Annotated in this window: 52 protein-coding genes, 1 tRNA gene and 1 pseudogene (2 of these 54 cut by a window edge); 24 read left to right on the forward strand and 30 right to left on the reverse strand. The window is 71.9% G+C overall.

The window, feature by feature from the left end:
- The 3 genes from M8H82_RS26420 to M8H82_RS26430 form a co-directional block, all read left to right on the forward strand.
- A protein-coding gene (locus M8H82_RS26420; RefSeq protein WP_250077541.1) for a phospholipid carrier-dependent glycosyltransferase crosses the window boundary here: on the forward strand, positions 1 to 1,049 show its 3' portion. The gene continues 703 nt to the left of window position 1, outside the view; only the last 1,049 of its 1,752 coding nucleotides appear in the window; the start codon falls outside the window, past its left edge; it ends in the stop codon at positions 1,047 to 1,049.
- Positions 1,050 to 1,134: 85 nt separating this feature from the next.
- Positions 1,135 to 2,754 carry a penicillin-binding transpeptidase domain-containing protein gene (locus M8H82_RS26425; RefSeq protein ID WP_250077542.1) on the forward strand — a complete coding sequence of 540 codons (1,620 nt, stop codon included), beginning with the start codon at positions 1,135 to 1,137 and terminating at the stop codon, positions 2,752 to 2,754.
- Positions 2,755 to 2,840: 86 nt separating this feature from the next.
- A complete protein-coding gene (locus M8H82_RS26430; RefSeq protein WP_250077543.1) occupies positions 2,841 to 4,505 on the forward strand; it encodes a penicillin-binding transpeptidase domain-containing protein in 1,665 nt (554 codons plus the stop codon).
- Position 4,506: 1 nt separating this feature from the next.
- Here the strand turns inward: M8H82_RS26430 and M8H82_RS26435 are convergent, their stop codons facing one another.
- Positions 4,507 to 4,866: an SsgA family sporulation/cell division regulator gene (locus tag M8H82_RS26435; protein ID WP_250077544.1), complete on the reverse strand. Its 360-nt coding sequence runs from the start codon at positions 4,864 to 4,866 to the stop codon at positions 4,507 to 4,509.
- 166 nt (positions 4,867 to 5,032) lie between these two features.
- Here M8H82_RS26435 and M8H82_RS26440 point away from each other — a divergent pair, with 166 nt between their 5' ends.
- From M8H82_RS26440 to M8H82_RS26455, 4 genes are read left to right on the forward strand one after another with little or no spacing between them, the layout of a single operon-like run.
- Positions 5,033 to 6,130 carry an energy-coupling factor ABC transporter permease gene (locus tag M8H82_RS26440; RefSeq protein WP_250077545.1) on the forward strand — a complete coding sequence of 366 codons (1,098 nt, stop codon included), beginning with the start codon at positions 5,033 to 5,035 and terminating at the stop codon, positions 6,128 to 6,130.
- Position 6,131: 1 nt separating this feature from the next.
- Positions 6,132 to 6,893, forward strand: coding sequence for a cobalt ECF transporter T component CbiQ (cbiQ, locus tag M8H82_RS26445; protein ID WP_250077546.1), 762 nt, complete (start codon positions 6,132 to 6,134; stop codon positions 6,891 to 6,893).
- Positions 6,869 to 7,648: an energy-coupling factor ABC transporter ATP-binding protein gene (locus M8H82_RS26450; RefSeq protein ID WP_374211698.1), complete on the forward strand. Its 780-nt coding sequence runs from the start codon at positions 6,869 to 6,871 to the stop codon at positions 7,646 to 7,648. Before cbiQ ends, M8H82_RS26450 begins: the two co-directional genes overlap by 25 nt.
- Before the next feature lie 49 nt (positions 7,649 to 7,697).
- Positions 7,698 to 8,876: a serine hydrolase domain-containing protein gene (locus M8H82_RS26455; RefSeq protein WP_250077548.1), complete on the forward strand. Its 1,179-nt coding sequence runs from the start codon at positions 7,698 to 7,700 to the stop codon at positions 8,874 to 8,876.
- Between the two features lie 7 nt (positions 8,877 to 8,883).
- Here the strand turns inward: M8H82_RS26455 and M8H82_RS26460 are convergent, their stop codons facing one another.
- A complete protein-coding gene (locus M8H82_RS26460) occupies positions 8,884 to 9,159 on the reverse strand; it encodes a DUF1876 domain-containing protein (protein WP_250077549.1) in 276 nt (91 codons plus the stop codon).
- Between the two features lie 106 nt (positions 9,160 to 9,265).
- On the opposite strand from M8H82_RS26460, the gene M8H82_RS26465 reads away from it, so the two are divergent.
- Entirely contained in the window at positions 9,266 to 9,682 is a 417-nt protein-coding gene (locus M8H82_RS26465; protein ID WP_250077550.1) for a RidA family protein, read from the forward strand.
- Here M8H82_RS26465 and M8H82_RS26470 read toward each other — a convergent pair.
- The 4 genes and pseudogenes from M8H82_RS26470 to M8H82_RS26485 all read right to left on the reverse strand — a co-directional run.
- Positions 9,683 to 10,525 (reverse strand): annotated as a pseudogene (locus M8H82_RS26470) (EamA family transporter); the annotation flags it as partial.
- The gene (locus M8H82_RS26475) at positions 10,522 to 11,019 is read right to left on the reverse strand and encodes a YbaK/EbsC family protein (RefSeq protein ID WP_250077551.1); all 498 of its coding nucleotides are present in this window, start codon (positions 11,017 to 11,019) and stop codon (positions 10,522 to 10,524) included. The pseudogene M8H82_RS26470 and the gene M8H82_RS26475, both read right to left, overlap by 4 nt.
- A 132-nt stretch (positions 11,020 to 11,151) precedes the next feature.
- Positions 11,152 to 13,368, reverse strand: a complete 2,217-nt coding sequence (locus M8H82_RS26480) for an MMPL family transporter (protein WP_250077552.1) — start codon at positions 13,366 to 13,368, stop codon at positions 11,152 to 11,154.
- Between the two features lie 101 nt (positions 13,369 to 13,469).
- Positions 13,470 to 14,072 carry a TetR/AcrR family transcriptional regulator gene (locus M8H82_RS26485; RefSeq protein WP_250077553.1) on the reverse strand — a complete coding sequence of 201 codons (603 nt, stop codon included), beginning with the start codon at positions 14,070 to 14,072 and terminating at the stop codon, positions 13,470 to 13,472.
- Between the two features lie 159 nt (positions 14,073 to 14,231).
- On the opposite strand from M8H82_RS26485, the gene M8H82_RS26490 reads away from it, so the two are divergent.
- Positions 14,232 to 17,471, forward strand: a complete 3,240-nt coding sequence (locus tag M8H82_RS26490; RefSeq protein ID WP_250077554.1) for a S41 family peptidase — start codon at positions 14,232 to 14,234, stop codon at positions 17,469 to 17,471.
- A 66-nt stretch (positions 17,472 to 17,537) separates the two neighbouring features.
- Here M8H82_RS26490 and M8H82_RS26495 read toward each other — a convergent pair whose 3' ends face one another.
- From M8H82_RS26495 to M8H82_RS26510, 4 genes are all read right to left on the reverse strand, one after another.
- Positions 17,538 to 17,717: a hypothetical protein gene (locus M8H82_RS26495; RefSeq protein ID WP_250077555.1), complete on the reverse strand. Its 180-nt coding sequence runs from the start codon at positions 17,715 to 17,717 to the stop codon at positions 17,538 to 17,540.
- Positions 17,718 to 17,794: 77 nt separating this feature from the next.
- Entirely contained in the window at positions 17,795 to 18,679 is an 885-nt protein-coding gene (locus M8H82_RS26500; protein WP_250077556.1) for an SDR family oxidoreductase, read from the reverse strand.
- Positions 18,676 to 19,593, reverse strand: coding sequence for an alpha/beta fold hydrolase (locus tag M8H82_RS26505; RefSeq protein ID WP_250077557.1), 918 nt, complete (start codon positions 19,591 to 19,593; stop codon positions 18,676 to 18,678). The genes M8H82_RS26500 and M8H82_RS26505 overlap by 4 nt, the downstream gene beginning before the upstream one ends.
- Complete coding sequence (locus M8H82_RS26510) at positions 19,590 to 21,134, reverse strand: NAD(P)/FAD-dependent oxidoreductase (protein ID WP_250077558.1); 1,545 nt, start codon at positions 21,132 to 21,134, stop codon at positions 19,590 to 19,592. Before M8H82_RS26510 ends, M8H82_RS26505 begins: the two co-directional genes overlap by 4 nt.
- A gap of 175 nt (positions 21,135 to 21,309) precedes the next feature.
- Between M8H82_RS26510 and M8H82_RS26515 the strand changes: the two genes are divergently transcribed.
- On the forward strand, positions 21,310 to 21,930 hold the full coding sequence (locus M8H82_RS26515; RefSeq protein WP_250077596.1) for a MerR family transcriptional regulator: 621 nt from the start codon (positions 21,310 to 21,312) through the stop codon (positions 21,928 to 21,930).
- 6 nt (positions 21,931 to 21,936) lie between these two features.
- Here M8H82_RS26515 and M8H82_RS26520 read toward each other — a convergent pair whose 3' ends face one another.
- A complete protein-coding gene (locus M8H82_RS26520; RefSeq protein WP_250077559.1) occupies positions 21,937 to 22,740 on the reverse strand; it encodes an exodeoxyribonuclease III in 804 nt (267 codons plus the stop codon).
- A gap of 68 nt (positions 22,741 to 22,808) precedes the next feature.
- Between M8H82_RS26520 and M8H82_RS26525 the strand changes: the two genes are divergently transcribed.
- Positions 22,809 to 23,291: a GNAT family N-acetyltransferase gene (locus M8H82_RS26525; protein WP_250077560.1), complete on the forward strand. Its 483-nt coding sequence runs from the start codon at positions 22,809 to 22,811 to the stop codon at positions 23,289 to 23,291.
- A 116-nt stretch (positions 23,292 to 23,407) separates the two neighbouring features.
- Here the strand turns inward: M8H82_RS26525 and M8H82_RS26530 are convergent.
- The 7 genes from M8H82_RS26530 to galU all read right to left on the reverse strand — a co-directional run bounded on the left by M8H82_RS26530 (position 23,408) and on the right by galU (position 28,915).
- Positions 23,408 to 23,481 (reverse strand) — tRNA-Ala (locus tag M8H82_RS26530).
- 59 nt (positions 23,482 to 23,540) lie between these two features.
- On the reverse strand, positions 23,541 to 24,761 hold the full coding sequence (gene glpR / locus M8H82_RS26535; protein WP_250077561.1) for a gephyrin-like molybdotransferase receptor GlpR: 1,221 nt from the start codon (positions 24,759 to 24,761) through the stop codon (positions 23,541 to 23,543).
- Positions 24,762 to 24,934: 173 nt separating this feature from the next.
- On the reverse strand, positions 24,935 to 25,516 hold the full coding sequence (locus M8H82_RS26540; protein WP_250077562.1) for a GNAT family N-acetyltransferase: 582 nt from the start codon (positions 25,514 to 25,516) through the stop codon (positions 24,935 to 24,937).
- Between the two features lie 59 nt (positions 25,517 to 25,575).
- Positions 25,576 to 26,091 carry a molybdenum cofactor biosynthesis protein B gene (locus M8H82_RS26545; protein ID WP_250077563.1) on the reverse strand — a complete coding sequence of 172 codons (516 nt, stop codon included), beginning with the start codon at positions 26,089 to 26,091 and terminating at the stop codon, positions 25,576 to 25,578.
- Entirely contained in the window at positions 26,088 to 26,567 is a 480-nt protein-coding gene (gene moaC / locus M8H82_RS26550; RefSeq protein WP_250077564.1) for a cyclic pyranopterin monophosphate synthase MoaC, read from the reverse strand. Before moaC ends, M8H82_RS26545 begins: the two co-directional genes overlap by 4 nt.
- 117 nt (positions 26,568 to 26,684) lie before the next feature.
- The gene (gene glp, locus M8H82_RS26555; protein ID WP_250077565.1) at positions 26,685 to 28,007 is read right to left on the reverse strand and encodes a gephyrin-like molybdotransferase Glp; all 1,323 of its coding nucleotides are present in this window, start codon (positions 28,005 to 28,007) and stop codon (positions 26,685 to 26,687) included.
- A gap of 5 nt (positions 28,008 to 28,012) precedes the next feature.
- Entirely contained in the window at positions 28,013 to 28,915 is a 903-nt protein-coding gene (gene galU / locus M8H82_RS26560) for a UTP--glucose-1-phosphate uridylyltransferase GalU (protein WP_250077566.1), read from the reverse strand.
- Between the two features lie 93 nt (positions 28,916 to 29,008).
- On the opposite strand from galU, the gene M8H82_RS26565 reads away from it, so the two are divergent.
- Positions 29,009 to 29,629 (forward strand): 5-formyltetrahydrofolate cyclo-ligase, encoded by a 621-nt coding sequence (locus tag M8H82_RS26565; RefSeq protein WP_250077567.1) that lies wholly within the window; start codon positions 29,009 to 29,011, stop codon positions 29,627 to 29,629.
- An 88-nt stretch (positions 29,630 to 29,717) separates the two neighbouring features.
- Here M8H82_RS26565 and M8H82_RS26570 read toward each other — a convergent pair whose 3' ends face one another.
- Positions 29,718 to 32,489, reverse strand: coding sequence for a penicillin acylase family protein (locus tag M8H82_RS26570; RefSeq protein ID WP_250077568.1), 2,772 nt, complete (start codon positions 32,487 to 32,489; stop codon positions 29,718 to 29,720).
- Between the two features lie 216 nt (positions 32,490 to 32,705).
- Here M8H82_RS26570 and M8H82_RS26575 point away from each other — a divergent pair, with 216 nt between their 5' ends.
- The 6 genes from M8H82_RS26575 to mscL all read left to right on the forward strand — a co-directional run bounded on the left by M8H82_RS26575 (position 32,706) and on the right by mscL (position 38,571).
- Positions 32,706 to 34,265 carry a potassium/proton antiporter gene (locus M8H82_RS26575; protein ID WP_284049362.1) on the forward strand — a complete coding sequence of 520 codons (1,560 nt, stop codon included), beginning with the start codon at positions 32,706 to 32,708 and terminating at the stop codon, positions 34,263 to 34,265.
- Positions 34,266 to 34,539: 274 nt separating this feature from the next.
- Positions 34,540 to 35,832 (forward strand): MFS transporter, encoded by a 1,293-nt coding sequence (locus tag M8H82_RS26580; protein ID WP_250077570.1) that lies wholly within the window; start codon positions 34,540 to 34,542, stop codon positions 35,830 to 35,832.
- Between the two features lie 67 nt (positions 35,833 to 35,899).
- The gene (locus M8H82_RS26585) at positions 35,900 to 36,235 is read left to right on the forward strand and encodes an FmdB family zinc ribbon protein (RefSeq protein WP_250077571.1); all 336 of its coding nucleotides are present in this window, start codon (positions 35,900 to 35,902) and stop codon (positions 36,233 to 36,235) included.
- Between the two features lie 119 nt (positions 36,236 to 36,354).
- On the forward strand, positions 36,355 to 37,188 hold the full coding sequence (locus M8H82_RS26590) for an S-methyl-5'-thioadenosine phosphorylase (protein WP_250077572.1): 834 nt from the start codon (positions 36,355 to 36,357) through the stop codon (positions 37,186 to 37,188).
- Between the two features lie 186 nt (positions 37,189 to 37,374).
- Positions 37,375 to 37,947 (forward strand): hypothetical protein, encoded by a 573-nt coding sequence (locus M8H82_RS26595; protein ID WP_374211699.1) that lies wholly within the window; start codon positions 37,375 to 37,377, stop codon positions 37,945 to 37,947.
- A gap of 147 nt (positions 37,948 to 38,094) precedes the next feature.
- Positions 38,095 to 38,571 (forward strand): large conductance mechanosensitive channel protein MscL, encoded by a 477-nt coding sequence (mscL, locus tag M8H82_RS26600; protein WP_250077573.1) that lies wholly within the window; start codon positions 38,095 to 38,097, stop codon positions 38,569 to 38,571.
- A 40-nt stretch (positions 38,572 to 38,611) separates the two neighbouring features.
- On the opposite strand, the gene M8H82_RS26605 is transcribed toward mscL, so the two are convergent.
- A complete protein-coding gene (locus M8H82_RS26605) occupies positions 38,612 to 38,794 on the reverse strand; it encodes a hypothetical protein (RefSeq protein ID WP_250077574.1) in 183 nt (60 codons plus the stop codon).
- Positions 38,795 to 38,918: 124 nt separating this feature from the next.
- On the opposite strand from M8H82_RS26605, the gene M8H82_RS26610 reads away from it, so the two are divergent.
- The 3 genes from M8H82_RS26610 to M8H82_RS26620 all read left to right on the forward strand — a co-directional run bounded on the left by M8H82_RS26610 (position 38,919) and on the right by M8H82_RS26620 (position 42,243).
- Positions 38,919 to 39,959: a P1 family peptidase gene (locus M8H82_RS26610; RefSeq protein ID WP_250077575.1), complete on the forward strand. Its 1,041-nt coding sequence runs from the start codon at positions 38,919 to 38,921 to the stop codon at positions 39,957 to 39,959.
- 162 nt (positions 39,960 to 40,121) lie between these two features.
- Positions 40,122 to 41,339, forward strand: a complete 1,218-nt coding sequence (locus M8H82_RS26615; RefSeq protein WP_250077576.1) for an Ig-like domain-containing protein — start codon at positions 40,122 to 40,124, stop codon at positions 41,337 to 41,339.
- 157 nt (positions 41,340 to 41,496) lie between these two features.
- Complete coding sequence (locus M8H82_RS26620) at positions 41,497 to 42,243, forward strand: DUF6227 family protein (protein ID WP_250077577.1); 747 nt, start codon at positions 41,497 to 41,499, stop codon at positions 42,241 to 42,243.
- 15 nt (positions 42,244 to 42,258) lie between these two features.
- On the opposite strand, the gene M8H82_RS26625 is transcribed toward M8H82_RS26620, so the two are convergent.
- From M8H82_RS26625 to M8H82_RS26645, 5 genes are all read right to left on the reverse strand, one after another.
- Positions 42,259 to 42,522: a hypothetical protein gene (locus M8H82_RS26625; protein WP_250077578.1), complete on the reverse strand. Its 264-nt coding sequence runs from the start codon at positions 42,520 to 42,522 to the stop codon at positions 42,259 to 42,261.
- A gap of 106 nt (positions 42,523 to 42,628) precedes the next feature.
- Positions 42,629 to 44,944: a fructose-specific PTS transporter subunit EIIC gene (locus M8H82_RS26630; protein ID WP_250077579.1), complete on the reverse strand. Its 2,316-nt coding sequence runs from the start codon at positions 44,942 to 44,944 to the stop codon at positions 42,629 to 42,631.
- Between the two features lie 163 nt (positions 44,945 to 45,107).
- Complete coding sequence (pfkB, locus tag M8H82_RS26635; protein ID WP_250077580.1) at positions 45,108 to 46,055, reverse strand: 1-phosphofructokinase; 948 nt, start codon at positions 46,053 to 46,055, stop codon at positions 45,108 to 45,110.
- Positions 46,052 to 46,813 carry a DeoR/GlpR family DNA-binding transcription regulator gene (locus M8H82_RS26640; RefSeq protein WP_250077581.1) on the reverse strand — a complete coding sequence of 254 codons (762 nt, stop codon included), beginning with the start codon at positions 46,811 to 46,813 and terminating at the stop codon, positions 46,052 to 46,054. Before M8H82_RS26640 ends, pfkB begins: the two co-directional genes overlap by 4 nt.
- 217 nt (positions 46,814 to 47,030) lie before the next feature.
- Positions 47,031 to 48,545, reverse strand: a complete 1,515-nt coding sequence (locus tag M8H82_RS26645; protein WP_250077582.1) for an MFS transporter — start codon at positions 48,543 to 48,545, stop codon at positions 47,031 to 47,033.
- Between the two features lie 63 nt (positions 48,546 to 48,608).
- Between M8H82_RS26645 and M8H82_RS26650 the strand changes: the two genes are divergently transcribed.
- The gene (locus tag M8H82_RS26650; RefSeq protein ID WP_250077583.1) at positions 48,609 to 49,574 is read left to right on the forward strand and encodes a YafY family protein; all 966 of its coding nucleotides are present in this window, start codon (positions 48,609 to 48,611) and stop codon (positions 49,572 to 49,574) included.
- Between the two features lie 112 nt (positions 49,575 to 49,686).
- Here the strand turns inward: M8H82_RS26650 and M8H82_RS26655 are convergent, their stop codons facing one another.
- Positions 49,687 to 50,292: a TetR family transcriptional regulator gene (locus M8H82_RS26655; RefSeq protein ID WP_250077598.1), complete on the reverse strand. Its 606-nt coding sequence runs from the start codon at positions 50,290 to 50,292 to the stop codon at positions 49,687 to 49,689.
- A gap of 465 nt (positions 50,293 to 50,757) precedes the next feature.
- Entirely contained in the window at positions 50,758 to 51,756 is a 999-nt protein-coding gene (locus tag M8H82_RS26660) for an RNA polymerase sigma factor RpoD/SigA (protein WP_250077584.1), read from the reverse strand.
- 170 nt (positions 51,757 to 51,926) lie between these two features.
- Here M8H82_RS26660 and M8H82_RS26665 point away from each other — a divergent pair, with 170 nt between their 5' ends.
- On the forward strand, positions 51,927 to 52,457 hold the full coding sequence (locus M8H82_RS26665; RefSeq protein WP_250077585.1) for a GNAT family N-acetyltransferase: 531 nt from the start codon (positions 51,927 to 51,929) through the stop codon (positions 52,455 to 52,457).
- Between the two features lie 31 nt (positions 52,458 to 52,488).
- Here M8H82_RS26665 and M8H82_RS26670 read toward each other — a convergent pair whose 3' ends face one another.
- Positions 52,489 to 53,274, reverse strand: a complete 786-nt coding sequence (locus M8H82_RS26670) for a dioxygenase (RefSeq protein WP_250077586.1) — start codon at positions 53,272 to 53,274, stop codon at positions 52,489 to 52,491.
- 99 nt (positions 53,275 to 53,373) lie between these two features.
- Here M8H82_RS26670 and M8H82_RS26675 point away from each other — a divergent pair, with 99 nt between their 5' ends.
- Positions 53,374 to 53,943 (forward strand): MarR family winged helix-turn-helix transcriptional regulator, encoded by a 570-nt coding sequence (locus M8H82_RS26675; protein ID WP_250077587.1) that lies wholly within the window; start codon positions 53,374 to 53,376, stop codon positions 53,941 to 53,943.
- A gap of 98 nt (positions 53,944 to 54,041) precedes the next feature.
- On the opposite strand, the gene M8H82_RS26680 is transcribed toward M8H82_RS26675, so the two are convergent.
- Both M8H82_RS26680 and M8H82_RS26685 read right to left on the reverse strand, forming a co-directional pair.
- A complete protein-coding gene (locus M8H82_RS26680) occupies positions 54,042 to 55,571 on the reverse strand; it encodes an MFS transporter (protein ID WP_250077588.1) in 1,530 nt (509 codons plus the stop codon).
- Between the two features lie 96 nt (positions 55,572 to 55,667).
- Positions 55,668 to 56,294, reverse strand: the 3' portion of a protein-coding gene (locus M8H82_RS26685) for a TetR/AcrR family transcriptional regulator (protein WP_250077589.1). It continues 21 nt past the right edge of the window; the window shows 627 of its 648 coding nt (coding positions 22-648); its start codon lies off the right edge, out of view; the stop codon is at positions 55,668 to 55,670.

Here is a 56,294-nt window from a genome sequence, read left to right on the forward strand (position 1 = left end):
CGTTCGGCTGCCTGGTCATCGACCGCGACAAGGCGCGCGAGAAGCTCGCCGCCGCACTGCCCGCGGACGCCGACGGCCGGGTCCGCCCGGACGCGCACACCGCCGAGACCCTGCGCCTGGGATGGCGCCCCTGGCGCTGGACGGCCGGCCTGATGCTGGGCCTGGCCATCGGCACCAAGTGGAACGGCCTGTACATCCTGGCCGCGTTCGGCCTGCTCACGGTCCTGTGGGACGTCGGCTCCCGCAAGGTGGCGGGCGCCCGGGCCCCGCACGTGGCGGTGCTCAAGCACGACCTGGGCTTCGCGTTCCTGGCCACCGTGCCGGTCGCGGTCCTCACCTACATCGTGTCCTGGACCGGCTGGATCCTCTCCCCCGCCGACGGCTCCGGCGGCTACTACCGCAACTGGGCCGCCACCGACGGGAAGAACAGCGACTGGTCGTGGCTCTTCCCGGACTGGTGGCGCAGCCTGTGGCACTACGAGTCCCAGGTGTACGAGTTCCATGTCGGCCTGTCCTCGCCGCACACGTACGAGTCCAACCCCTGGAGCTGGCTGGTCACCGGCCGCCCGGTGTCGTACTTCTACGAGTCCCCCGCGCCCGGCAAGGACGGCTGCCCGGTCGACGCGGGCGAGAAGTGCGCGCGCGAGGTGCTGGCGATCGGCACGCCGCTGCTGTGGTGGGTGGCCGCGTTCGCGGTGCTGTACGTGCTGTGGCGCTGGTTCTTCCGCCGCGACTGGCGGGCGGGCGCCATCGCCTGCGGCATCGCGGCCGGCTACCTGCCCTGGTTCATGTACCAGGAGCGGACGATCTTCTTCTTCTACGCCGTCGTGTTCCTGCCCTTCCTGTGCCTGGCCGTCGCGATGCTGCTCGGGGCGATCGTCGGACCGCCGAAGTCGAGCGAGACCCGCCGGGTGGCGGGCGCGACCGGCGCGGGCGTGCTGGTGCTGCTGATCGCCTGGAACTTCATCTACTTCTGGCCGCTGTTCACCGGCACCGCGATCCCGATCGACGACTGGCGTTCCCGCATGTGGCTGGATACCTGGGTATAGCAACAATCCTGGAACAGCCGCCCCCGCCGTCACACCGGCCCTTTACAGTGCGAGGACCACTGGGGAAACGGGGAGGGACAGCCCAATGGGCAAGGGGGTGAAGGCCGCCGTCATCGGGAGCGTGTTCGCGGTGATGGTGGGGGGCGCCGGATACGGGGCCTACAACGTGGTGTCGGCGCTGGACGGCGACTCGGGCGGTACCGCGGTCGCGCGGACCGGGCCGCCGAGCGGGGACGAGGTCGAGGAGACGGCCGGGAAGTTCTTCGCGGCCTGGGAGCAGGGGCAGGCGACCGAGGCGGCGTCGTACACCAACTTCGACCAGGCGGCCCGGCCGCTGCTGGCGGCGTACGCACGCGACGCGCACATCACCGGTGTGAAGATCACGCCGGGGGCGGCGAACGGCGGGGTCGTGCCCTTCACGGTCGACGCGAAGGTGTCCTACGACGGGAAGAGCAAGCCGCTCACCTACAAGAGCGAGCTGAAGGTCGTGCGCGGGAAGACCTCCGGCAAGGCGCTGGTCGACTGGGACCCGGCCGTGGTCCACCCGGAGCTGGAGAAGGACGACACCCTCGTCACCGGTGAGTCGAAGAGCCCGCCCATCGAGGCCGTGGACCGCGACGGACAGGTGCTGACGAAGGCGAAGTACCCCTCGCTCGGGCCGGTCCTGGACACCCTGCGCGACCGCTACGGCGACAAGGCCGGCGGCACGCCCGGCGTAGAGCTGGTGATCCGGCACGCCGCCGAGGGCACGGCCGACACCCCGCTGCTCACGCTCGCCGAGGGCAAGCCGGGCAAGCTGCGCACCACGCTGAGCGCGGGCGTGCAGGCGGCGGCCGAGCGGGCGGTGAAGGGCTACGCCGAGTCGTCGGTGGTGGCCGTCAAGCCGAGCACGGGCGAGGTGCTGGCGGTGGCGAACCACCGCGAGGACGCCTTCAACGCCGCCTTCGAGGGCAGGGTCGCGCCCGGCTCCACCATGAAGATCATCACGGCCGCGATGCTGATCGACAACGGTGTCGCCTCGATGAACGGCCCCGCGCCCTGCCCGGACACCGCCACCTGGCAGAGCCAGACCTTCAAGAACCTGCCCGGTCTGGCCGCGAACGAGAACGCCACGCTCGCCGACACGTTCATGCGCTCCTGCAACACCGGCTTCATCAAGCTCGTCGACGAGGAGCCGCTGACCGACGCCTCTCTGACGACGGAGGCGCAGGAGCGGTTCGGGCTCGGCAAGGACAACTGGAAGACCGGCATCTCCTCCTTCGACGGCAGCGTGCCCGCCTCCACCGGACCGGACCGCGCGGCCAACGCCATCGGCCAGGGCCAGGTCCAGATGAGCCCGCTGAACATGGCGTCGGTCACAGCCACCGCGATCACCGGAACCTTCCGGCAGCCGTTCGTCGTCTCCCCCGACCTGGACGGCCGGCCCCTGGCCACCGCCCAGGGCCTGCCGCCGGCCACCGCCTCCCAGCTCACGCAGATGATGCGGCTCACCGCGACCCAGGGCTCCGCCCGGGACGTGATGGCCGGACTCGGCGGCGACATCGGCGCGAAGACCGGCTCCGCCGAGGTGGACGGACAGACCGCCAACAGCTGGTTCACCGGATTCCGCAACGACGTCGCCGCGGCGGCCATGAGCGTGTCCGGCGGACGCGGCGGTGAGGCGGCGGGCCCGATCGTGAAGGCGGTGCTGGCGGCGGGTGGCTGACGTCACCCGCCGGGTTCCGGGACTCTAGGGTGGTCCCGTCGTTGGGCTGACGGGGGCCCGGGGATCTCGCGGAGGATCGGAAGACAGTGGGCAAGAGAAGGCGCGTCGCCGAGCGACGGAAGACGAGTCCCGCGGTGCTGGCCGGCGGGGCCATCGCCGTGGTCGCCGTCGGCGCGGCCGTGGCCGGCTACGCGCTGTACGGCGGCTCCTCGGCGGCCGAGGACCGCGGGCGGAGCACCTCCGCCGGCGAGAAGGCGGTGAAGACGGGCCCCCTGTCCGCCAAGGAGGTCGCCACCGCCTCGCGCGCCTTCCTCGCCGCCTGGCAGCAGGGCAGCGTCGCCGGGGCGGCCGCGGCCACCGACGACGCGGCGGCGGCCCGCGAGGTGCTCACCGGCTACACCGAGAAGGCCCGCGTCCGGGACGTCACGCTCACCGCGGGCACCCCCACCGGCGCCGAGGTCCCCTTCTCCGTCAAGGGCACGGTGACCCACGGCAAGCTCAGCGAGCCGCTGGCCTACGACAGCGCGCTGACCGTCGTACGGCGCGAGACCGACGGCGAGCCGGTCGTCGCCTGGCGGCCCTCCGTCGTCCATCCCGACCTCAAGGACGGCGACACCCTGGTCACCGGCGCGTCCGGCACCCCGCCCATCAAGGCGCTCGACCGGGACGGCGGCGAGCTGACGACCGCGACGTACCCCTCGCTCGGTCCCGTCCTGGACTCGCTGCGCGAGAAGTACGGCAAGACCGCGGGCGGCAAGGCGGGCATCGAGCTGCGCGTGGTCCGCGACAAGAAGTCGAAGTCGGCGGAGAAGACCCTGCTGGAGCTCAGCAAGGGCACGCCGGGCACCGTGAGGACGACGCTGGACCCGGCCCTCCAGGCCGCCGCCGAGGAGCAGGTCGCCCAGAAGGCGCGCTCCTCGGTGGTCGTGCTGCGCGCCTCGACCGGTGAGATCCTGGCCGCCGCGAACGCCTCCAAGGGCTTCAACACCGCCTTCCAGGGCTCCCTGGCGCCGGGCTCCACCATGAAGGTCATCACCTCCTCGCTGCTCATCGAGAAGGGCCTGGCCTCGGCGGACAAGGCGCATCCGTGCCCGAAGTACTTCACCTACGGCGGCTGGAAGTTCCAGAACGACGACAAGTTCCTGATCAAGGACGGCACCTTCAAGGCGAGCTTCGCGCGCTCCTGCAACACCGCCTTCATCAGCCAGGCGCCCGAGCTGGACGACGACAGCCTGACCGAGCAGGCCCAGCAGGTCTTCGGCCTCGGCCTGGACAACTGGTCCGTGGGTGTGTCGACCTTCGACGGCGCCGTCCCGGTGCAGTCGAAGGCGCAGATGGCGGCCGAGCTGATCGGCCAGGGCGGGGTGCGGATGAACCCGCTGAACATGGCGTCGGTGTCCGCGACGGTGAAGTCGGGCGTCTTCCACCAGCCCTATCTGGTCTCCCCCGAGGTGGACGGCCGCAAGCTCGCGACGGCCGCGCGCACGATGTCCGCCGGCACGCTGGCCCAGCTGCGCGACCTGATGTCCTACACGGCGGCCTACGGCACGGCGGCCGAGGCGATGGCCGGGGTGAGCGGGGACGTCGGCGCGAAGACCGGTTCGGCGGAGGTCGACGGCCAGAAGAAGCCGAACGGCTGGTTCACCGCCTACCGGGGCGACCTCGCGGCCGCGGGCGTCGTCCAGGCGGCCGGGCACGGCGGCGAGACGGCGGGGCCGATCGTGGCCGCGCTGCTGAAGCTGGGCGGCTGACTCAGCCGCGTACGGGCTCGGCGGCGGCCGTGTAGGTGCGGCGCAGGAAGCGCAGCAGCGTCTTGGTCTCGAACTGCACGACCGAGACGCCCTGCGCGGAGTGGAACTCCACCACCGCCTGCACCCGGCCGCACGGCCACACCCGGACCTCGCCGCTGCCGGCCGGGGCGCGCAGCCCCTGCTCCAGCAGCGCCCGGTCGAACGTCCATTCGTGCGCCCCGGGGAGTCCGAACCGCACCGCGCGGGGGTCGCGGTCGGGGTCGTAGCGCAGCACGACGGGGACGGCGGCCCGGTCCTCCTGCACGCGGACATCGGTGTCCGTGACGATGTGGGCTCGTGCGTACTGCTCGACTACGGACATCGGACGGCCCCTAACGCTGAGCGACCTGTGCGAAATCTGTGAATCCGCTTCCTCTCCAATGTCGCATATTTTCCGCCGGACGCCCGTGGGGGCGAAGACCCTGCACCGGTTGTTCACCCCCGCACGCTCTTGCAAGACGTTCGCAACAAGCCACTATCATCGAACGGTGCATGTGCCTGATGGATTCATAGACGCCCCGACCTCGGTCGCGACCGGAGCGGTCGCCGCGGCAGCGGTCGCCCTGAGCCTGCGCGGCGCGCGCCGCGAGCTGGGGGGCGGCTCCTCCGGCGCGGGGGCGGCCGACCTCGGGGGTGAACGCACCGCGCCGCTGGCCGGCCTGGTCGCCGCGTTCATCTTCGCGGTGCAGATGCTGAACTTCCCCGTCGCCGCGGGCACCAGCGGCCATCTCCTCGGCGGCGCGCTCGCCGCGATCCTCGTCGGCCCGTACACGGGCGTGCTGTGCGTGTCCGTGGTCCTGCTGATGCAGGGCATCCTCTTCGCGGACGGCGGGCTGACCGCGCTCGGCGTGAACATCACCAACATGGCGGTGGTCACCACCGTCGTGGCGTACGGCGTCTTCCGCGCCCTGGTGAAGCTGCTGCCGCGCACCCGCCGCTCGGTGACCGTCGCCTCCTTCGTCGCCGCGCTCGTCTCGGTCCCGGCCTCGGCACTCGCCTTCACGCTGATGTACGCCGTCGGCGGCACCACGGACGTCTCGATCGGCAAGGTCGCGGGCGCCATGGTCGGCGTGCACGTCCTGATCGGCATCGGCGAGGCGGCCATCACGGCTCTGACCGTGGGCGCGGTGATCGCCGTACGCCCGGATCTCGTGTACGGCGCGCGCGACCTGCGTCAGCGGCTGCAGCTGCGGGTCAACGGCGCCCTGGTCGACGTCCCGGCGTCCGGGGCGGCAGGCCCGGCGCCCGTCGCGGCGCGCGCCTCCCGCCGGACGCTGTGGATCTCGGGCCTGGCCACCTCGCTCGTCCTGGCCGGCGTCGTCAGCTTCTACGCCTCCGCCGACCCGGACGGTCTGGAGAAGGTCGCCGCCGACAACGGCATCGACCGGAAAGCCGAGGAGCACGCCTACGCCGATTCGCCGCTGGCGGACTACGGCGTGCAGGACGTGGACGACGCCCGCCTGTCCGGGGGGCTGGCGGGCGTCATCGGCGTCGGCGTCACCGTCGTCGCGGGCAGCGCGGTGTTCTGGGCGGTGCGCAGGCGGCGCGCGAACGAGGACGTCTCGCCCGTGAGCGCGAGCGTCTGACATGGGCGCCGGACACGCCCACAAGCTCTACCGGCACGGGCACTCCCCCGTGCACGGCCTGCCGCCGCACACCAAGCTCGCCGCGACGCTCGCGTTCGTGGTGGTCGTGGTGTCCACCCCGCGGGAGGCGATGTGGGCGTTCGGCGCGTACGCCGTGCTGCTCGCCGGTGTCGCCGGCCTCGCGCGCGTGCCCGCCGGCTTCCTGCTCAAGCGGCTGCTGATCGAGGTGCCGTTCGTCGCGTTCGCGGTGCTGTTGCCGTTCGTGGCGGAGAGCGAACGGGTCGAGGTGCTCGGGATGTCGCTGAGCGTCAGCGGACTGTGGGGCGCGTGGAACGTGCTGGCGAAGGGCACGCTCGGCGTCGCCGCGTCGGTGCTGCTCGCGTCCACCACCGAGCTGCGCGAGCTGCTGCTCGGCCTCCAGCGCCTGAAGCTCCCGCCGCTGCTGGTCCAGATCGCGTCCTTCATGATCCGCTACGGCGATGTCATCACCGACGAGCTGCGGCGCATGCGCATCGCCCGCGAGTCGCGCGGGTTCGAGGCGCGGGGCGTGCGGCACTGGGGGGTGCTCGCGAAGTCGGCGGGCGCCCTGTTCATCCGCTCCTACGAACGCGGCGAGCGTGTGCACCTGGCCATGCTCAGCCGCGGCTACGCCGGTGCGATGCCGGTCATCGACGAGGTGACCGCGTCCCGGGCGCAGTGGACGTACGCGCTCACCCTCCCCCTCGCCGCCCTCGTCGTATGTCTGCTGGGATGGACGCTGTGACAGCTTCTCTGGAGGTCTCCGGCCTCGCCTTCGCCTACCCCGACGGCCACCAGGCCCTGTTCGGCGTCGACTTCGCCGTCGCCCGCGGCGAACGGGTCGCGCTGCTCGGCCCGAACGGCGCCGGCAAGACCACGCTGGTGCTGCACCTCAACGGCATCCTGAGCGGCGGCACCGGCACGGTGCGGGTCGCCGGGCTGCCGGTCGGGCGCGAGCACATGGCGGAGATCCGGCGCAAGGTCGGCATCGTCTTCCAGGACCCCGACGACCAGCTCTTCATGCCGACGGTCCGGGAGGACGTGGCCTTCGGCCCCGCGGCGGCCGGGCTGAAGGGCGCCGAACTGGAGGAGCGCGTGGACCGGGCGCTCGAGCAGGTCGGCATGGCCGCGTTCAAGGAACGGCCCCCGCACCACCTGTCCTTCGGGCAGCGCCGCCGGGTGGCCGTGGCGACGGTGCTGGCGATGGAACCGGAGATCCTGGTCCTGGACGAGCCGTCCTCCAACCTCGACCCCGCCTCCCGCCGTGAACTGGCCGACATCCTGCGCTCGCTGGACGTGACCGTGCTGATGGTCACCCACGATCTGCCCTACGCGCTGGAGCTGTGCCCGCGCGCGCTGGTGCTCAGCGACGGGGTGATCGCCGCGGACGGCAGGACGGGCGACCTGCTCGCGGACGAGGACCTGATGCGGGCGCACCGGCTGGAGCTGCCGTTCGGCTTCGACCCCCGTTCCGTCCCGGCCGTTCCCGGCCGTCCGTGACAATGGGCGCGGCGAAGACGACGAGAACGGCGGGACGAGGAGTACGGGCGTGGACGTGAACGGCACAGTGGCCGAGGGCTTCGAGCCGGTCCGGGAGGCGTTCGCACGGAACTTCGAGACCCTCGGGGACCGGGGCGCCGCGGTGGCCGTCTACCGGGACGGCCGCAAGGTGGCCGACCTGTGGGCCGGCACCAAGGACGTCGACGGCACCGCCCCCTGGGAGCGCGGCACCGCTCAGGTGGTGCGCTCGGCGACCAAGGGCGTCGCCGCCGCCGTACTCCTGCTGCTGCACCGGCGGGGGCTGCTGGACCTGGGCGCGCCGGTGGCCGAGTACTGGCCGGAGTTCAAGGCGCGGGGCAAGGAGCGGGTGCTGGTCCGGCACGTGCTGGGCCACCGGGCCGGGCTGCCGGTGCTGGACCGGCCGCTCAGCCCGCAGGAGGCGCTGGACCCGGCGAAGGGGCCCGAGGCCCTGGCCGCGCAGGCCCCGGCGTGGGAGCCGGGCAGCGCCCACGGCTACCACGCGCTGACGTACGGCTGGCTGCTCGACGAGCTGGTGCGCCGGGTGACCGGACAGGGCACCGGGGAGTGGATCGCCGCGCACATAGCCGGGCCGCTGGGCGCCGAGTTCTGGCTGGGGCTGCCCGCCGCGGAGGAAGCCGCGGGGCGGGCGGGCCGGGTCGGCCGGCTCGACGGTCCCGAGCCGTCCTCCGGTGCGGTGCTGCGGGCCCGGCCCAAGCGCGCGGTGACCGAGGCCTACGCCGACCCCGGCTCCCTCACCCGCCGGGCCTTCGCCGCGATCAGCCCCTTCCCGGACCAGAACGACCCGGCGTACCGGGCGACCGCGCTGCCCGCCACCAACGGCACGGCGACCGCCGACGGCCTCGCCCGCGTCTACGCGGCGCTGATCGGCGAGGTCGACGGCGTCCGGCTCTTCGACGAGGCCACGGCCCGGCTCGCGCGCGCGGAGGAGTCGGCGGGCCCGGACCGGGTGCTGGTCGTCAACACCCGCTTCGGCCTCGGGTTCATGCTGCACGGCAGCGCGTCCCCGTTCCTGTCCCCCGACTCCTTCGGCCACCCCGGCCGCGGCGGCTCGCTCGGCTTCGCCGACCCCGCCTCGGGCATCGCCTTCGGCTACGTCACCAACGGTTTCCGCAAGACGGTGACGGCGGACCCGCGCGCGCAGGCCCTGGTGCGCGCGGTACGGGAGTCGCTCGCGCGGGGTGCGTGACCCGCACCTACACGTGGATGGGATGCGACGTCCGCCCCGACTCCGCGTCGATCTCCCCGTGCGCCTTCGTCAGCAGCTGCATGGCGAGTTCGTTCAGCGCACGCGCCCCGGCGATCTCCTCGCCGACCCGTGGCTGATTCGCGTCGGTGTGGTGGCGGCTCGCGTGACCCTGGGCCCGTACCTCGGACCCGTCGGGCAGCCGCACCATCGCCACCGCGCGTGTGTGCTGGTCGTCCTCGCTGAACTCCATCTCGACGTGCCATCCCACCGTGGTTCGCATCATGACGGTCACCTCCGGAACCCTTGCTTCCAGGGTGCTCCTTCAGCCACCTTCCGCACCACCGCAGGCATCCGGAATGGGCGGGCGGCTCCGGGGCGTTGAGTCGATCATGACGTCTGACGAGCGCACGATCACCAACCCGGCCACGCTCCACGATCCCACCCCCTTCGGCTACAGCCACGCCGTCTCCGCCCCCGGCGAGACCGTCCACATCGCCGGCCAGTACGCCTCCGACTCCTCCGGCGCCCCGGTGTCCGGCGACTTCGCCACCCAGGTGGAACTCGCCTTCGACCGGCTGCACTCGGCGCTGGCGGGCGTGGGCCTCGGCTTCGAGCACGTCGTGCGCCTCGGCACGTTCATCGTCGACCACGACCCGGGAAAGGTGCAGGTGCTCGGCAAGGCGCTCAGCGCCCGCTTCGGCGACCGGCTGCCCGCCCAGACCCTGGCCGGCGTCGCCGCCCTCGCGCTGCCCGGGATGCTCTTCGAGGTCGACGCGGTGGCCGTGCGGCCGGCCGGCCGCGGCTAACCCCGCCCGCAGCATCAGCCCGATCCCCACCACCAGCAGCCCCGCCGCCACGATGCGCGGCGTCCCGAACCGCTCCTTGAAGAACACGGCGCCGATCGCCGCCCCGACGATGATCGAGGACTCCCGCAGCGCGGCGATCGGCGCCAGTTCCGCCCGGGTCTGGGCCCACAGGACGAGCGCGTAGGCCGCCACGGACAGCGCGGCGCCGAGCAGGCCGAGTGCGGCGAACGGCCGCAGGACCGCGACCGTCCCGCCGCGCCAGCGGTGGAGCGCGTACGCCGGGATCACCACGCCCTGCACGGTCATCAGCCAGGCGATGTAGCCGAGGGAGGAGCCCGAGGCCCGCACGCCGAGGCCGTCGACGACCGTGTACGCCGCGATGGTCAGGCCGGTCGCCAGGGCCGCGCCGATCGCCGCCCAGTGGGGCCGGCGTCCGCGCAGGCCCCACAGGGCGACCCCGGTCAGCCCCGCGCAGGAGACGACGACACCGGCGGCCGCCCAGCCGTCCGGCACCTCGTGGGCGAAGAGCGCGGCGAGCACCGTGACGACCAGCGGGGCGGTACCGCGGGCGATCGGGTAGGCCTGCCCGAAGTCGCCGAGCCGGAAGGACCTCATCAGCAGGGCGTAGTAGCCGATGTGGATCACCGCGGAGGCAAGCAGGTACGGCCAGGCCCCGGCCGCCGGAACCGCCGTGAACGGCATGAGCGCGAGCCCGATCACCACGCCGCCCCCGGAGATCAGGGCGAACCCGGCGAGCTTGTCGGGGATGTGGTGGGCGAGGGCGTTCCAGCCGGCGTGGGTGACCGCGGCGAGCAGGACGGCGGCCGCGACCAGCGGCGTCACGCCGTGCGCTCGCGCACGTCCACCAGAGTGCCGCCGGCGTGGGCGATCAGGGTCTTCGGTTCCATGGGGAAGACGGTGTACGGCGTGCCGGCGGCTGCCCAGACAAGGTCGTGGTCGAGCAGCGAGCGGTCGGCGAGCACCCGGGTACGCGTGCGGTGCCCGAAGGGCGGCACCCCGCCGATGGCGTACCCGGTGGTCTCCCGGACGACGTCCGCCTTCGCCCGGGTGACCTTCCCGGCGCCGAGTTCCCGGCGCACGAGCTCCATGTCGACGCGGGAGGCGCCGTCCATCAGGACGAGCACCGGCACCCCGTCGGCGGCGAAGATCAGGGACTTGCAGATCTGGCTGAGCTCGCACCCGATCGCGGCGGCCGCCTCGGCGGCGGTCCGAGTGGCCTCCGGGAAGCGCCGGATCTGTTCCTGCACGGCACCGAGCCCCAGTTCCTCCAGGGCGGCGGCGAACCGGGGGTGTGCTGCTGAGTCGGCAGTCGTCATGCAGGGCACGCTAGCGAAACGTGTACGCGGCATGCGACCGGGATTCGGCGGCGGTGGGAACGAGGAAGCCGGTGAAGGCGCCACCGTCCCCACGTTGGCCCTCACCGGCTGGTCTCGTTCAGGAGCGGTACGTCAGGCGCGTACCAGCTCCTTGTCCTTGTCGGCGTGCGCCTCGGCCGCGGCCTTCAGGCCCTCGCCCTCGACGTCGACGTTGGGCAGCGCGCGGTCCAGCCACTTCGGCAGCCACCAGGCGCGCTTGCCGAGCAGCGCCAGCACCGCCGGGACGATCGCCATGCGGACCACGAACGCGTCGAAGAAGACCGCGATGGCGAGACCGAAGCCGATCATCTTGACCATCGACTCGGAGGAGCCGATGAAGCCGGCGAAGACGGCCATCATGATCACCGCGGCGGCGGTGACCACCCGGGCCCCGTGCTTGAACCCGGTCACCACGGCCTGGCTGGGCATCTCGCCGTGGACGTACGCCTCGCGCATCCGGGTCACGAGGAACACCTCGTAGTCCATCGCCAGGCCGAAGACCACGCCGACCATGAAGATCGGCATCATCGACATGATCGGGCCGGTCTCCTCGACGCCCATGAGGCCGGACAGCCAGCCCCACTGGAAGACGGCGACGACTGCGCCGAGCGCGGCGAGCACGCTGAGCAGGAAGCCGAGGGCGGCCTTCAGCGGGACGAGGATCGAGCGGAACACCGCGATCAGCAGGAGGAAGGCGAGGCCCACGACGAGCGCGAGGTACGGGACCAGCGCGTCGTTCATCTTCTGCGAGAAGTCGATGTTCATCGCCGTGGTGCCGCTGACCAGCACCTCGGTGCCCGTGTCGGCCTGGACGGCGGCGCCGGTGTCCCGGATCGCGTGGACCAGGTCCTCGGTCTGGGTGGAGGAGGGCTTGGAGTCGGGGACGACGGTGATGGTGAAGGTGTCCCCGGCCTTGTTGAACGTCGCCGGGGCGACCGTCACCACGCCGTCCAGGCCCTTGATCTCGTCGGCCACCTCGGCGGCGGCGGCCTTCGGGTCGTCGCTGCCCTTGGCGTCGCCGACGACCATGAGCGGACCGTTGAAGCCGGGCCCGAAGCCCTCGGACAGCAGGTCGTAGGCGCGGCGCTGGGTGGTGGAGGTGGGCTGCGAACCGTCGTCGGGCAGACCGAGCTCCAGGGAGCCGACCGGAACCGCGGCGGCGCCGAGCCCGATGACGCCGAACAGCAGGACGGCGACCGGACGGCGGACCACGAAGCTCGCCCAGCGGGTGCCCATGTTGGGCTTGGCCGCGTGGTCCTCGGCGGCGGCCTTGCGGCGGCCGAACCGCTTGCTCCGCGCGCCCGCCGGCTGCACCTTGCGGCCCGCGTAGCCGAGCAGCGCCGGGATCATGGTGAGCGCGATCAGGACCGCGATCACGACCGTGCCGGCCGCGGCGACGCCCATCTTGGTCAGCATCGGGATGTTGACGACCGCCAGGCCCACCAGGGCGATCACCACGGTGAGACCGGCGAAGACCACGGCGGAGCCGGCCGTTCCGGCGGCGCGGCCGACGGCCTCCTCGCGGTCCCGGCCCTCGGCCAGTTCCGCGCGGTAGCGGGAGACGATGAACAGGGCGTAGTCGATGCCGACGGCGAGGCCGATCATCATGGCCAGCGTGGACGTGGTGGAGCCCAGTTCCAGCACGTTGGCGAGCGCGGTGATCGTCGAGACGCCGATGCCCACCCCGATGAGGGCGGTCAGCAGCGGCAGTCCGGCGGCGACCAGCGAGCCCAGGGTGATGACCAGGACGACGGCGGCGACGGCGATGCCGATGACCTCGGTGGAGCCGGTGTGGGGCGTGGCCTGGAGCGCGTCACCGCCGATCTCGACGGTCAGCCCGGAGTCGCGCGCGTCCTCGGCGGCGTGCTCCAGGGCCTCCTTGGAGGTCTCCTTCAGCTCCATGCCGGAGACCTCGTAGCGGACCTGGGCGTAGCCGACGCTGCCGTCCTCGGAGACCGACTTGGTCTCGAAGGGGTCGGTGACCGAGACGACCTCGGAGCCGTTGCCGAGGTCCTTCACCGCCTCCTCGACGGCCGGCTTGTTGCCGGCGTCCGAGAGCTTCTGGCCGTCCGGCGCCTGGAAGACGACCCGGGCGGTCGCGCCGTCGGCGCTCATCCCGGGGAATCGTTCGTCCAGCAGGTCGAAGGCCTTCTGGGCCTCGGTGCCGGGTATGGAGAACGAGCCGCTGCCCGCTGCGGGCGCGGAGGCGGCGCCGACGCCCGCGAGCGTCAGCAGGGCCACCCAGATGAGGGCGACGAAGTGGCGTCGCCGAAAGGCGAGCCGGCCGAGTCGATAGAGAAACGTGGCCACGGAGGCGTACTCCCGGTCATGTCGTGGGGGTGTTCAGGGCAGGGTGGATCAGCCCGGCGACGTGAGCGGTGACGTCAGGTGAGAGGGCTTGCTGAGAGGTGTCAGCCGGTGGGGGCGCCGAGGGCGGGGAGGACCACGGCGTCGATGTACGAAATGAGGAAGGCCTGGGTCGGCGGCTGCTCGTCGATCAGCGTGCGGGCGGCGAACGCGCCGACCATCATGTGCATCACGAACTCGATCGCGGGGTTGTCCGGACGGATCTCACCGCGGTCGACCGCGCGCTGGATCACGCGCCGGAAGTCCGCCATCTCCGGTTCGACGAGGTGCTCCCGGAACGCCCGCAGGAGGTCCGGGTTGGAGTGCACCGCCATGGCCAGACCCCGCATGAGCGCGGAGTTCTGCTCCATCTGGCAGTCGTCCGACCGCATGGTGACGGCGTGCAGATCGCCCTTGAGCGACCCGGTGTCGATCCCGTCCAGGGAGCCGCCCGGCTTGCTGTGCCGTACGGCCTTCGCCACCAGTTCCGCCTTGCCGCCCCACTGGCGGTAGAGCGTGGCCTTGCTGGACTTGGTGCGCGCGGCGACCGCGTCCATGGTCAACGCGTCGTAGCCGACCTCACGGAGCAGGTCGAGCACGGCCGCGTAGAGCTCGGCCGCCCGCTCGGGGGTGATGCGACTGCGACGTGCCGTGGCGACCTCGGCCATGACTCATCACCTTCTCCCACTTGCGAACGGCACGGTTTCGTACGGAACGAATGTAGCGCGACCGTCCAGCGAAACGAAACCGTTTCGTACGTGTCCTGGGTCACGCAGCCCCCTTTCGTACGAGTTGCTCCTGCCCATCCAGGGGCAAAGCATGAGGAGGTGAGCTATCTTCGCCTCCCTCATCTCAACGGTGACCTGCTGTGCTTCGTGGCCGAGGACGACCTCTGGCTGGCCCCCCTGGACGGACCCGGACGCGCCTGGCGGCTCACCGTGGACCGCACCAAGGCGGGCCACCCGCGCTTCTCCCCGGACGGCACGGAGATCGCGTACACGAGCTGGCGCAGTCTCGTCCCCGAGATCCACCTGGTCCCGACGGAGGGCGGACCGGCCCGCAGGCTGACCTACTGGGGCAGCCCGGACACCCAGGTCACCGGCTGGACCCCGCCGGACCAGGACGGGACGAGCGACATCCTCGCGGTCGCCTCACACGGCGAGCCCTTCTCGTACTTCACCTGGGCCTACAAGGTCTGCCCCGACGGCTCCCCCGGCCGCAAACTGCCCTGGGGGCCGGTCTCCGACCTCCAGGTCGCCGACCTGGACGGCGAGCGCAGGACCCTGCTCCTCACCGGCACCCCGCCGCACGAACCCGCCGCCTGGAAGCGCTACCGGGGCGGCGCCACGGGCCGCCTGTGGCTGCACGGCGAACGGCTGCTGGCCGACCTCGACGGCCATCTCGCCTGCCCCATGTTCGTCGGCGGCCGGATCGCCTTCCTCTCCGACCACGAGGGCGTCGGCAACCTCTACTCCTGCGCCCACGACGGCTCCGACCTGCGCCGGCACACCGACCACGACGCCTTCTACGCCCGGCACGCCGCCAGCGACGGCACCCGGGTGGTCTACCAGTGCGCGGGCGAACTGTGGATCGTGGACGGCCTGTCCGAGTCGGACAAGCCGCGCAGGCTCGACGTCCGGCTGAGCGGCCCGCGCGCGGGGCGGCGCCGCTACCAGGTGCCGGCCGCCCAGCACGTCGACGGCATCTCGGTCGACGAGACGGGCCGCGCGAGCGCCGTCGTCGTCCGCGGCAGCCTGTACTGGATGACCCACCGCGACGGTCCGGCCCGCACGATCACCGACACCCCGGGGGTACGGGTCCGGCTCCCCGAGATGCTCGGCTCGGTCGGCCAGGTCGCCTACGTCACCGACGCCGAGGGCGAGGACGCCGTCGAGATCGCCTACCTGCCCCGGGCGACCGGGGACCGCCCGCCGCGGCGGCTGGCCTCGGGCGAGCTGGGCCGGGTGCTGGAGCTGGTCTCCGACCCGGAGGGCGAGCGCCTGGCCGTCGCCGCGCACGACGGACGGCTCCTCCTCCTCGACGCCACCGAGGACTCGGGCGGCGAGGTGACCGAGCTGATCCGGTCGGACAACGGCCCGGTCCGCGACCTCGCGTTCTCCCCCGACGGCTGCTGGCTGACCTGGTCGCATCCCGGCATCGGCCGCTCCCTGCGCCAGATCAAGATGGCCCGGATCAAGGACCGGTTCGTCATCGACGTCACCAACGGCCGCTTCGAGGACGAGAACCCGGTCTTCACCAGCGACGGCCGCTATCTGGCGTTCCTGTCCTGGCGCGGCTTCGACCCGGTGTACGACGTCCACACCGGCGACCTGTCCTTCCCGCTCGGCTGCCGCCCCTACCTGGTGCCGCTCTCCTCGGCGACCCCCTCCCCGTTCGCCCTGAACCCGGAGGGCCGCCCGGCCGCCGGGGGCCTGGACCCCCTGGAGGAGGGCGGCGAGGGCGCCGCGGTGACCGTGGAGACCGAGGGCCTGGAGAGCCGGGTGACGCCGTTCCCGGTCGCCGCCTCCAAGTACTCGGCGCTGTACCCGGTGGCGGGCGGCGGCCTGGTCTGGCTGCGCTGGCCGATCTCGGGGGCGCTCGGCGAGACGTTCGCCAACCCCGACGACACCAGCGGGCGGCCGACCCTGGAGCACTTCCACATCAGCAAGGCGAAGAAGTCCGAACTCGTCGAGCACCTCGACTGGTTCGCGGTCAGCGGCGACGGCAGCCGGCTCGTCGTGGTCGACGAGGGCGAGCTGCGCGCGGTCCCCGCCACCGAGACCGGCGACAGCGACTCCACGGTGTGGATCGACGCCCGCCGCATCCTGCACGAGGTGGACCCCGCCGCCGAGTGGCGGCAGGCGTACGAGGAGGCGGGCCGGCTGATCCGCGCCTACTTCTGGGACCCCGGCATGTGCGGCATCGACTGGGACGCGGTGCTGGCGCAGTACCGGCCACTGGTGGAACGCGTCGCCTCCCCGGACGAGTTCGCCGATCTGCTCCGCGAGGTGCTGGGCGAGCTCGGCACCTCCCACGCCTACGTCGCCGCGGCCCGCCGCAACGAGGGCCCGCCCCACCACCAGCGCCGCCAGGGCCTGCTCGGCGCCAACCTGGTGCGCCGCGACCAGGGCTGGACGGTACGGCGCATCCTGCCCGGCGACTCCTCCGACTCCAAGGCCCGCTCCCCGCTCGCCGGCACGGGCATCCGCGAGGGCGCGGTGCTGACCCACGTCGACGGCCGCGAGGTCGACCCGGTGACGGGCCCCTATCCGCTGCTCGCGGGAGCGGGCGGTACGACGGTGGAGCTGACGTTCACCCCCGCGGAGGGCGAAGGACCCTCCCGCCGGGTCGCCGTGGTCCCGCTGGTCGACGAACGCCCGCTGCGCTACCAGGACTGGGTGGCCAAACGCCGTGAGGTCGTCCGGGAGTTGAGCGGCGGCCGCTGCGGCTATCTGCACATCCCCGACATGGGCGGCTCCGGGTGGGCCCAGTTCAACCGCGATCTGCGCATGGAGGTCTCCCGCCCCGCCCTGATCGTCGACGTCCGCGGCAACGCGGGCGGTCACATCAGCGAACTGGTGGTGGAGAAGCTGACCCGCACGATCCTCGGCTGGGACCTCACCCGCGACGCCCAGCCGGTGTCGTACGCCTCGAACGCCCCGCGCGGGCCGGTGGTGGCGCTGGCGGACGAGGCGACCTCCTCCGACGGCGACATGATCACGGCCGCCTTCAAGCTGCTGAAGCTCGGCCCGGTGGTGGGCCAGCGCACCTGGGGCGGAGTTGTCGGCATGACCGGCCGCCACCAGCTGGGCGACGGCACGGTGATCACGGTGCCGATGAACGCAGCCTGGTTCGACGCGTACGGCTGGTCCGTCGAGAACAAGGGCGTCACCCCCGACCTGGAGGTCCTGCGCACACCGCTGGACTGGGCGGAGGGCCGCAACACCCAGCTGGACGACGCGGTGCGGCTCGCGCTGGACCTCCTGGAGACCCACCCCCCGGCCAGCCCCCCGGACTGCTCGCAGGTACCGGACAGGTCGAGGCCGCAACTGCCGCCCAGGACCTGAGAAGGGGCGGACATGAGAAAGGGTGCCCTCCGATCGGGGGGCACCCTTTCCGCTCAGCGCGCAGCGTCAGGCGTCGAAGTCCTGGTCGAAGCGGTCGCGCTCCTCCGGCTGGCGGCGCTCCGGCTCCTCGTCGCGGTCCCGCTGCTTGCCGCGCTGCGAGGCCTGCTCGCGGGCCTGCTGCATCTTGTCCTTGGCCTGCTGCGAGAACTGCTCGGACTTCTCCTGGAACTGGTCCTTCATGCCCATGAGTTTTCACTCCCGTGATGGGTGAGGGGGATCAAGCTCGACCAGATTCACACGGCCCGTCACGCTTCGCATGTCGATCAGTTACGGTGCGTAGTCCTCTCCTGTTCGTCGGCCGCGCCGCCCGCCCCGACGAGCCCCATCCGCATCCCGTCCAGCCGGTCCGCGAACCGCCGCATCTCGCGCTGCCCGACGGTCCCGATGACCGCCGGCAGATACCCCCGCACGCCCTGCATCCCGCGCAGCCACCACTGGCCGTACACATGGCTCGAGCGCCGCTCGATACCGGCGACGATCCGGTCGACCGCGGGGCCCAGCGGATAGGTCTTGTTCGACGGCCACGGCAGCCGCTGCCGCAGTTCCCGCATCACGTCGTCCTGGTCGGCACCGCGCACCATGTCCGTGTCGGTCCAGGACAGATACCCCACGCCCACCCGCACGCCCTTGTAGCCGACCTCGGCGCGCAGGCTGTGCGCGTAGGCCTCCACGCCCGACTTGGACGCGCAGTAGGCGGTCATCATCGGCGCCGGGGTGATGGCGGCGAGGGAGGCGATCTGGAGCAGATAGCCGCGGCTCTCCATGAGCACCGGCAGGAACGCCCGCGCGGTCACCGCCGATCCGATGAGGTTCACCTCGATGACCCGCCGCCACGCCACCGGATCGGAGTCCACGAACGGCCCCCCGGAGGCGACACCGGCGTTGGCCACCACGATGTCGACCTTCCCGAACCGCTCCTTGACCTCCTGCGCGACCCGCGCCATCGCCTCGTGGTCGGTGACGTCGGCGTGCCAGTGGTCGCTCTCGCTGTGCAGCCGCTCGGAGACCTGCTTGAGCGCGTCCGGCTCCAGCCCGACCAGCGCCACCTTCGCCCCGCGCGCGGAGAGCTTGCGGGCGAGCAGTTCGCCCACGCCCCGCGCCGCTCCGGTGACGACGGCGACCTGTCCTTCGAGGCTCACCCTGCTCATGCGCCCTCCTTGATCTGTGCGTAAGTGACGACGAGTTCACGTATCCGGGCGCTGATCAGCTCGGGCGCCTCCACCGGCGTCATGTGCCCGACCCCGGGGAGCTCGGTGAGCCCGACGCAGGTGGGCAGCGCGGCGGCCAGCGACCGCGCGTGCACCGGCGGGGTGAGCCGGTCGGCGGTCCCGACGACGATCGCGGCCGGTACCGTCAACTCCCGGACGCCGTGGTCGAGATCGAGCAGATCCAGCACCTGCGACCAGGAGTGCCGCACCGCTCGCGGACAGGCGTGCACGATCCGCGCGCACGCCTCGACCATGTGCGGCGCCGAACCGGGCCCCATGGTGGCGTACTTGAGGATCCGCCGGGCGAGCGGAGTGACCGGCCCGAGCGGTGCCCGCGAGCCGAGCACCCGCTTGGTCAGCCACGTCCGCAGCCGCCCGGCCCGCATCGGTAGGACCGTGGCCTCGGCCACCAGCCGTGACGAGCCGGTGCTGCACAGCAGCACGGCGGCCGCGTGCTCCCGGAACGCCGGCCGGCCGGCCGCGGCCAGCACCGTCATCCCGCCCATCGAATGCCCCACCACGACCGCCTTCTCGGCCGGCGCGAGGGTCTCCTTCAGTACGGCTTCCAGGTCGTCGGCGAGCGCCTCGGTCCCGCAGGCCCGGCTCGCCGGGCTCCGTCCGTGGCCGCGCTGGTCGTAGGCGATGACCCGGTGGTCGGTGGCCAGCTCGCGTATCTGCGCCGCCCAGAAGGCGGTCGAGCAGGTCCAGCCGTGGGCGAGGACGACGGGGGGTGCGCCGTCGGGGCCATGCACCTCCACATGCAGGCCGGCGCCGTCGGCGGAGGTCGCGGTGAGGACGCGGGCCGGGGTGGGCGGGGCGTAGGGGCCGGAGCTCACGTGCATCAGGCGGCTCATGCGTCCACCTCCGAGCGCTCGCCCGCCTCTGCGGACTGCTCGGCCACGGCACTCGGCGCGTCCTCGTGCTCCCCGGGGCGCACGACGGTGTACTCCGCGAGATCCACCCGCCGGGTCGCACGCCGGAACTCGCTCGTCGTGCCCGGCCAGACGGTGGTGTTGCGCCCGTTCTCGTCCAGGTACCAGCTGGTGCAGCCGCCGGTGTTCCACACGGTGCGCTGCATCCGCTCCTGCACACGCCGGTTCCAGGCGTGCACGGCGCTCGCGCGGGCGTCGAGTGCGACCCGGCCGCCGAGCACGTCCAACTGCCGCATGAAGTCGGCGAGGTAGTTGAGCTGGCTCTCGATCATCAGGATCATCGACGAGTTGCCGAGCCCCGTGTTGGGCCCGATGATCGTCATCCAGTTCGGGAACCCGGCGGCGGACGCGCCCCGCAGCGCCTCCATGCCGCCCTTCCACGACTCGGCGAGCGTCTGCCCGTCGGCGCCCACGACCCGGTCCGCGATGGGCATGTCGGTGACGTGGAAGCCGGTGCCGAAGACGATCGCGTCGACCTCGGCCTCGGTGCCGTCGGCGGCGACGACCGTCGAGCCGCGGATCTCGGCGAGCCCACTGGCGACGACGTCGACGTTGGGCCGGGCGATCGCCGGGTAGTACTCGCTGCTGAGCAGGATCCGCTTGCAGCCGATGCGGTAGTCGGGGGTGAGCTTGGCGCGCAGGGCCGGGTCCTTGATGGCGCGGGCCATGTTCTGCTTGGCCAGCTTCTCCACCAGGCCCAGTTCGTTCGGGCGCTTGGTGAAGGCCTGGACCTGCATCTCCCGGATGCCCCACAGCAGACCGCGCCGGGCCTGGGTGGTGAAGGGCAGCCGCCGGTGCAGCCAGCGCTCCGCCCCGCTGATCGCGCGGTCCATGCGCGGCATCACCCACGGCGGAGTGCGCTGGAAGAGGGTGAGCCGGGAGACCTCCGGCTGGATGGCCGGCACGATCTGGATGGCGGAGGCGCCGGTGCCGACCATCGCGACGCGCTTGCCGCGCAGGTCGTAGTCGTGGTCCCAGCGGGCGGAGTGGAAGACCTTGCCGGGGAAGGAGTCGAGACCCGGGACGTCCGGCATCTTGGGGTCGGACAGCGGCCCGGTCGCGGAGACGACGACGTCGGCGGAGAGGTTCCCGCTGGTGGTCTCGATGTCCCAGCACAGCCGCTCGGCGTTCCACGCCATCCGCTTCACCTCCGAGTCGAAGCGGATGTGCGGGCGCAGCCGGAAGACGTCCGTGACGTGCTCCAGGTAGGCGCGGATGTGCTCCTGGCCGGAGAAGGTGCGCGGCCAGTCCGGGTTCGGCGCGAAGGAGAAGGAGTACAGGTGGGACGGGACGTCACAGGCGCAGCCGGGATAGCTGTTGTCCCGCCAGGTGCCGCCGACGCTCGACGCCCGCTCCAGGACGACGAAGTCGGTGACGCCCTCCCGCCGCAGCCGCACCGCGGCCCCGAGCCCTCCGAACCCGGACCCGACCACCGCCACCCGTACATGCTCGTGTTCGGTCATCCCGACACCCTCCAGCGCCATACGACTCTGCCAGTGAACACTGGCACAGTCGGAGGGTAGAGCAGCTCCGTACTCATGGGTAGGGGGTGGGCGAAGGAAAGTTACCCCCGGTACGCCATAGGCTTCCCGCGTGGCAGAAGACGCTGGACGACCCGAGGGCCGACACGAGTACCGCATGGAGGAGCTGGCCCGGCTGGCCGGCATCACCGTGCGCACGCTGCGCTTCTACCGCGAACGGGGGCTCATCCCGCCACCCCGCCGCGAGGGCCGCATCGCCTGGTACGACGAACGCCACCTGGCGCGGCTGCGCACCATCTCGGCCCTGCTGGAACGCGGCCACACCCTCAGCGGCATCGCGGACCTCGCCGAGGCCTTCGACCACGGCCGGGACGTCGCCGACCTGCTCGGCATGGACACCCCCACGGAGGAGGTCCCGGTCCGCCTCACCCCCGAGGAACTCGCCGACCGCTTCGCCGGCGAGGTCACTCCAGAGAACTTCGCCGCCGCCCTGGAACTCGGCTATCTCGCCACCGACGGCCAGGACATCGTCCACATCAGCGGCCGGCTGCTGGACGTGTCGGCGGCCCTGGTCCGCGAGGGCATCCCGCTCGCCGAGGTCCTCGCCGCGGGCAAGGAACTGCGCGTCCACGCCGACGTCCTCGCCGACCTCTTCGCCGACCTGATCCTGCGCCACGCCGGCGAGGAGGACCTCCCCCGGCTGCGCCCCCTCGCCAAGAGCGTGGTGGAGGCGGAGCTGTCCCTGGCCCTGGACAGGAGGCTGCGCAAACGGTCGTAGCGCCGGCTAGCGGTCGTAGACCACCGTGACCGGCGCATGGTCGGACCAGCGCTCCGCGTGGCTGGCCGCACGCTCCACGAACCCCTTGACCGCCCGGTCCGCGAGCCCCGGGGTGGCCATCTGGTAGTCGATGCGCCAGCCCGTGTCGTTGTCGAAGGCCCGCCCCCGGTACGACCACCAGGAGTACGGCCCCTCGGCGTCCGGGTGCAGGGCGCGCACGACGTCGACGTACCCGCCCTCGGCCGGGTCGAGCACCCGCCCGAGCCACTCGCGCTCCTCGGGCAGGAACCCGGAGCTCTTGGTGTTGCCGCGCCAGTTCCGCAGGTCCGCCCGCTGGTGGGCAATGTTCCAGTCGCCGCAGACCACGACCTCGCGCCCGTCGGCGGCGGCGCGCTCGCGCAGCTCCTTGAGGTGGGCCAGGAACTCGCCCATGAAGCGGACCTTCTCGTCCTGGCGCTCGGTGCCGACCTCCCCGGAGGGCAGGTACAGGGAGGCGACCGTCACACCGGGCAGGTCGGCCTCGACGTACCGTCCGCTCGCGTCGAACTCGCTCGACCCGAAGCCGACCCGGACCCGGTCGGGCTCGCGGCGCGTGTAGAGGGACACCCCCGCCCGGCCCTTGGCGGCGGCGGGCGCGTGCACGGCGTGCCAGCCCTCGGGCGCGCGCACGGCCTCCGGCAGTTGCTCGGGCTCGGCGCGCACCTCTTGGAGGCACAGCACATCGGCGGCGGTCGCGGCGAGCCACTCGACGAAGCCCTTCTTCGCGGCGGCACGCAGCCCGTTCACATTTACGGAGGTCACAGTGAGCACCCGGGCACGATACCGGCACACTGGACCGAGTCCAGATTCCGACTTCCCATGAATGTACGGTTGCCCGCATGCACATACGTCGCGTCCCCTTCGACCACCCCGACGCCGTCAAGCTCAACGACGCCGTCCAGGCCGAGTACGACGTCCGCTACGGGGACGGCGGTGACGCCACTCCCATGGACCCGGCCGACTTCGAACCGCCGAACGGCGTGTACCTGATCGCCTACGACGCGTACGACTCCCCGGTCGCCTCGGGCGGCTGGCGCGTCCGCGACGCGAACGGCGAGGGCAACCTCGACGGGGACGCCGAGCTGAAGCGGATGTATGTGATCGACGCCATGCGCGGCCGGGGCCTCGCCCGGCGCATCCTCGCCGCCCTGGAGGAGGACGCCCGCGCGGCGGGCAGGCTGCGCATGGTGCTGGAGACGGGCACCAAGCAGCCGGAGGCCGTCGCCCTGTACCGGTCCAGCGGTTACGAGCCGTGCACGAAGTTCGGCTACTACCGCTTCCACGAACTGAGCCTGTGCTTCGCCAAGCCGCTCACGCCCTGAAGCGGGCCAGCCACCCGCGGACCGGGTGGAGTTGGACACACAAAAGATCCCGCCCGATCAACCGATCGGACGGGATCTCGTCAACTGCCCGGATTTCTCAGGTGCAGTTGTTGCGGTGGACCTGAGGGGATTCGAACCCCTGGCCCCCTCGATGCGAACGAGGTGCGCTACCGGACTGCGCCACAGGCCCTTGCAACGAGTGAAACTCTAGCATCCCGATCCGCCCGCCTGGAAATCCGTTCCGGGCCCCTACTCGTTGGCCGCGCGCGGTCGCCCGCCGTCCTCGTACTGGTCGAACAGCGGCGTGCGTCCCCGCTCACGGGCCCGCCGGGCGGACGCGGCCCGGCGGGCGTCACTGCGCCCGCCGCCGTCCGCCCGCTCCTCGTCGGCCGCCGCCTCCGACTCCTCGGCCGCGGCCGCGCGGGACTCCGCCTCCTGCTCCGGCGCGACCGCACTGGAGCGGGCCGAGCTCCACGCGTCCGGCGCCCCGAGGTCCACATCGGCGGTGGCCCGCGGCGCGACCGGCGCGGTCACGTACGTCGGGAGGGGTACCGGCACCGGGTCCCAGCTGTCGCCCTGCCCCGGCCGCCGCTGGCGCTCGCGCTGCTGATCGACCCACTCGGCGTGATCGGTCTGCTCGACGAGCGCCCGCCGGTCCGCGGCCAGCGCGGACAGCCCCGGGTCGGTCTCCGGAGCGGGGCCTTCGCCGGGCTCGTCCGTCTGCGCGCCGCTGTCGGCGGGCGCCCGCCGACGCGGCTGGCGCGCGCGCTCCTTCAGCCGCTGCGCGGCGACCTCGGCACGGCGGCGGTCCATCTGGTAGGCGAAGCGGCGGCGCTCCTGGCTGCGCAGATACGCGATGTACGCGCTGAGCAGCACGGCGGGCACGCCGGGCGCCCACAGGAACGCGAGCCCGCCGACGGCGGCGACGATCGTGCCGCAGGTGAAGGCGAGGAAGAGCATCACGGTGGTACGCCGTCGGCGGGCGAGCGCCTTGGAGCGCCGGGCGCGCGCCGCGGCCGCCTCCGCGGCGGCGGTGGGCGGTGTGCGCCGTGCCGCCGGGACGGCCTTTTGCGCCGTGGGGGGCTGCTGCGCCGGGACGGGTTCGGGCGCCGGCGCGGCGGTCTGCGCGCGCACCGGTTCGGCCCGTTCCTGCTCCTCCGCGCGCGGGGGCACCACTGCCTGTGCCTGGGGGCGCGTCGGAGGCATGGCGAAGGCCCGGACGTCCACCGATGCGGTGACGCCGTCCGGGTCGACGGCGCTGGGCTCCCCCTCGTCGGCGGAGCGTGCGCGCAGGTCCTTGGCGTACCGGCGCTCCATCCCCGCCCGTCCGGACAGCAGCCGGATGGCGGTGCTGAAGCGTTCCGTCGGACGGGCCTCGTTCAGCTCGTCCTGCCTACGGAGCCACATCGGCACCAAGTAGGCGGCCCAGGCCCCGACAATGACTGCGTAGATGAGGCCGCTGCTGCTCACGCCTCACACGGTAGAGGGGTTTGTGTGAGGCCATCTGCCAATTGAGCCGGTGTGTCGCACGATCTGGCTGATATTTCGAAATTTTTTTGTGATCGATGCGATCAGCAGGTCGCAGAGGATGCGTAATTCAGAGTGCCGATGTGATCACACAGCGATCAATTTCGAACAGATATTCAATTACCGGGGTTGTGCTGGATTCCCCTGCGTGCGCGCTGCGTCCGGTGCCAGCGGCTCAGCAGACCGTCGGGCACCTCTTCCGCCGTCAGGGCGAAGACGAGATGGTCGCGCCAGGCGCCGTCGATGTGGAGATAACGGGGCCGGAGCCCCTCCTCGCGGAATCCGAGTTTCTCCACCACCCGGCGGCTCGGTCCGTTCTCCGGGCGAATGCAGACCTCGACGCGGTGCAGTCCGACGGTGCGGAAACAGTGGTCCACCACGAGCGCCACGGCCGTCGGCATCACTCCGCGGCCGGCGACGCTCTCGTCCACCCAGTAGCCGACGTGCCCCGAGCACATGGAGCCCCAGGTGATCCCGGCGACCGTCAACTGCCCCACCAGACGGCCCTCGTACTCGATGACGAAGGGCAGCATGCGGCCCGCGTTCGCCTCGGAGCGCAGATGCCGGACCATCTGGCGGTAGGTCGGCCGGTGCGTGACCGGCCCGCTGGGCGTGGGCGGCGGAATGGTCGCCTCCCAGGGGCGCAGCCAGTCCCGGTTGCGCCGGTTGACCTCGCGCCAGGCCCGTTGGTCGCGCATCTTTATCGGCCGGAGGACGACACCGCCGTCCGCCAGTACGACGGGCCAGGAGGGGCTGTTCAGCTCGCACCCCCACTGCCGGCGCCGGGTCTGGGGTGATCGCCGCCGCGGATCTGGTCGACGGCGTGGACCAGCAGGGGTTCGAGGACGGCGAGTCCGTCCTTCACCCCGCCGGTGGAGCCCGGCAGGTTGATGATCAGCGTGCGTCCTGCGACCCCGGCCAGTCCCCGGGAGAGGGCGGCGGTCGGCACCTTGTCGCGTCCGAACGCCCGGATCGCCTCCGCGATGCCCGGCACCTCGTGGTCGATCACCGCGCGGGTCGCCTCGGGCGTCCGGTCGGTCGGCGAGATGCCGGTGCCGCCGGTGGTGACGACGACGTCGTACCCGGCGTCCACGGCGGCGCGCAGCGCGGCCTCCACGGGGTCCCCGTCGGGCACCACCTGGGGGCCGTCCACGGCGAACCCGAAGCCGGTGAGCCCCGCGGCGATCAGCGGGCCGCCCTTGTCCTCGTAGACGCCCGCGGAGGCCCGGTTGGAGGCGGTCACGACCAGGGCGCGGCGGGTCCCGGCGGTCATGCCCGGCTCCAGTCGCCCGACTTGCCGCCCGTCTTCTCCTCGACCCGTACGTCGGTGATGACCGCTCCCTTGTCGACCGCCTTGACCATGTCGATCACGGTGAGCGCGGCGACGGAGACCGCGGTGAGGGCCTCCATCTCGACGCCCGTGCGGTCGGTGGTCCTGACGGTGGCCAGGATCTCCACGGCGTCGTCCGCGACCGACAGGTCCAGTTTCACACCCGACACCGACAACGGGTGGCACAGCGGGATCAGGTCCGGCGTGCGCTTGGCGCCCATGATGCCCGCGATCCGCGCGGTGGCCAGCGCGTCGCCCTTGGGGACGCCCTCGCCGCGCAGCAGCTCGATCACCCGGGGCGAGACCAGGACGCGCCCGCTCGCGCGGGCGGTGCGCGCCGTCACGTCCTTCTCCGATACGTCGACCATGCGGGCCGCGCCCGCCTCGTCGATGTGCGTCAGTCGGTCCTGCGTACTCATGCTGTGTGGCGCTCCCGGTCCGGGCCCGTGGCGGTGCGGCGCTGGGCCTGCTGTGCGCGACACGGTACCGCCAAGTCGGCGCGCGCACCGGAGCAGCACCGGCACGCGCGCGTGCGCTCAGCCGAGCAGGACGACCTCGACCTCGGCGCCGGGCTCCACGGACTCGGTGTCCTCGGGGACGACGATCAGCGCGTCGGCGTGCGCGAGGGCGGCGACCAGATGCGATCCGGCGCCGCCGACCGGGGTCACGGCACCGTCGGCGTACAGCCCGCGCAGGAACTGCCGGCGCCCCTTCGGCGAGGTCAGCGCCTTGTCCGCGGTGAGGGTCGCCGTCGCGCGCGGCCGGTGGACGTCCTTCAGGCCCATGAGCGTGCGGATCGCGGGACGGACGAACAGCTCGAAGGAGACGTACGAGGAGACGGGGTTGCCGGGGAGGGCCAGCAGCGGCGTGTGGTCGGGGCCGATGGAGCCGAAGCCCTGGGGCTTGCCGGGCTGCATGGCGAGCTTGCGGAAGTCGATGCCGCTGCCCGCCTCGTCCTCGTCGGCGACGGACTGCAGCGCCTCCTTGACGACGTCGTACGCCCCGACGCTCACCCCGCCGGTGGTGACCATGAGGTCGGCGCGCACCAGCTGGTCCTCGATGGTGTCGCGGAGCGTCTCGGCGTCGTCGGCGACGGCGCCCACGCGGTAGGCGATGGCACCGGCGTCCCGGGCGGCCGCGGTGAGGGCGAAGCTGTTGGAGTCGTAGATCTGGCCGTCGCGCAACTGCTCGTCGGGCTGGACGAGTTCGCTGCCGGTGGACATCACGACCACGCGCGGGCGCGGGCGCACACGGACCGTGCCGCGGCCGATCGCGGCGAGCAGCGCGATCTGCGGCGGGCCGAGGACGGTGCCGGCCTCCAGGGCGCGGTCACCGGCCTTCACGTCGCTGCCCTTGGCGCGCACATGCGCGCGTGCCCCGGCGGGCCGGTACACGTGCACGTCTCCGGAGGCGCCCTCGGGGGCGAGACTGCGCGCGCGCATCCCGGCCACCGGGCCCTCGCCGAGGCCGCCGTCCGTCCACTCGACGGGGACGACCGTCTCCGCGCCGGGCGGCAGCGGGGCGCCGGTCATGATGCGGGCGGCCTGGCCCGGGCCCACCCGGAGCAGCTCCGCCTGTCCCGCGGCGACGTCCCCGACGACCTCCAGGACCGCCGGGAACTCCTCGCTCGCGCCCGCGACATCGGCGACCCGCACCGCGTACCCGTCCATGGAGCTGTTGTCGAACGGCGGCAGGGAGACCGGCACCGTCACGTCCTCGATCAGGACACAGCCCTGGGCGTCGAGGAGTTGCAGCTCGATGGGTTCGAGGGGGCGGACGGTCGCGAGGATGTCCTCCAGGTGCTCGTCCACCGACCACAGGTGGTCCCGGCCGGTGGTGCGGGGCGCGGCGCTGCTCAAAGTGGCTACATCTCCTCGGCTACGTAACTGCGAAGCCAGGTCCGGAAGTCCGGGCCCAGGTCTTCACGTTCGCATGCGAGTCTGACAATGGCACGCAGGTAGTCGCCACGGTCACCGGTGTCATAGCGGCGCCCCTTGAAGACGACGCCGTGCACCGGGCCGCCGACCTTCTCGTCCTCGGCGAGCTGCTGGAGGGCGTCGGTGAGCTGGATCTCGCCGCCGCGACCGGGCTCGGTCTTGCGCAGTATGTCGAAGATGTGCGGGTCGAGGACGTACCGGCCGATGATCGCGTAGTTCGACGGGGCGTCCGCGGCATCGGGCTTCTCCACCATGCCGGTCACCTTGACGACGTCGCCGTCCTGGGTGGGCTCGACGGCCGCGCAGCCGTAGAGGTGGATCTGCTCGGGAGCGACCTCCATGAGCGCGATGACGCTGCCGCCGTGCAGCTCCTGCACCTCGACCATGCGCTTGAGGAGCGGGTCGCGCGGGTCGATGAGGTCGTCGCCGAGGAGGACGGCGAAGGGCTCGTGGCCCACGTGCGGGGCCGCGCACAGCACGGCGTGGCCGAGGCCCTTGGGGTCGCCCTGGCGGACGTAGTGCATGGTCGCGAGGTCGCTGGACTCCTGCACCTTGGCGAGCCGGTCGGCGTCGCCCTTCTTCTGAAGGGCCGACTCCAGCTCGTAGTTGCGGTCGAAATGGTCCTCCAGGGGGCGCTTGTTGCGGCCCGTGATCATGAGGACGTCGTCGAGGCCCGCCGAGACGGCCTCTTCGACCACATACTGGATCGCCGGCTTGTCGACGACCGGCAGCATCTCCTTGGGAGTGGCCTTGGTGGCCGGCAGAAACCGGGTGCCCAGACCTGCTGCGGGAATGACAGCCTTGCTGATCCGAGGGTGCGACTGAGTCATGCCCGCAACCTTATCCGGTGCCTTTGCAGGGAATCTGTGGCTCCGGTTTGTTGGCTCTCATATGAGCGTATTGGAAGGGTACGGGTGCGACCGTTGAGTCAGATCGGACGTCCGGCTGAGCCTGACAAGCGAACGTTGCGGCGGGACTTCCTCGCGGTGAGAAGCAGGTTGACGGCCGATGACGTGCGGGAGTCCGGGGTCGCGCTGGCGGACCGGGCGCTGCGGCTGCCCGAGTTGGCGCGGGCGCGCACGGTGGCGGCGTACGTCTCCGTGGGGAGCGAGCCGGGCACGCCGGCGCTGCTGGACGCGCTGCGCGCGCGGGGCGTGCGCGTCCTGCTCCCCGCCCTCCTGCCCGACAACGACCTCGACTGGGGCGTGTACACCGGCGAGAGCTCTCTCGCGCCGGTCCGGCACGGCGAACGGATGACCCTCCTCGAGCCGTCCGGGGAACGCCTCGGACCGGACGCCGTGACCACCGCGGACGTGGTGCTGCTGCCCGGGCTCGCGGTGGACGCGCGCGGCATGCGCCTGGGCCGCGGCGGGGGCTCCTACGACCGGGTGCTCGCCCGCCTGGAGCGCGCGGACGCGCACCCGGCGCTGGTGGTGCTGCTGTACGACACGGAGGTCGTCGAGCGGGTCCCTGCGGAGGCGCACGACCGGCCGGTGCAGGCGGTGGTGACGCCGTCGGGCGTACGCCGCTTCCCGGCGCCCTGAGCCGCCCGTTCGGGCCCGCAGCCCGCATAGGCGAAAGGGCCCTCCACGCGCGTGTGGAGGGCCCTTTCGTTCGGTCACCGGCCGCCGGTCACGGCTTCAGGACCAGGGAGTCGCTCGTGCTCTTGTCGACCGCGCCGTCGGAGAAGGACCAGTCCAGCAGCTCGCCGTCGGCCCACTTGTCCGTCTGGTCGGTGTAGTGGGCGCTGTAGGCGTGCCCGGAGGCGCCGGTGAGGTTGATCCACTTCGACTTGTCGAGGTCGCCGAGGTTGACCACCATCCGCATCGACGGCACCCAGACGACGCCGTAGCCGCCGGCGGCGTTCCAGCCGGTGGCGTTGACCGCCGCCTCGCCGCCGCTGAGCTTCCACGGGCCGCGGTTGAGGACGTACTGGAGGAAGCCGGGGCCGTCGGTGCCCAGGGTCTGGTTCTTCAGGAACAGGCGGTGCAGCCGGCCCCAGCTCCAGGTGTCGATGTCCTTGCCGAGCTTGGCGGTCAGCTCCCAGCGGGCGTCGATCATGGCGCGCACGAACAGCTCGTCACGGTTGTCGGCCTTGGGGCGGGTGCCCGACTTCGGCGTCTTCCACCAGTCGCTCTTCTCGTCGTCCATGAGGGTGCGGACGACCTCGAACCAGCGGTCGCCGCCGTCCGGCTGGGCCTGCTCGGCGTCGCGCTGGCCGCACTCGCGGACCTTCTCCGTCTCGTCCGCCGGGCCGGTGGTGTTCACCGGGTCGACCCACAGGCACTGGCCCTTGACCCGCACTTCCTTGGGCAGCTTGTGGCTGAAGGCGAGCTTGAGGATGTTGCGCCAGACCGAGTTGAAGTAGGCGGCGGCGGCCGAGTCGGCGTCCTGGGTGTAGTCCCAGCCCTCGAGGAGCTTCTGGGCCTCGCGGACGTCCTTGTCGGCGATGTCCAGCTTCAGCAGCTTCGGCACCAGCAGCTTCGCGATCTCGCTGCTGTTGTCGAGCTGCATCTGGCGCATGTCGTCGGTGGAGATCTTGCCGCCGTCGTCCGTCTTCGACTTGATCAGGTCGATGATGCGCTGGCTGCGCGTGCCGTAACCCCAGTCGGTGGTGAGCGTGTGGGGGTACTTGTCCTCGTCGATCACGGCCTGGTTGGCGGTGACGATGTACCCGCGCGCGGGGTCGAACTCGAAGGGCAGCTCGTCCTGCGGGACGTAGCCGGTCCAGCGGTACTTGGAGTCCCAGCCGGGCTGCGGGATCGAGCCGTCGACGTTCTCCGCGCGCGTGGGGATCTTTCCGGGCAGGGTGTAGCCGATGTGGCCCTCGGTGTCGGCGTAGACCAGGTTCTGCGAGGGCACGTCGAACAGGGCGGCGGCGGCGCGGAAGTCGCTCCAGTTCGCCGCCCGGTTCATCGCGAAGACGGCGTCCATGGAGGTGCCCGGGTCCAGGGCGGTCCAGCGCAGGGAGATGCCGTACCCGTCGCCGCGGTCGGGCGCCGAAGTGTCGACGGCGGCCTTCTTGCCGACCTTGACCAGTTCGTCGCTGCGGTCGGAGAGCAGCGGACCGTTGTTGGTCGCACGGACCACGATCTTCTTGGGGCTGCCGCCGGCGACCTCGATGGTCTCCTCGCGGGTGGTGAACGGCTTGACCTTGCCGTCGTACTGGTAGCCGTCGCCGGTGAGCTTCTCCAGGTACAGGTCGGTGACGTCGACACCGGAGTTGGTCATGCCCCAGGAGATGTCCCGGTTGTGGCCGATGATCACACCGGGCAGGCCCGCGAAGGTGTAACCGGTGACGTCGTACTGGCACTTGCTGGAGACGCTGCGGCAGTGCAGGCCCATCTGGTACCAGACGGACGGCAGCGACGCCGACAGGTGCGGGTCGTTGGCCAGCAGCGGCTTGCCGGTGATGGTGTGCTCGCCGGAGACGACCCAGGAGTTGGAGCCGATGCCGTTGCCGTTCACGCCGACGGCCGTGGGCAGGTCCTCCAGGACGTCGTAGAGGCCCGAGAGCTGGCTCTGCAGGCCCGTGGTGCCGTCCGTGGCGGTTCCGGCCGCGGAGGCGTCCCCGGCGGACGCTCCGGCCCCGGCGGTGCCGCCGGACGTGCCGCTCCCCTGTCCGTACGTCCCGGTCAGCTCGTCGTACTGGCCTTCCTGGACGATCGCCTTGTTGCGGTCGTAGGGGTACTGCGGGTAGAGGTCCTCGATCTGCCGCGGGCCCAGGCGGCTGGTCAGCAGGGCCCGGTCGATCTCGTCCTCCATGTTCCCGCGCAGGTCCCAGGCCATCGCCTTCAGCCACGAGACCGAGTCGACCGGGGTCCACTGCGCGGGCTTGTAGTCGTTGGCGAAACCGAGGGCGGCGTACTCCAGGGAGAGCTCCTTGCCCTCCTTGCCCGCCAGGTAGGCGTTGACGCCCTTGGCGTACGCCTGGAGGTACTTCTTGGTGGCGTCCGACAGCTTGGTGTCGTACTCCTTCTTCGCGACCCGGTCCCAGCCCAGGGTGCGCAGGAACTCGTCGTTGTCGACCTGGCTCTTGCCGAACATCTCCGACAGGCGCCCGGACGTCATGTGACGGCGCACGTCCATCTCGTAGAACCGGTCCTGCGCCTGGACGTAGCCCTGCGCCATGAACAGGTCCTCGTCGGAGGAGGCGTAGATCTGCGGGATGCCGTAGCCGTCGCGCTTCACGTCGACCGGGCCCGACAGGCCCTCGAGCGAGATCGACCCCTTGGTCTGCGGGAAGGAGGCGCGAACGGTACTGATCGACCAGTACGCCCCGTACGCGACGCCTCCGATGATGGCCAGCACGAGCACGAGGACGACCAGACGGGCTTTGCGCCCCTTCTTCCTGCCGGACTTGCCGGGCTGCTGACCCGTAGAGGCGGTGGTGTTGGGGGGCATCGCTGTCCTTGCTGTCCTAACGCGAGCGGCAGGCGGGGCTGTGACTTTGAATGAGCGCTGGAGCAACCATAGGCGCAGGGCCCGGCGCCACTTGACGCGGAGTGGGGAACCAGGACGGACGAGCGTTCGATCGCGACCGGCGAAGCGTCAAGAAATCGTCAAGAGTTAGGTAAGGTAACGAAGTAGTTGGGTACGGAGTCCGCCACTTCGTGTCCTATGTACGGAGCTCACGCGCTCGTGCCCGTGAGCCAGGGAAGGGAACGGCCGCTGACTGTCCACGACCTCAACGAGCTCCTGCTCGTCTGCTCACTCGTCCTGCTCGTCGCCGTCGCAGCGGTCCGGATCTCCTCGCGCAGCGGGCTCCCCAGCCTGCTCGTGTACCTGGGGATCGGCGTCGCCATGGGCCAGGACGGCATCGGCGGCATCAAGTTCGACAACGCCGAGCTGACGCAGGTCATCGGGTACGCGGCCCTGGTCGTGATCCTCGCCGAGGGCGGTCTGGGCACGAAGTGGAAGGAGATCAAGCCGGCCCTTCCCGCGGCCTCCGCGCTCGCGCTGGTCGGCGTCGCGGTGAGCGTCGGCGTGACCGCGACGGCCGCGCACTACCTGACCGGTCTCGAGTGGCGCCAGGCGCTCATCGTCGGGGCCGTGGTGTCCTCCACCGACGCGGCGGCGGTCTTCTCCGTCCTGCGGAAGATCCCGCTCCCCGCGCGCGTGATGGGCACCCTGGAGGCGGAGTCCGGCTTCAACGACGCCCCCGTGGTCATCCTCGTGGTCGCGTTCTCGCACGCCGGTCCCGTCGAGCACTGGTACGTGCTGGTCGGCGAGATACTGCTGGAGCTGGCCATCGGCGCCGCCCTCGGCATCGCGGTGGGCTGGCTGGGCGCCTGGGGCCTGCGCCATGTGGCGCTGCCCGCCTCCGGCCTCTACCCGATCGCCGTCATGGCCATCGCCGTCGTCGCGTACGCGGCGGGCGCCCTGGCCCACGGCAGCGGCTTCCTGGCGGTCTACCTCGCCTCCATGGTGATGGGCAACGCCCGGCTGCCCCACTGGCCGGCCACCCGCGGCTTCGCCGACGGGCTCGGCTGGATCGCCCAGATCGGCATGTTCGTCCTGCTCGGCCTCCTGGTCACCCCGCACGAACTGGGCGACGACATCCTGCCCGCCCTCGTCATCGGCCTGGTGCTGACGATGATCGCCCGCCCGCTGAGCGTGGTGCTCTGCCTCACGCCGTTCCGGGTGCCCTGGCAGGAGCAGGCCCTGATGTCCTGGGCCGGTCTGCGCGGCGCCGTGCCCGTCATCCTGGCGACCATCCCGATGGTCGGCGGCGTCGAGGGCAGCCGCCGGATCTTCAACATCGTCTTCGTCCTGGTCGTCGTCTACACCCTGATCCAGGGCCCGACCCTGCCCTGGCTGGCCCGCAAGCTGCACCTGGGCCAGGACGCGGACGCCGCCGCCGACCTCGGCATCGAGTCGGCACCGCTGGAGCGGCTGCGGGGACACCTGCTGTCGCTCGTGATCCCGCCGGACTCGAAGATGCACGGCGTCGAGATCAACGAGCTGAGGCTGCCCCCCGGCGCCGCCGTCACCCTGGTCGTGCGGGAGGGGACGTCGTTCGTGCCCCTGCCCACGACGGTGCTGCGGCGCGGGGACGAACTGCTCGTGGTCGCCACCGACCCGGTGCGGGACGCCGCCGAGCGGCGCCTGCGGGCCGTGGGCCGCGGCGGCAAGCTGGCCGGGTGGCTGGGGACGAACGGGGACACCCCCGACCGTTGACACCTTTTCGCCCTGTTCACACCCCCCTCTATTCACAGGCGCTCCGGCGCTGTGGTGCTCGTTTTCACAGGGTCACGACCCGCTGATCCCTGTACGATGAAGGCGCACTTTGATCGAACCAACTCTGCCTGACGCAGAGCTGGCGCGACCGTATGGCGGCCGTGACGCCCTGACCCAGTGGCGCCGGTATCTACCGCAGTTCCGCGCAAGAGGACAGCTCTCGGCACCGCCCCTGTCCGGGGCCGCGCTACCAGGCGGCAGAAAGGCACGGGCCGTGGAATCCACGGTCACCACCGAGCCGTCGACGACCTCGCCGGCTTCCTCCCGCCCGGGATACGGACAGCTGCTGCGCACCCGCGGCGCCTGGACGTTCCTGCTCCCCGGCTTCGCGGCACGCCAGCCGTTCGCGATGCTCACCATCTCCATCGTGCTGCTCGTGCAGCACACCACCGGCTCCTACGGCGCCGCAGGTGCCGCGGCGGCCGTCACCGGCGTCTCCATGGCGCTGTTCGCGCCCTGGAACGGGCGCCTCGCCGACCGGTACGGGCAGCGTGCGGTCCTGATCCCCGGCGTGCTGGTGCACACGCTGGCGGGTCTGACCCTGACCGCGCTCGCGCTGGCCGACGCCCCCCTGTGGGCGCTGTTCGTGGCGGCCGTGCCCACCGGCGCCTCGGTCCCGCAGGTCGGTCCGATGGTCCGCGCCCGCTGGGGCGTGAAGCTCCAGGGCTCGCCCCTGATGTCCACCGCGGCGGCGTTCGAGTCCGTCACCGACGAGCTGACGTTCGTGATGGGCCCGCTGCTCGCCACCGCGCTGTGCACCGCCGTCGATCCGGCCGCCGGCCTGGTCACGGAGGCCGCGCTGACGCTGATCGGCGGTCTGCTGTTCGCCGCGCAGAAGAGCACGCAGCCCTCCGTCACCGCCGACGGGCACACGCGCGTGCAGCACGCCTCCGCGCTGAGCATCCCCGGGGTGCGCGTGCTGATCGTGGCCTTCCTGGGCATCGGTTCCGTCTTCGGCGGCATGCAGGTGTCGCTGGCCGCGTTCACCGAGTCGATCGGCGAACCCGGTATGAACGGCGTCCTGTACGGCGTCTTCGCCGCCGGAAACATGATCTCCGGCATCGCCTGCGGCGCCATCGCGTGGAAGGTGGCCCCGCAGCGCCGCCTCGTCCTCGGGTACGCCGCCCTCGCGCTCGCCGCGTCCGGCCTGTGGGCCGCGCACTCCGTGCTCGTCCTGGCGGGCCTCGGCCTCCTCGTCGGCATGTGCATCGCGCCCGCCCTGATCACCGGCTACACCCTGGTGGAGGGCCTGGTCCCGGCCGGCGCCCGCACCGAGGCCTTCACCTGGCTCACCGGCGCGGTGGCGCTCGGCCAGGCGGCCGCCGTCACCGTCGCCGGACAGCTGGAGGACCGCTTCTGGGGCGGCGCCGGGTTCCTGGTGCCGATGGGCGGCACGCTGCTCGCCCTGGTGACCCTCCTGGCGCTGCGGTCCCGGCTCGCGGCGCGCCCCCGCAGCCGTACCGTCGCACGTGGCGTCGGTCACCGAGTGCCGGTCACGGTGGACTGATCCCGAGGAATACGTCACTATGGACCGTCGTTAGCACTCATTGAGTGAGAGTGCCAGGAGGAAGACAGTGCCGACCTACCAGTACCAGTGCACCGAGTGCGGCGAGGGCCTCGAGGCGGTGCAGAAGTTCACCGACGACGCCCTGACCGAGTGCCCCAACTGCAGTGGCCGCCTGAAGAAGGTGTTCTCCGCGGTCGGCATCGTCTTCAAGGGCTCCGGGTTCTACCGCAATGACAGCCGCGGTTCCTCGTCGAGCACCTCGCCGGCGTCGAAGTCGTCGGCGTCCACCTCTTCGACGTCCTCGGACTCGAAGTCGTCGGAGTCGACGTCGTCCGGCTCGAAGTCGTCCGGCTCGAGTTCCTCGGGCTCGGGCACCTCGACCAGCAGCAGCTCCGCCGCGTAGCACCTCGCTCAGGGACCCCGCCGTCGTCGGACGGTGGGGTTCTCCGCGTTTACCCGCGGCCCTCTCGACGTTTCTGCGGCCCCTCTCGGCGGTGGGCGGACGGCGGTTAGTGTGACCGCATGGCGAACGCAGAGATCGGTGTAATCGGCGGCTCGGGCTTCTACTCGTTCCTGGACGACGTGACCGAGATCCAGGTGGACACCCCCTACGGGGCGCCCAGCGACTCCCTCTTCCTGGGCGAGATCGCCGGTCGGCGCGTCGCCTTCCTGCCCCGGCACGGCCGCGGCCACCATCTGCCGCCGCACCGGATCAACTACCGGGCCAACCTGTGGGCGCTGCGCTCGGTAGGAGTGCGCCAGGTCCTCGGACCCTGCGCGGTGGGCGGTCTGCGTCCCGAGTACGGGCCGGGCACACTCCTGGTGCCGGACCAGCTGGTCGACCGCACGAAGTCCCGGGCGGCGTCCTACTTCGACGGGCTGCCGCTGCCCGGCGGCGCCGTACCGAACGTGGTGCATGTGTCGCTGGCCGACCCGTACTGCCCGACCGCGAGGGCGGCGGCGCTGAAGGCGGCGCGCGGCCGGGACTGGGAGCCGGTGGACGGCGGGACGCTGGTCGTGATCGAGGGACCGCGCTTCTCCACCCGTGCCGAATCGTTGTGGCACCAGGCGCAGGGCTGGTCGGTGGTGGGCATGACCGGTCATCCCGAGGCGGCGCTCGCCCGTGAACTCGAGCTCTGCTACGCCTCGATGACGCTGGTCACCGACCTCGACGCGGGCGCCGAGACCGGTGAGGGCGTCTCGCACGACGAGGTGCTGCGGGTGTTCGCGGCGAACGTGGACCGGCTGCGGGGTGTGCTGTTCGACGCGGTGGCCGCGCTGCCCGCGAACGAGGAGCGGGACTGTCTGTGCACGTCCGCGCTCGGGGGGATGGATCCCGGGTTCGAGCTGCCGTAGGGCGCGCCCGGTGGGTGGGCGGTAGTGGGCCGGGGGCAGTGGGCTGTGGATAGTGGGCGGAATCTCCCGTTCGGGTGAGGGAGTTGTCCACAGCCTGTCGGTCGTCCACCGGTCTCGGCGGGCGGCGGCGCGAAGCCACATCGTGGGACTCGCAAGCCGTTCTCTCCTGGCAGGTGGTGGCTCCCCATGTCCCTCGGCATGTCCGCCGGTACGTCCGTCCGTACGTCCGTCGGTCCGTTTCCGACTCCTTCTCCCCCGCGCCCGCTCGGCACCGACGCTCCTGCGACCTGCGAGGTGCCGCACTTCGCACCGGTGCGGGTGCGCGGCGGGCGGCTGGGACTGCGCCGGCTGGTACGCCATCGACGGCGGGCCGTGGCCGCGGGGCTGGCCGTCACGGCGGCCGCGCTCGTGGCGGCGGGCCCTCGGGACACCGACCGGGCCCGTGGGCATCCGGCGGCGGATCCCGTACGGGAGCGGCGCGCGGTCGAGATGGTGACCGCGCCGGTGCGGATCGCGGACGGCGCGACGGTGCGACTGCTGCGGCCCGGTGACCGGGTCGACGTCATCGCGTCCGAGGAAACGGCCACGGGCGGGGGCGCGCGCGTGGTCGCGCGGGGGGCGCGGGTGACGAAGGTGCCCGAGGCCCTGGACGACGACGCCGACAGCGGTGCGCTGGTCGTGCTGACGGTGCCGCGCTCCGCCGCGCTCCGGCTGGTGGGCGCCGGTGCGACGGCCCGGCTGGCGGTGACCCTGTGCTGAGCCGCCTGATCCGCCTGACCCGCCTGGCGCGTGACTGCCTGTCACGTCGCAGGAACCCGCGACCCGGCTGGACTGAGCGGCCCGGCCCTGACGTAGGTTGCGGAGCGGTCTGGTCCACAACCTGCGCGTGCGAGGAGAGTCCCCGAGGTGAGCGAGAAGAAGGAGCCGAGCGTCCTGGACGGCTTCAAGGCCTTCCTGATGCGCGGGAACGTCGTCGACCTGGCAGTAGCGGTGGTCATCGGCGCCGCCTTCACCAACATCGTCAACTCGGTGGTGAAGGGTGTCATCAACCCGCTCGTCGGGGCGATCGGCACCAAGAACCTCGACAGTTACAGCTCGTGCGTGAAGGGTCCCTGCGAGAAGGCGGCGGACGGCACGTACACGAGCGGCGTGATGATCCTGTGGGGATCGGTCCTGGGGGCGACGCTCAGCTTCGTCATCACCGCCGCGGTCGTCTACTTCCTGATGGTGCTGCCGATGTCGAAGTACCTGGCCCGTCAGGAGGCCCGCAGGAAGGCGAAGGAAGGCGCCCACGAGATCATCGAGGTGACCGAGCTGGAGGTGCTGAAGGAGATCCGCGACGAGCTGGTCGCGCAGCGCGGGTCGGGGCGCAACGAGCCGTAGCGGACCTCGAAGGGATCCCGTCGGCAGGCGTCGGCCGGGTTCAGAGGTGGTGGGGCGGCTTCTCGTCGAGGAAGCGCTTCAGGTCGGCCGCGCTGTCGCCGCAGGCGCCCGGCCGCTCGCCCCACCCGCTGTCCGTGTCGTCCGAGGACTGCTGGTCCAGCGGGTCGTCGAAGATCAGCGCGGCCTTCGGCTCGCGCGGCTCGGGGTCGGGGGCGGTGTCCATACCTCAAGGGTACGGCCCTGCCTCCGGTGGTCGTCCTGCCGGCGGTGGTGGTCCTGCCGGCGTGCGGGCGGTGAGTCGGCGTGCGGCGCGTCCGGCCTGGTCCGGGCTGGACGACACTGACCCCATGACAGTTGACGCATTGACGGACGTCGCCGGTGTGCGGGTGGGGCACGCGACGCGCATCGGTGGCGGTTGGCTCACCGGCACCACGGTCGTCCTCGCGCCGGAGGGCGGGGCCGTCGCCTCGGTCGATGTGCGGGGCGGCGGGCCCGGCACCAAGGAGACCGACGCCCTCGACCCGCGCAACGTCGTGCAGAAGGTCGAGGCGATCGTCCTGACCGGCGGCAGCGCCTACGGGCTCGACGCGGCGTCCGGGGTGATGGCCTGGCTGGAGGAGCAGCGGCGCGGGGTGCGGGTGAGTCCAAATCCGGCGCACGTCGTGCCCGTGGTGCCCGCCGCGTGCGTCTTCGACCTGGGACGGGGCGGCGACTTCCGCGCCCGGCCGGACGCGGCGACCGGGCGCGCGGCCGTCGAGGAGGCCGCGGCGAGCGCGGTAGGCGCCCGCGTCCGGGAAGGCTGCGTCGGCGCCGGGGCGGGGGCGGTGGTCGGGACGTTGAAGGGCGGGGTGGGGACGGCGAGCGTGGTGCTCGGGTCGGGGGTCACCGTCGGGGCGCTGGTGGTGGCGAACGCGGCGGGGGACGCGGTGGATCCGGAAACCGGTGTGCTGTACGGCGAGTTGTTCCAGGGGCGGGTGGAGTACCCCGATGCGGGCGTCCACGGCACTGCGCAGCGGCGGCTCGCCGAGGTCGCGGCGACGAACGCCCCTCCCCCGCTGAACACGACCCTCGCCGTCGTCGCCACCGACGCGGACCTTTCCAAGGCGCAGGCGCAGAAGCTGGCGGGCACCGCCCACGACGGCATCGCGCGCGCCGTGCGGCCGGTGCATCTGCTCAACGACGGCGACACGGTGTTCGCGCTGGCGACGGGTGCCCGCCCGCTCGACGCCGCGAGCCCGCTCGCGCTCAACGAGATCCTCGCCGCGGGCGCGGATGTGGTGACGCGCGCGATCGTCCGCGCGGTGCGCGCCGCGGAGTCGATGGACGGGCCGGGCGGGGCGTGGCCGTCGTACGGAGAGCTGTACGGAGGTGGTGCGGTGGGGGCCTGAGCGGCGCGAGGTGCCCACGCTCCTCGCCTCGGCCCGGGTATGTCGCGGTTCTGTCACGTGATGGCGTTCACCGCGGATGGAGGGAACCCGACCCCTCTCGGATTCCCTCTCTCTGCACGCACCGGATCAGACCACGCACATCACGCGAACTTGGAGCAGCCTGTGACAACGCCGGACAAAGCAGCACGGCGCGCACTGGGGACCTGTGCCGTCCTGATGGTCGGCGCGCTCGGCCTCACCGCCTGCAGCAGCAGCGCCAACGCCAAGAACGAGGACGGCAAGGGCGGGGACTCCGCCAGGAAGTCGGCCGCGAGGATCGTGATCTCGGCGAAGGACGGCTCGTCGGGCGCGTCGATCAACTCGACCGGGGTGAAGGTCAGCAACGGCGAACTCACCGACGTGAAGATGACGGAGGCGGAGACGGGGCAGGCCGTGCCGGGGGCGACAGCGGCGGACGGTGCGAGCTGGAAGCCGAAGGAGCAGCTGGAGCGCGGGACCGCGTACGAGATATCGGCGAAGGCGAAGGACGCGAACGGCAAGAGCATGGCGGCCCGTTCCGAGTTCACCACGGTCACGCCGGAGAAGAGCTTCGTCGGGACGTACACGCCGGACGACGGCACGACGGTGGGCGTCGGGATGCCGGTGTCGTTCACCTTCGACAAGGCGATCAGCGAGAAGAAGGCCGTGCAGTCGGGGATCACGGTGACGTCGAGCAGCGGGCAGAAGGTCGTGGGCCACTGGTTCGGGGAGCGGCGGCTCGACTTCCGGCCCGAGGAGTACTGGAAGGCCGGCTCCAAGGTCACCCTGAAGATCGACCTGGACGGGGTGGAGGGCGCGAACGGCGTCCAGGGGGTGCAGAAGAAGACGGTGACCTTCACCATCGGGCGCTCGCAGGTCTCCACCGTGGACGTCGACACGCAGACCATGACGGTCGTGCGGGACGGCACGACGCTCAAGTCGGTGCCGATATCGGCGGGCAGCGCGGAGTTCCCGACGTACAACGGGCAGATGGTGATCTCCGAGAAGCTCGTGAAGACGCGGATGAACAGCCAGACGGTGAATCTCGCCGACGCCTACGACATCCCGGACGTGCCGCACGCGATGCGCCTGACGACCTCGGGGACGTTCCTGCACGGCAACTACTGGTACAACAAGGCCAACCCGCCCTTCGGGCAGCAGGGCACCAGCCATGGGTGCGTGGGACTGCAGGACGTGCGGGGCGCGCAGAGCGACACGACGGCGAAGTGGTTCTTCGACAACTCGCTCCTCGGCGATGTGGTGATCGTGAAGAACTCCCCCGACAAGTCGGTGGCACCGGACAACGGCCTCAACGGATGGAACATGCCGTGGAGCGAGTGGACCGCCGGAAGTGCCGTCTGAGCAGGGCTTCCTGACGCTTCGTAGGGCCGCGTGGGAACCGTCCGCGCGGCCCGGGCGTTTTACGTGCGTACGTTTTCTCGGTTCCCGGACATGATGTCCGACCGAGGGGCTACGGTATGCACCCACAAGGTGACATGCAGCAACGCCGGGAGAGACCTTGAGCGTTCCGTACGAGACGGCAGCGTACGAATCCCATGAGTCGCCGGAGTCTCCGGAGGAGCACCTCGCGCGACTGCTCGGCCGTGCCCTGAACTCGTTCGAGCTGCCCGACGAGGTGCTGCGGCGGCTCGACTGCGCGCTGGCGCACGACAGTTCGCTGCACTCCGCGCACCACAGCGCGGGCCGGCACCGGGAGACGTACCGCCATACCTGGCTGCTCCCCGACGGCTCGGCGCTCACCCTGTGGGAGCTCGTCCACAACACCGCGCGGGGCAGCGCGCCGCAGCACGAGGTGTACGCCGACGAGGAGGAGCTGCGGGCCGCGACCGCGCGGCTGCCCTTGCCGCCGGACGCCCCGGACTTCGAGCTGCCGGTGACGGTGCAGCTGTCGCCGGTGCACACGCCGCGCCACGCGTACGTGCCGGACGACTCCGCCGACCACGCGCGTCGGCTGCTGCGCCGCGCGGAGAACACCGACCGGCCGGACGCGGCGACCGCCGCGCTGCTGACCACGGCGTTCGCGCACCAGATCACGCAGGCTTTCGGACGCCCGTGCCGCGCGGGGCGCGCCGGACTGTGCTTCTCGCTCTACGAGCACGCCTTCCTGCTGCGCGACGGCAGGGAGATCTCCCTGTGGGAGGTCGAGCACACGGCGACGCCGGACGGGCGGCACATGTGCGAGGTGTACGTCAGCGAGGACGCGGCGCGGGACGCGATGGAGCGCCGGGCGGCGCGGGTGTCGTAGCGGGCACCGGGGCGTTCAGCGTCCGTCGCTGAGCCGGCGTACCAGGCCCGCGAAGGCGTCCTGTTCGGCCGGGGTGAGCTGTACCGACTCCAGGTGCGGGGCCGCCTGCCGCTGCTGCGGGAGGGCGGGCAGGGCGGGACCGGTGGGACCGGTGGGCCACGGGGCGGCGCCGGCGCGGACGGCGCGCAGGACGCGGGCGAGGCCGATCACCCAGGTGACCGTCAGCAGGACGAGCAGGCCCACGCCCAGCAGTTGGAAGATCGAGACGTGCTCAGGCATGCGCCCCAGTACACACCACGGTCCGGGACTTTGACCCCGGACCGTGACGTATCTCGCAGGTGCCGTGAACCACTCACAGCTTCCCAATAGGGGCGGTTCGGTGTGCTCAGGCCGCCACCGGCTGCTTGGACTCCGGGGTCGCGGCCGCCGTGCCGGGCTCGGCGGGCCCCGTGCCCGGGGCCGGCTTGCGCATGCCCTTCAGGGCGACCACCAGCGCGGTGGTGACGCAGACGCCCGCCGCGATGGCGACCAGGTACAGCAGTGGGTTGCCGATCAGCGGGACCACGAAGATGCCGCCGTGCGGGGCGCGCAGGGTGGCGCCGAAGGCCATCGACAGCGCTCCGGTGACCGCGCCGCCCGCCATGGAGGCCGGGATGACGCGGAGCGGGTCGGCCGCCGCGAACGGGATGGCGCCCTCGGAGATGAAGGAGGCGCCGAGGACCCAGGCGGCCTTGCCGTTCTCGCGCTCGGTCCGGGTGAAGAGCTTGCCGCGGACCGTGGTGGCCAGGGCCATCGCCAGCGGCGGCACCATGCCGGCGGCCATCACCGCGGCCATGACCTGCATCGCGGAGTCGCTGGGGTCGGCGACGGCGATACCGGCCGTGGCGAAGGCGTACGCGACCTTGTTGACGGGGCCGCCGAGGTCGAAGCACATCATCAGGCCGAGCAGGACGCCGAGGAGGACGGCGTTGGTGCCGGAGAGACCGTCGAGCCAGTCCGTCATGGCCTGCTGGGCCTCGGCGATCGGCTTGCCGATCACCACGAACATCAGGAAGCCGACGATCAGCGTGGAGATCAGCGGGATCACCACCACCGGCATGATGCCGCGCAGCACCGGCGGGATCCTCACCCGCTGGATCGCCATCACCACGCCACCGGCGATCAGGCCGGCTGCGAGGCCGCCGAGGAAGCCCGCGTTGATCGTGAGCGAGATCGCGCCGCCGACGAAGCCGGGGACCAGGCCCGGCCTGTCCGCCATGCCGTACGCGATGTAGCCGGCCAGGACCGGGACCAGGAAGCCGAAGGCGACGGCGCCGATCTGGAAGAGCAGGGCGCCCCAGCTGTCGACCTGGGTCCAGTCGAAGTGCTCCATGACCGAGGGAGCCTTGTTGATCTCCCAGCCGCCGATGGCGAACCCCAGGGCGATCAGCAGACCGCCCGCGGCGACGAACGGGACCATGTAGCTGACGCCGGTCATCAGCCACGTGCGCAGCTTGGTGCCGTAGCCCTCGCCGGGCTCACCCGCGCGTCCGACCGGCGTGCCCGCGCCCGCGGGCGCCCCGGTGCTCACCTCGCCGCGCGCCGCCTTCTCGCGGACCTCGGTGATGAGGTCGGCGGGGCGGTTGATGCCCGCCTTCACACCGACGTCGACGGTCGGCTTGCCCGCGAAGCGGTCCTTCTCCCGTACGGGCACGTCGTGCGCGAAGATCACACCGTCCGCGGCCGCGATGACCGCCGGGTCGAGCCGGGTGAAGCCGGCCGAGCCCTGGGTCTCGACGACCAGTTCGACGCCCGCGTCGCGCCCGGCGTTCTCCAGGGACTCGGCCGCCATGTAGGTGTGCGCGATGCCGGTCGGGCAGGAGGTGACGGCGACGATCCGGAAGGGGGGCCCGTCGGGAGCGGTGACGCTCTTGGCGTCCGCCCCCGCTGCCGCCGGGCCCGTGCTGCCCACTGCGGTGCCGGCGGAGGCCGCCACCGGCACCGCAGCGGAGTCCTTGGCGCCGCTCTGCGCGCCGGATGCGCTCCCGGCCGCGCCGCTCGCACTCCCCTCCGCGCCGCCTGCGCTCTTCACGCCGACGTCCGCGCCGCCCGTGCCGCTCACGCCTCTTTCAGCGCCGCCTGCGCTTTCGCCCGTGCCCCGCGCGCCCTCGGAGGCGCCCCCCGAGGCACCCTCAGCGACAGCGTGCGCCCCCGGCGCCTCGCCCGCCCCGCCCCTGGTCGGCGCCGCCGATCCCGCGTCCTCCGGAACCGGCACCGCGTCCGCGTCCCCCCGGATCAGCGCCGCCGCCGACCCCGCGTCCCGCGCTGCCCGCAGGGCGTCCGTGAAGTCGGCGTTCATCAGCCGGCGCGCCAGGGAGGACAGGATTGTCAGATGGGCGTCGTCCGCGCCGGCCGGCGCCGCGATCAGGAAGATCAGGTCCGCGCGACCGTCCGCCGCGCCGAAGTCGACGCCCGCCGCGCTGCGCCCGAAGGCGAGCGTCGGCTCGGTGACGTGCTCGCTGCGGCAGTGCGGGATGCCGATGCCGCCGTCGAGGCCGGTCGGCATCTGCGCCTCGCGGGCGGCGACGTCGGCGAGGAAGCCGTCGAGGTCGGTCACCCGGCCCAGGGCGGCCATGCGCTCGGCGAGGGCACGTGCCGCCGCTTCCTTGGTGTCGGCGGACAGGTCGAGATCGACCAGGTCCGCGGTGATCATGTCGCTCATCGCGGGCTCCTTCGCACGCGTGTCGCCCGGAAAACGGGGTGGGCGAGGGTGGGGACGAGAGTGGGGGTGGGGACTGGGGTGCAGTGGGGGAAGGCGAAGGCGGTCGGGGCCGGTAACGAGGCCCCCTCCGCAGCCGGTGCACGAGGCGTGAGCGGTGCGTACGTCATGACACCGGCTCCTTCAGCACCCGGTCCACCGGCACGTCGGCCGTGACCGTGACGGCCGAGGTGTCCAGGTCGTCCGGTGACGGCATCACGCTGCCGGGCAGCTGTACGGCGGCGGCGCCGTGCGCCACGGCGGAGGCCAGCGCCTGCGGGCCGCTGCCGCCCGCGATCAGGAAGCCGGCGAGCGAGGAGTCGCCGGCGCCGACGTTGGAGCGCACCACGTCCACGCGCGCACTGCCGAACCAGGTGCCCGCGCCGTCCACCAGCAGCTGTCCGTCCGCACCCAGGCTCGCGAGCACGGCGCGCGCGCCCATCTCCCGCAGCTCCTCGGCCGCCTTCACCGCGTCGCCCACCGTGGACAGGGGGCGCCCGACGGCCTCCGCGAGCTCCTCGGCGTTGGGCTTCACCACGTCGGGCCGCTCCCGCAACGCCTCCAGCAGTGCCCGCCCCGAGGTGTCCAGCGCGATCCGCGCGCCTCCCGCGTGCGCCCGCGCGACGACATCGGCGTACCACTCCGGCGCGAGCCCCCGCGGCAGGCTGCCGCAGCACGCGATCCAGTCCGCGTCCCGCGACTGCTCCCGCACCGTCTCCAGCAACAGCTCCTGCTCCGCTGCCGTGAGCTCCGGACCCGGCGCGTTGATCTTCGTGAGCACCCCGTCCGTCTCCGCGAGCGCGATGTTGGAGCGGGTGGCTCCGGCGATCCGCACGGCGGTGACCTCGATGTCCTGAACGGCCAGCAGCTGGGCGACGAGCGCCCCCGGGGCGCCGCCCAGGGGCAGCACCGCCACCGTGCGCCGTCCGGCGGCGGCGACGGCGCGCGAGACGTTCACGCCCTTGCCGCCGGGGTCCATGCGTTCCCCGGTGGCACGGATGACCTCGCCGCGCTCCAGGGAGGGGACCTCGTAGGTGCGGTCGAGGGACGGGTTGGGGGTGACGGTGAGGATCATGCGCGCACTACTTCCGTGCCGCCGCGCTCGATGGCGGCGGCGTCTTCGGGGCTCAGCCCGCTGTCGGTGATCAGCAGGTCCACATCGCTCAGGTCGCCGAAGCGGGCGAAGTGTTCCTGGCCGTGCTTGGCGGAGTCGGCGAGCAGCACCACCCGGCGGGCCGCCGCCACCGCCGCGCGCTTCACGGCGGCCTCGGCGAGGTCGGGGGTGGTCAGACCGTGCCCGGCGGAGAAGCCGTTGGCCGCCACGAAGAGGACGTCGGCCCGGATCTCGCCGTACGCCCGCAGCGCCCAGGCGTCCACGGCGGCGCGCGTACGGTGCCGTACGCGCCCCCCGACGAGGTGGAGCTGGATGCCGGGGTGGTCCGCGAGGCGGGCCGCGATCGGCAGGCTGTGGGTGACGACGGTGAGCGAGGCCTCCAGCGGGACGGCGCCCGCGACCCGCGCGACCGTCGTACCGGCGTCGAGGATCACCGTGCCCTCGGCCGGCAGTTCGGCGAGGGCGGCCTTCGCGATGCGGTCCTTCTCGTCGGCGGCCGTGGACTCGCGTTCGGCGAGGTCCGGCTCGAAGTCGAGGCGGCCTGCCGGGATGGCGCCGCCGTGCACCCGGCGCACCAGCCCGGCCCGGTCCAGCGCCTTCAGGTCCCGGCGGATCGTCTCCGCCGTCACCTGGAACTCCTCGGCCAGCGACAGCACGTCGACCCGGCCGCCGTCCCGGGCGAGCCGGAGGATCTCCTGCTGCCGCTCCGGTGCGTACATGTCCGTTCGCCTCCGACCAATGCCCGAACCTGTGGTTTCGCCGGACACTACGCCCTGATTTCGGGAAAGTAAACAGGTTCGGGCACGATTCAGGCATGAACGGGCTTGGAGAACGGGCACCGGACAGGGCCCCGGGCATCGCCGGGCACGGGAAAGGGCCCCGCGCCGAAGCGCGGGGCCCTTGGGCATCCGTCCCGTCCCGGGACCGACCGTCGGTTCAGGCGACGGACACCGGCTCCTTCACCTCGTCCCGCTCGCCTGCCGGCTCCTCCGTGCCGTCCGTACCCTCCAGATGCTGGGCGGGACGCCGCGGCAGCGCGAACATCAGCAGGAAGATCGCGGCCATCACCACGGCCACCCAGCCCAGCGCGTGCTGGAACGCGTCGACGAAGGCCGGTCCGGCGGCGCTCCCGGCACCCAGCCGGTCGTCGATCACGCCGTAGAACACCACCGACACCAGCCCGAGGCCCAGCGCATAGCCCATCTGCTGCACCGTGTTGAGCAGCCCCGACGCCGAACCGGCGTGCTCGCGCGGCACCTCCGAGAGGATCGCGTCCGTCAGCGGAGCGACGATCAGACCCATGCCGACACCCATGACGACCAGCGGAAGCGCCATCTGCCACGGCGCGATGCCGAGGCCGTACCGCTCGGACTCCCACAGGTAGACGAGGACACCCAGCCCCATCACCAGCGCACCCGCCTGGAGCACCTTGCGCCCGAAGCGCGGCACCAGCTTCTGCACGGACAGACCCGCCGCCGTCGACACCGCGAGCGAGAACGGCACCCCGGTCAGCCCCGCCTTCATCGGGCCCCAGCCCAGACCGAGCTGCATGTACAGCGTCCACACCAGGAAGAAGACGCCGAGCCCGACACCGAAGACAGTCTGTACGGCGATACCGGCCGCGAAGCTCTTCACCTTGAACAGGGACAGCTCGATCAGCGGGGAGCCGTCCCGTGCCGTCTTCCGCTTCTCGAAGGCCACCAGTGCCCCGAGCACGACGAGCGAGCCGGCCATCGACACGTACCCCCACACCGGCCAGCCCAGCTCACGGCCGCGGGTCAGCGGGTAGAGCAGCATCAGCAGTCCGAGCGTCACCAGGCCCACGCCGACCAGGTCGAGCCTGGGGGCCTTCGCCGCCTTGGACTCGGTGATGTAGCGGCTGCCGAGGATCAGGCCCGCGATGCCGACCGGCAGGTTGATCAGGAAGATCGGGCGCCACTCCAGACCGAAGAGGTTCCACTCGGTGAGCAGCGCGCCGAGCAGCGGACCGCTGACCGCGCCGAGCCCCACGACCGCCCCGAACAGGCCGAACACCTTGCCGCGCTCGTGCGCCGGGAAGGTGGCGTGCACGATCGACAGCACCTGCGGCACCATCAGCGCCGCCATCGCGCCCTGGAGGATGCGGGAGGCGACCAGCATCTCCGGGTTCGCGGCGAAGCCGCACAGCGCGGAGGCGATGGTGAAGCCGCCGATGCCGATGAGGAACAGCCTCTTGCGGCCGTAGATGTCGCCGAGGCGGCCGCCGGTGATCAGGCCCGCGGCGAAGGCGAGGGCGTACCCGGCCGTTATCCACTGGATCTGGCTCTCGGTGGCACCGGCGTTGTGCTGGATCGACGGGATCGCGATGTTGACGATCGTGACGTCGACGAGGTCCATGAACGCGGCGGTCATCACGATCGCCAGGGCGAACCAGCGCCGCTTGTCTCCGACGGGTGTCGTCTCTTGGGTCATGTGGAAGAAGTTAGACCTCCAATAGGTCAGATCGTGTCCTAGTTCTGCGGCATTCTCAGGTGCATGACGACAGACACCCCGGCCCGGCTCCTGCAGCTCCTCTCCCTCCTCCAGACACCCCGCGAATGGCCCGGCGGCGAGCTCTCCGACCGGCTCGGGGTCTCCCGGCGCACCGTCCGGCGGGACATCGACCGGCTGCGCGAACTCGGCTATCCGGTGCAGGCGACCAAGGGCGCCGAGGGCGGCTACCGGCTCGTCGCGGGCAAGGCGATGCCGCCGCTCGTCCTCGACGACGAGGAGGCGGTGGCCATCGCGGTCGGCCTGCGGGCCGGTGCCGGGCACGCGGTGGAGGGCGTCGACGAGGCGTCCGTACGGGCGCTCGCCAAGCTGGAGCAGGTCCTGCCCAGCCGGCTCCGGCACCGCGTCTCCACCCTCCAGGCCGCGACCACCCCGCTGACCAGCGGCGACGGCGCGTCCATCGCCCCGGAGACCCTGACGGTGATGGCCTCGACGGTGGCCGGCCAGGAGCGGCTGCGGTTCGCCTACCGGGCGGGCGACGGCACGGAGTCCCGCCGGGTCACCGAGCCCTACCGCCTCGTCTCCACCGGCCGCCGCTGGTACCTCGTCGCCTACGACCTCGACCGCGACGACTGGCGGACCTTCCGCGTCGACCGGGTCAGCGAACCCTTCGCGACGGGCGCCCGCTTCACACCACGGGAGCTGCCGACAGGCAGTGCCGCCGAGTACCTGCGCCAGTCCATGTACCGCCGTCAGGAGACCTACGAGTTCTCGGTCACCTTCGCCGCCCCCGCCCACCACATCGCGGCCCGCCTGCCGCAGTGGCTCGGCACCCCCGAGCCGGTCGACGACACCAGCTGCCGCCTGCGGGCCACGACCGGCGACGCGGTGGAGTGGATGGCGGTGCGGCTGGCGATGGCCGACTGCGAGTTCACGGTGCACGAACCGGAGGAACTGGTGCGCTGCGTACGCGAGCTGGGCGGCCGACTGAGCAGAGCGGCAAAGGCCTGAACCACGAGCCGGCGGCTACGGCGACGGCCTGAACCACCAGCCAGCGGCTACGGCGGCCACGCCCCCGAAGCACAAGCACACCGCCGCTACGGCCACCCCCGCCCCGCCGGACTCACCCGCGCCCCACCACTTCCCCCCAGGGAAAGTCCCGCAGCACCGCGAGATGCCGCAGGGCCAGGGCTCCCGGCCCCTCGGCTCCCCCCGGCCGCGCCTCCCCCGCCGCCCAGGACTCCACGGCGACCCGCACGGCCGCCGCTGCCACGGCAGCCGCGAACCGCAGCTCGGTGGGAGGACCGGCAACGTTGTCCACGCCGTCAGAGCCCAGCCGCTCCCCCAGCGCCTCCGCAAGCGTCCGCTCGGAGGCGTGACAGACCTCCGCCCACACCTTGCCCAGCGCGGGGCTGGCGTCGGCGAGCCGGATCAGGGTGCGCACCCATTCCCAGGACGACGCCGAGACTCCCACCCCCGGCGTCAGCGTGTGCCGCACCGCGTGTTCCAGTGCCTCGGGCACGGACAGCTCGGCGGGCGCCATTCGTACCGCCTGTGCCCAGCGCTCGGCGCCCGCCGCGTAGAGGGGGGCGACGGCCTCTTCCTTGGTGGCGAAATACCGGTAGAACGTGCGCGGGGCGATACCGGCGGACTGGGCGATGTCCTCGGCGCGGGTGGCGCGCAGGCCCTGCCTGACGAACAGGGCGGCCGCGGCTCGGGCGATCTGCATCCGGGTCTCCGCCTTGCGCCGCTCCGTCAGGGAGAGGGGGACGGCGGAGTGTGGTGCTGGTGCTGGGGTGGGGCTGCTCACGTTCGGCAGGCTATGCCTCTGTGACACAATCTGCCATTCGGCGGGCCACCCCGGGGTTCAGGTACGGGGTGGCCTGCCTTCCAGCATGCCCTGCCTCGCCGACCTGGGCCCGTCCCGGAAAAGAGCCGGACCCCGGTGCCCAGGGGGGGGAGGGCGCCGAGGTCCGGCTTGGGAGAGTCCCGGCGCCGGGGGGGTATAGCGGCGGGACTGTGGTTCAGGAGGGCCCGCGAGGGGGGATCGCGGGGACCGAACTCCTGGACCCTGAAAGGTTGTTCCCAGGGTCCTGGGGGTTGAAGCGGCGTTACAACGCCATGTTTGCGCGGTCTTTCGCCACCGGGCGTACGCGCCGGGGGCGTTCGCACGCCCCCGGAGTCGCGCTTCGGGTCAGGCGGCGGCGTCGAACCCGGTGTCCCGGGCCAGCTTCTTCAGCTCGAGCAGCGCGTGCTTCTCGATCTGCCGGATGCGCTCGCGCGTCAGACCGTGCTCCTTGCCGACCTCGGTCAGGGTGCGCTCGCGGCCGTCCTCGATGCCGTACCGCATCTTGATGATGGAGGCCGTGCGCTGGTCGAGGCGGCCGATCAGGTCGTCCAGTTCCTCGCTGCGCAGCAGCGTCAGCACCGACTGCTCGGGCGACACCGCGGAGGTGTCCTCCAGCAGGTCGCCGAACTGGGTCTCGCCCTGGTCGTCCACCGGCATGTTCAGCGACACCGGGTCGCGGGCCCAGTCGAGGACGTCCGTGACGCGCTCCGGGGTGGAGGCGAGCTCGGCGGCGATCTCGGTGGGCTCCGGGTCCCGGCCGTGCTCGCGGTTGAACTCGCGCTGCACGCGCCGGATCCGGCCGAGCTCCTCCACCAGGTGGACGGGGAGCCGGATGGTGCGGGACTGGTCGGCTATCGAGCGGGTGATCGCCTGACGGATCCACCAGGTGGCGTACGTCGAGAACTTGAAGCCCTTGCGGTAGTCGAACTTCTCGACCGCGCGCACCAGGCCGGCGTTGCCCTCCTGGATCAGGTCCAGCAGCGGCAGTCCGCTGCGCGGGTAGCGGCGGGCGACGGCGACGACCAGGCGGAGGTTGGAGCGGATGAAGACATCCTTGGCACGCTCCCCCTCGGCGACCAGCGCCTCCAGCTCCTCACGGCTGGCGTCCGCCTTGGACTCCTCGTACCCGTCGAGGACCTGCTGCGCGAACACACCCGCCTCGATGATCTGAGACAGCTCGACCTCCTTGGCGGCGTCGAGCAGCGGTGTGCGCGCGATCTCGTCGAGGTACATGCCGACCAGGTCGCGATCGGCGATCTCGCCGCCACGGGCGCGAACACTGTTTGCCGCATCGGTCGTCCCGCCGGTGGCGGACTGACGACGGGCGACGGCACGGGTTGCCATGCGAGCTCCCTTGCGATGGTGGGCTGGCGGGTGGTCCTTGGTTGCCCGGCACTCTGCTCGGGTGCCCTGCTTCCGATGGAAACAACGACTGGAATCAGGACAGAATTCCCACCCAGTCCTCCTATTTTTCTGATCATGCAGTACCCTGTCCGGCCACACAGGGAGGAGTGGTGGTGACGGTACGTACAGAGGTGCAGGTCAGGCCGGGAGTCGAGGGTGACCTCGGGGACCTCACGGACATCTACAACCACTACGTACGGCACACGCCGATCACCTTCGACACGGCGGTCTTCACTCCGGAAGAGCGCCGCCCCTGGCTGCTCTCCCACCCTGAAGACGGGCCGTATCGCCTGATGGTTGCCGTGGAGGGAGATCCCACGGGCAACTCACAGCGGATCCTGGGCTACGCCACATCCAGCCCCTACCGGCCGAAGCCCGCGTACGCCACCTCCGTGGAGGTCACGGTCTACCTCGCCCCGGACGCCGGACGCCGGGGCATCGGCACCCTGCTCTACGAGGCCCTCTTCGAGGCCCTGGCCGGCGAGGACCTGCACCGCGCCTACGCGGGCATCGCCCAGCCGAACGAGGCCTCCACCCGGCTGCACGAGCGCTTCGGCTTCCAGCACGTCGGCACGTACCGCGAGGTGGGCCGCAAGTTCGGCCGGTACTGGGACGTGGCCTGGTACGAGAAGGCCCTGTAGGCCCGCAGAGCGGGTCGTCCCGGGCCCGGCCTCAGCCGAACTGCACCGACCGCTTCGCCAGTCCCATCCAAAACCCGTCGATCACCGACTTCGGCGCGGCCGGCTCGTCCCCGGCCCCGGCCGCGCCCATGGTCACGAACAGCGGGGCGAAGTGCTCGGTGCGCGGATGGGCGTACCGCCCGGCCGGGGACTTGTGGAGGAAGTCCAGCAGCGCGTCCCAGTCCTGGCTCTCCAGCGCCCGCCGGCCCCAGTCGTCGAACTCCGCCGACCAGCCGGGGGTGCCGCTCTGGCGGAGCGCGGCGAGGTTGTGGGTGAAGAAGCCGGAGCCGACGATGAGGACGCCCTCGTCGCGCAGCGGCGCCAGTTTCCGGCCGATCTCCATGAGCCGGGCCGGGTCGAGGGTCGGCATGGAGATCTGCAGGACGGGGATGTCGGCGGCCGGGTACATCTCCACCAGCGGGACGTAGGCGCCGTGGTCGAGGCCGCGGTCGGGGATGTCCTGCACGGGCATGCCGGGGGCGCGCAGCAGTCTGCGTACGGACTCGGCCAGGGCGGGGGCGCCGGGCGCGTCGTAGGTCACCCGGTAGTAGTGCTCGGGGAAGCCCCAGAAGTCGTACACGAGGGGGACGGGCCGCACCGCGCCGAGGGCGAGCGGGGCCTCCTCCCAGTGGGCGGAGACCATGAGGATCGCCTTGGGGCGGGGCAGGGCCGCGGACCAGGCCGCGAGTTCGCCGGGCCAGACGGGGTCGTCCGCGAGGGGCGGGGCGCCGTGGCTGAGGTAGAGCGCGGGCATGCGTTCCTGGATGGCGGCGGACATGGCGGCGGCTCCTCCGGGCGATTACTTGAATTCTAAATCTACCGCCAGGGTAGAGCGAGTTGTTTTAAGTTTCAAGAAGACGGCTCGTAGAGTGGAGCCATGAACACGGCATCCGCACCCGACCCCACACCTGACTCGGCACCTGCACCCGCCTCCGACTCCACAGCCGCACCCGCCTCCGCCGAAGCGCCCCGCTGGCTCACCGACGAGGAGCAGTGCGTCTGGCGCTCGTACGTCCAGGCCACCACGCTGCTGGAGGATCACCTGGACCGTCAGCTCCAGCGCGACGCGGGCATGCCGCACATCTACTACGGACTGCTCGTCAAGCTCGCCGACTCCCCCGGGCGGCGGCTGCGGATGACCGAGCTGGCGATGTACGCGAAGATCACCCGCTCCCGGCTCTCCCACGCCGTCGCGCGGCTGGAGAAGAACGGCTGGGTGCGCCGCGAGGACTGTCCCTCGGACAAGCGCGGCCAGTTCGCGGTGCTGACCGACGAGGGGCTCGCGGTGCTGCGGCGGACCGCGCCGGGCCATGTGGCCGCCGTGCGGGGCGCGCTCTTCGACCGGCTGACCCCGGAACAGCAGAAGTCCCTCGGCGAGATCATGCGGATCGTCGCCGAGGGACTGGAGCCCGATGAAGCGGGTGCGGACCTGCCCTGGCTCCGCTGAGCCGCTCACTCAGCGAAACCAGGGCAGATCCTGGGTCGTACGTCTGGGGCGTCCCCTTCCCCGTCCGTACGGGTCGGTCGTCCCGAAGGGGTCGGTCGTCAGTGGGCGACGACCGGCACCGGCAGTTCCTCCTCGGCGCCGTCCTCGGACGAGGCCACCGGGCCGGTGCCCGGCTTGCCGGCGTTGACGAAGGTGAAGGCGATCACCGCGGCGGCGACCAGGATGCCGACGGCCGCCCAGATCGCGGTGGTGTAGCCCTCGACCATCGCCTCCAGCTGGACCAGCTGCTGCTGGGACCGGGTGGCGGCGCCGCCGATGTGGTCGGCGACGTAGGTGGTGGTGGCCGAGGCGGCGATCGTGTTCAGCAGCGCCGTACCGATCGCGCCGCCCACCTGCTGGGAGGTGTTGACCATCGCGGAGGCGACACCGGAGTCCTGCGGCTTGACGCCCATGGTGGCCAGGGACATGGCCGGCATGAACGCCGTACCCATGCCGAGACCGAGCAGCAGCATCGCCGGGAGCAGCAGGGCGGTGTAGGAGGAGTCGACCTCCAGCTGGGTCAGCATCAGCATGCCGACCGCGGCGAGCAGGAAGCCGGGGCCCATCAGCAGCCGCGGCGCGACCCGGGTCATCAGCCGGGTGCCGATCTGGGTCGAACCCGTGATCATGCCCACGATCATCGGCAGGAAGGCGAAGCCGGTCTTGACCGGCGAGTAGCCCTGCACGATCTGCAGGTAGTAGGTCAGGAACAGGAACAGACCGAACATGCCGATGATGGCGAGGCCCAGCGAGAGGTAGATCCCGCCGCGGTTGCGGTCGGTGATCACGCGCAGCGGCAGCAGCGGGGCCTTGACCTTGGCCTCGGTGATGACGAACGCGACCAGCAGGACGACGGAGGCGACGAACATGCCGACCGTCACCGCGTCGCCCCAGCCCTCGGACTCGGCGCGGGTGAAGCCGTAGACCAGCGCGACCAGGCCCAGGGTGGACAGCAGGACGCCGGGGATGTCGAGCGGGTTGCGGTTGCGGGCGCCCTCGGGCTCACGGATGACGAACCAGGCACCGGCCGCGGCGACCACGGCGAACGGGATGTTCACGAAGAACGTCCAGCGCCAGTCCAGGTACTCGGTGAGGAAGCCGCCGAGGATCAGGCCGACGGCACCGCCGGCACCGGCGATGGCGCCGTAGATGCCGAACGCCTTGGCGCGCTCCTTGCCGTCCGTGAACATCACGGCGAGCAGGGAGAGGGCGGCGGGCGCGAGGAGGGCGCCGAAGACACCCTGGAGGGCGCGGGCGCCGAACATCATGGCCTCGTTGGTGGCGGCGCCACCGAGCGCGGAGGCCACGGCGAAGCCGGCGAGACCGACGACGAAGGCGCGCTTGCGGCCCCACAGGTCGGCGATGCGGCCGCCGAAGAGCAGCAGACCGCCGAAGGCGAGGGCGTAGGCGGTGACGACCCACTGCCGGTTGCCGTCGGATATGCCGAGGTCCTGCTGGGCGGAGGGCAGCGCGATGTTCACGATGGTGGCGTCGAGGACGACCATCAGCTGGGCGAGCGCGATGAAGACGAGCGCTTTCCAGCGGTTGGCATCAGGGACGGTTGGAGCCTTTACGGCCGCTTGAGACATGGAGGTACCCACTTCGGGACTTCGAGACGGAAAGAGTGTGAATAAAGAAGCGTGATGAGACAGAGATGCAGAGAGGGACTGGCGTCGCGTGCTGGACTAATCGGCTTGGCGCAGGTCCTCCAGAGTCACGGCCGTGCCGGGCAGGACGGACCGGGCCGGGGCCCGCAGTCCGTCCAGGAAGAGCTGGAGGTGGCGGTGGACGAAGCGGTCGACGTCCATGCAGCCCGTGCCCGCCGGGGGCCTGCTGAGCTGGGCCACGGCGACCATCAGGTCCCCGACACCGACGTCCGTACGGAGCTGCCCGGCCGCCCGGGCGCGCTCCATCACCGCCTCGATGACCTGCTCACTGCGCTCGCGCGCGGCTTCCAGGTCCGGATGGTTCTGGTCGAAGGTGCTGGAGATCATCGGGCACAGTGCGCTGATCCGCTCGTCGGCGGACGTGTGCACGAAGCGCTCCAGGGCCTCGAAGGCGTCGCCGCTCTCGGCGAGCGCGATCTCGGCCGCCGCCACGGTGCGGTCCATGACGGAGCAGACCACCTCGCGGACGAGCGCGTCGCGGTCCGGGAAGTTGCGGTACACCGTGGCATTGCCGACGCCGGCCCGGCGGGCGATGTCGTCGAGCGGCACATCCGGACCGTGCTCGACGAACATCTCCCGGGCGGCGGTGACGATCCGCTCCCGGTTGCGCAGGGCGTCGGCGCGCGGCCGGGTCACCTTGTGCTG

Origin of the sequence: Streptomyces sp. YS415 (genome assembly GCF_023544665.1) — a bacterium.
Taxonomy (GTDB): Bacteria; Actinomycetota; Actinomycetes; order Streptomycetales; family Streptomycetaceae; genus Streptomyces.

Coding starts and splice junctions, on each gene's coding strand:
- M8H82_RS26425 (WP_250077542.1), top strand. CDS start 1,135: ATGGGCAAGGGGGTGAAGGCCGCCGTCATCGGGAGCGTGTTCGCGGTG.
- M8H82_RS26435 (WP_250077544.1), bottom strand. CDS start 4,866: ATGTCCGTAGTCGAGCAGTACGCACGAGCCCACATCGTCACGGACACC.
- cbiQ (WP_250077546.1), top strand. CDS start 6,132: ATGGGCGCCGGACACGCCCACAAGCTCTACCGGCACGGGCACTCCCCC.
- M8H82_RS26450 (WP_374211698.1), top strand. CDS start 6,869: ATGTCTGCTGGGATGGACGCTGTGACAGCTTCTCTGGAGGTCTCCGGC.
- M8H82_RS26460 (WP_250077549.1), bottom strand. CDS start 9,159: ATGATGCGAACCACGGTGGGATGGCACGTCGAGATGGAGTTCAGCGAG.
- M8H82_RS26465 (WP_250077550.1), top strand. CDS start 9,266: ATGACGTCTGACGAGCGCACGATCACCAACCCGGCCACGCTCCACGAT.
- M8H82_RS26475 (WP_250077551.1), bottom strand. CDS start 11,019: ATGACGACTGCCGACTCAGCAGCACACCCCCGGTTCGCCGCCGCCCTG.
- M8H82_RS26485 (WP_250077553.1), bottom strand. CDS start 14,072: ATGGCCGAGGTCGCCACGGCACGTCGCAGTCGCATCACCCCCGAGCGG.
- M8H82_RS26495 (WP_250077555.1), bottom strand. CDS start 17,717: ATGGGCATGAAGGACCAGTTCCAGGAGAAGTCCGAGCAGTTCTCGCAG.
- M8H82_RS26500 (WP_250077556.1), bottom strand. CDS start 18,679: ATGAGCAGGGTGAGCCTCGAAGGACAGGTCGCCGTCGTCACCGGAGCG.
- M8H82_RS26505 (WP_250077557.1), bottom strand. CDS start 19,593: ATGAGCCGCCTGATGCACGTGAGCTCCGGCCCCTACGCCCCGCCCACC.
- M8H82_RS26510 (WP_250077558.1), bottom strand. CDS start 21,134: ATGACCGAACACGAGCATGTACGGGTGGCGGTGGTCGGGTCCGGGTTC.
- M8H82_RS26515 (WP_250077596.1), top strand. CDS start 21,310: ATGGAGGAGCTGGCCCGGCTGGCCGGCATCACCGTGCGCACGCTGCGC.
- M8H82_RS26525 (WP_250077560.1), top strand. CDS start 22,809: ATGCACATACGTCGCGTCCCCTTCGACCACCCCGACGCCGTCAAGCTC.
- M8H82_RS26540 (WP_250077562.1), bottom strand. CDS start 25,516: ATGCGCGACCAACGGGCCTGGCGCGAGGTCAACCGGCGCAACCGGGAC.
- M8H82_RS26545 (WP_250077563.1), bottom strand. CDS start 26,091: ATGACCGCCGGGACCCGCCGCGCCCTGGTCGTGACCGCCTCCAACCGG.
- moaC (WP_250077564.1), bottom strand. CDS start 26,567: ATGAGTACGCAGGACCGACTGACGCACATCGACGAGGCGGGCGCGGCC.
- galU (WP_250077566.1), bottom strand. CDS start 28,915: ATGACTCAGTCGCACCCTCGGATCAGCAAGGCTGTCATTCCCGCAGCA.
- M8H82_RS26570 (WP_250077568.1), bottom strand. CDS start 32,489: ATGCCCCCCAACACCACCGCCTCTACGGGTCAGCAGCCCGGCAAGTCC.
- M8H82_RS26575 (WP_284049362.1), top strand. CDS start 32,706: ATGTACGGAGCTCACGCGCTCGTGCCCGTGAGCCAGGGAAGGGAACGG.
- M8H82_RS26590 (WP_250077572.1), top strand. CDS start 36,355: ATGGCGAACGCAGAGATCGGTGTAATCGGCGGCTCGGGCTTCTACTCG.
- M8H82_RS26595 (WP_374211699.1), top strand. CDS start 37,375: ATGTCCCTCGGCATGTCCGCCGGTACGTCCGTCCGTACGTCCGTCGGT.
- M8H82_RS26605 (WP_250077574.1), bottom strand. CDS start 38,794: ATGGACACCGCCCCCGACCCCGAGCCGCGCGAGCCGAAGGCCGCGCTG.
- M8H82_RS26610 (WP_250077575.1), top strand. CDS start 38,919: ATGACAGTTGACGCATTGACGGACGTCGCCGGTGTGCGGGTGGGGCAC.
- M8H82_RS26625 (WP_250077578.1), bottom strand. CDS start 42,522: ATGCCTGAGCACGTCTCGATCTTCCAACTGCTGGGCGTGGGCCTGCTC.
- M8H82_RS26630 (WP_250077579.1), bottom strand. CDS start 44,944: ATGAGCGACATGATCACCGCGGACCTGGTCGATCTCGACCTGTCCGCC.
- pfkB (WP_250077580.1), bottom strand. CDS start 46,055: ATGATCCTCACCGTCACCCCCAACCCGTCCCTCGACCGCACCTACGAG.
- M8H82_RS26640 (WP_250077581.1), bottom strand. CDS start 46,813: ATGTACGCACCGGAGCGGCAGCAGGAGATCCTCCGGCTCGCCCGGGAC.
- M8H82_RS26645 (WP_250077582.1), bottom strand. CDS start 48,545: ATGACCCAAGAGACGACACCCGTCGGAGACAAGCGGCGCTGGTTCGCC.
- M8H82_RS26650 (WP_250077583.1), top strand. CDS start 48,609: ATGACGACAGACACCCCGGCCCGGCTCCTGCAGCTCCTCTCCCTCCTC.
- M8H82_RS26655 (WP_250077598.1), bottom strand. CDS start 50,292: ATGCAGATCGCCCGAGCCGCGGCCGCCCTGTTCGTCAGGCAGGGCCTG.
- M8H82_RS26660 (WP_250077584.1), bottom strand. CDS start 51,756: ATGGCAACCCGTGCCGTCGCCCGTCGTCAGTCCGCCACCGGCGGGACG.
- M8H82_RS26670 (WP_250077586.1), bottom strand. CDS start 53,274: ATGTCCGCCGCCATCCAGGAACGCATGCCCGCGCTCTACCTCAGCCAC.
- M8H82_RS26675 (WP_250077587.1), top strand. CDS start 53,374: ATGAACACGGCATCCGCACCCGACCCCACACCTGACTCGGCACCTGCA.
- M8H82_RS26680 (WP_250077588.1), bottom strand. CDS start 55,571: ATGTCTCAAGCGGCCGTAAAGGCTCCAACCGTCCCTGATGCCAACCGC.